This is a genomic window from Mycolicibacterium vinylchloridicum (assembly GCF_013404075.1).
In the GTDB taxonomy this organism is placed as follows: Bacteria; Actinomycetota; Actinomycetes; order Mycobacteriales; family Mycobacteriaceae; genus Mycobacterium; species Mycobacterium vinylchloridicum.
On the sequence record NZ_JACBJQ010000024.1, the window covers coordinates 1 to 57671 of the forward strand.

General features: G+C 65.9%; 52 protein-coding genes and 1 tRNA gene (1 of these 53 running past the window's edge). 32 read left to right on the forward strand and 21 right to left on the reverse strand.

The annotated features are described in order from the left end of the window. Window positions 1-210: 210 nt before the first annotated feature. Window positions 211-639, forward strand: a complete 429-nt coding sequence (locus HPC46_RS19935; RefSeq protein ID WP_179473057.1) for a hypothetical protein — start codon at window positions 211-213, stop codon at window positions 637-639. 117 nt (window positions 640-756) lie between these two features. On the opposite strand, the gene HPC46_RS19940 is transcribed toward HPC46_RS19935, so the two are convergent. Next, window positions 757-1581, reverse strand: coding sequence for a hypothetical protein (locus HPC46_RS19940; RefSeq protein WP_179473219.1), 825 nt, complete (start codon window positions 1579-1581; stop codon window positions 757-759). Continuing rightward, window positions 1574-2662: a helix-turn-helix domain-containing protein gene (locus HPC46_RS19945; RefSeq protein ID WP_179473217.1), complete on the reverse strand. Its 1089-nt coding sequence runs from the start codon at window positions 2660-2662 to the stop codon at window positions 1574-1576. Before HPC46_RS19945 ends, HPC46_RS19940 begins: the two co-directional genes overlap by 8 nt. A 935-nt stretch (window positions 2663-3597) precedes the next feature. Between HPC46_RS19945 and HPC46_RS19950 the strand changes: the two genes are divergently transcribed. Further along, window positions 3598-4857, forward strand: coding sequence for a hypothetical protein (locus tag HPC46_RS19950; protein ID WP_179473059.1), 1260 nt, complete (start codon window positions 3598-3600; stop codon window positions 4855-4857). A 30-nt stretch (window positions 4858-4887) separates the two neighbouring features. Here the strand turns inward: HPC46_RS19950 and HPC46_RS19955 are convergent, their stop codons facing one another. Continuing rightward, window positions 4888-6399: a rolling circle replication-associated protein gene (locus tag HPC46_RS19955; RefSeq protein WP_233716527.1), complete on the reverse strand. Its 1512-nt coding sequence runs from the start codon at window positions 6397-6399 to the stop codon at window positions 4888-4890. Window positions 6400-6572: 173 nt separating this feature from the next. On the opposite strand from HPC46_RS19955, the gene HPC46_RS19960 reads away from it, so the two are divergent. From HPC46_RS19960 to HPC46_RS19985, 6 genes are all read left to right on the forward strand, one after another. Further along, window positions 6573-6640: transfer RNA gene (locus HPC46_RS19960), tRNA-Phe, on the forward strand. 211 nt (window positions 6641-6851) lie between these two features. Next, complete coding sequence (locus tag HPC46_RS19965; RefSeq protein WP_179473061.1) at window positions 6852-7622, forward strand: SDR family NAD(P)-dependent oxidoreductase; 771 nt, start codon at window positions 6852-6854, stop codon at window positions 7620-7622. Continuing rightward, window positions 7619-8443 carry an SDR family NAD(P)-dependent oxidoreductase gene (locus HPC46_RS19970; protein WP_179473063.1) on the forward strand — a complete coding sequence of 275 codons (825 nt, stop codon included), beginning with the start codon at window positions 7619-7621 and terminating at the stop codon, window positions 8441-8443. Before HPC46_RS19965 ends, HPC46_RS19970 begins: the two co-directional genes overlap by 4 nt. Continuing rightward, complete coding sequence (locus HPC46_RS19975) at window positions 8440-9513, forward strand: phosphotransferase family protein (RefSeq protein WP_179473065.1); 1074 nt, start codon at window positions 8440-8442, stop codon at window positions 9511-9513. The genes HPC46_RS19970 and HPC46_RS19975 overlap by 4 nt, the downstream gene beginning before the upstream one ends. A gap of 21 nt (window positions 9514-9534) precedes the next feature. Further along, window positions 9535-10869: a flavin-containing monooxygenase gene (locus tag HPC46_RS19980; protein WP_407665534.1), complete on the forward strand. Its 1335-nt coding sequence runs from the start codon at window positions 9535-9537 to the stop codon at window positions 10867-10869. Continuing rightward, the gene (locus HPC46_RS19985; protein ID WP_179473069.1) at window positions 10866-11807 is read left to right on the forward strand and encodes an alpha/beta hydrolase; all 942 of its coding nucleotides are present in this window, start codon (window positions 10866-10868) and stop codon (window positions 11805-11807) included. The genes HPC46_RS19980 and HPC46_RS19985 overlap by 4 nt, the downstream gene beginning before the upstream one ends. On the opposite strand, the gene HPC46_RS19990 is transcribed toward HPC46_RS19985, so the two are convergent. Further along, the gene (locus HPC46_RS19990) at window positions 11761-12582 is read right to left on the reverse strand and encodes a mycofactocin-coupled SDR family oxidoreductase (RefSeq protein WP_179473071.1); all 822 of its coding nucleotides are present in this window, start codon (window positions 12580-12582) and stop codon (window positions 11761-11763) included. The genes HPC46_RS19985 and HPC46_RS19990 overlap by 47 nt on opposite strands. Then, on the reverse strand, window positions 12579-13742 hold the full coding sequence (locus HPC46_RS19995; RefSeq protein WP_179473073.1) for an acyl-CoA dehydrogenase family protein: 1164 nt from the start codon (window positions 13740-13742) through the stop codon (window positions 12579-12581). The genes HPC46_RS19990 and HPC46_RS19995 overlap by 4 nt, the downstream gene beginning before the upstream one ends. A 96-nt stretch (window positions 13743-13838) precedes the next feature. On the opposite strand from HPC46_RS19995, the gene fabG reads away from it, so the two are divergent. The 4 genes from fabG to HPC46_RS20015 are packed head-to-tail and all read left to right on the forward strand — an operon-like array spanning window position 13839 to window position 17671. Then, a complete protein-coding gene (gene fabG / locus HPC46_RS20000; protein ID WP_179473075.1) occupies window positions 13839-14579 on the forward strand; it encodes a 3-oxoacyl-ACP reductase FabG in 741 nt (246 codons plus the stop codon). Continuing rightward, window positions 14576-15796, forward strand: a complete 1221-nt coding sequence (locus HPC46_RS20005) for an acetyl-CoA C-acetyltransferase (protein ID WP_179473077.1) — start codon at window positions 14576-14578, stop codon at window positions 15794-15796. Before fabG ends, HPC46_RS20005 begins: the two co-directional genes overlap by 4 nt. After that, on the forward strand, window positions 15793-16986 hold the full coding sequence (locus HPC46_RS20010; RefSeq protein ID WP_179473079.1) for an acyl-CoA dehydrogenase family protein: 1194 nt from the start codon (window positions 15793-15795) through the stop codon (window positions 16984-16986). Before HPC46_RS20005 ends, HPC46_RS20010 begins: the two co-directional genes overlap by 4 nt. A 1-nt stretch (window position 16987) precedes the next feature. Beyond that, entirely contained in the window at window positions 16988-17671 is a 684-nt protein-coding gene (locus HPC46_RS20015; protein WP_179473081.1) for a GntR family transcriptional regulator, read from the forward strand. Here the strand turns inward: HPC46_RS20015 and HPC46_RS20020 are convergent. From HPC46_RS20020 to HPC46_RS20050, 7 genes are read right to left on the reverse strand one after another with little or no spacing between them, the layout of a single operon-like run. Continuing rightward, window positions 17656-18264 carry a maleylpyruvate isomerase N-terminal domain-containing protein gene (locus HPC46_RS20020; protein WP_179473083.1) on the reverse strand — a complete coding sequence of 203 codons (609 nt, stop codon included), beginning with the start codon at window positions 18262-18264 and terminating at the stop codon, window positions 17656-17658. The genes HPC46_RS20015 and HPC46_RS20020 overlap by 16 nt on opposite strands. 11 nt (window positions 18265-18275) lie before the next feature. Then, window positions 18276-19754 carry a class I adenylate-forming enzyme family protein gene (locus HPC46_RS20025; protein WP_179473085.1) on the reverse strand — a complete coding sequence of 493 codons (1479 nt, stop codon included), beginning with the start codon at window positions 19752-19754 and terminating at the stop codon, window positions 18276-18278. Further along, window positions 19747-21216 (reverse strand): class I adenylate-forming enzyme family protein, encoded by a 1470-nt coding sequence (locus HPC46_RS20030; protein WP_179473087.1) that lies wholly within the window; start codon window positions 21214-21216, stop codon window positions 19747-19749. The genes HPC46_RS20025 and HPC46_RS20030 overlap by 8 nt, the downstream gene beginning before the upstream one ends. Further along, a complete protein-coding gene (locus HPC46_RS20035; protein ID WP_179473089.1) occupies window positions 21206-22663 on the reverse strand; it encodes a class I adenylate-forming enzyme family protein in 1458 nt (485 codons plus the stop codon). The genes HPC46_RS20030 and HPC46_RS20035 overlap by 11 nt, the downstream gene beginning before the upstream one ends. Next, entirely contained in the window at window positions 22663-23448 is a 786-nt protein-coding gene (locus tag HPC46_RS20040; RefSeq protein ID WP_179473092.1) for an enoyl-CoA hydratase/isomerase family protein, read from the reverse strand. The genes HPC46_RS20035 and HPC46_RS20040 overlap by 1 nt, the downstream gene beginning before the upstream one ends. Next, entirely contained in the window at window positions 23445-24248 is an 804-nt protein-coding gene (locus HPC46_RS20045) for an enoyl-CoA hydratase/isomerase family protein (protein ID WP_179473094.1), read from the reverse strand. The genes HPC46_RS20040 and HPC46_RS20045 overlap by 4 nt, the downstream gene beginning before the upstream one ends. 15 nt (window positions 24249-24263) lie before the next feature. Next, complete coding sequence (locus HPC46_RS20050; RefSeq protein WP_179473096.1) at window positions 24264-25076, reverse strand: enoyl-CoA hydratase/isomerase family protein; 813 nt, start codon at window positions 25074-25076, stop codon at window positions 24264-24266. Between the two features lie 141 nt (window positions 25077-25217). On the opposite strand from HPC46_RS20050, the gene HPC46_RS20055 reads away from it, so the two are divergent. The 3 genes from HPC46_RS20055 (at window position 25218) to HPC46_RS20065 (ending at window position 28164) form a co-directional block, all read left to right on the forward strand. Further along, the gene (locus tag HPC46_RS20055) at window positions 25218-25988 is read left to right on the forward strand and encodes a FadR/GntR family transcriptional regulator (protein WP_179473224.1); all 771 of its coding nucleotides are present in this window, start codon (window positions 25218-25220) and stop codon (window positions 25986-25988) included. 9 nt (window positions 25989-25997) lie between these two features. Continuing rightward, window positions 25998-26900 carry an enoyl-CoA hydratase/isomerase family protein gene (locus tag HPC46_RS20060; protein WP_179473098.1) on the forward strand — a complete coding sequence of 301 codons (903 nt, stop codon included), beginning with the start codon at window positions 25998-26000 and terminating at the stop codon, window positions 26898-26900. An 88-nt stretch (window positions 26901-26988) separates the two neighbouring features. Continuing rightward, the gene (locus HPC46_RS20065) at window positions 26989-28164 is read left to right on the forward strand and encodes a thiolase family protein (RefSeq protein ID WP_179473100.1); all 1176 of its coding nucleotides are present in this window, start codon (window positions 26989-26991) and stop codon (window positions 28162-28164) included. Here the strand turns inward: HPC46_RS20065 and HPC46_RS20070 are convergent. Continuing rightward, window positions 28161-28919: a TetR/AcrR family transcriptional regulator gene (locus HPC46_RS20070; RefSeq protein WP_179473102.1), complete on the reverse strand. Its 759-nt coding sequence runs from the start codon at window positions 28917-28919 to the stop codon at window positions 28161-28163. The two genes, HPC46_RS20065 and HPC46_RS20070, sit on opposite strands and share 4 nt — an antisense overlap. Before the next feature lie 161 nt (window positions 28920-29080). On the opposite strand from HPC46_RS20070, the gene HPC46_RS20075 reads away from it, so the two are divergent. The 12 genes from HPC46_RS20075 to HPC46_RS20130 all read left to right on the forward strand — a co-directional run bounded on the left by HPC46_RS20075 (window position 29081) and on the right by HPC46_RS20130 (window position 42175). Next, window positions 29081-29842, forward strand: a complete 762-nt coding sequence (locus HPC46_RS20075) for a crotonase/enoyl-CoA hydratase family protein (RefSeq protein WP_179473104.1) — start codon at window positions 29081-29083, stop codon at window positions 29840-29842. 12 nt (window positions 29843-29854) lie between these two features. Beyond that, window positions 29855-30652: an SDR family NAD(P)-dependent oxidoreductase gene (locus HPC46_RS20080; protein ID WP_179473106.1), complete on the forward strand. Its 798-nt coding sequence runs from the start codon at window positions 29855-29857 to the stop codon at window positions 30650-30652. Between the two features lie 21 nt (window positions 30653-30673). Then, the gene (locus tag HPC46_RS20085) at window positions 30674-31681 is read left to right on the forward strand and encodes a dihydrodipicolinate synthase family protein (RefSeq protein ID WP_179473108.1); all 1008 of its coding nucleotides are present in this window, start codon (window positions 30674-30676) and stop codon (window positions 31679-31681) included. A 79-nt stretch (window positions 31682-31760) separates the two neighbouring features. Beyond that, the gene (locus tag HPC46_RS20090; protein ID WP_179473110.1) at window positions 31761-32603 is read left to right on the forward strand and encodes an enoyl-CoA hydratase; all 843 of its coding nucleotides are present in this window, start codon (window positions 31761-31763) and stop codon (window positions 32601-32603) included. An 18-nt stretch (window positions 32604-32621) separates the two neighbouring features. Next, the gene (locus HPC46_RS20095; RefSeq protein WP_179473112.1) at window positions 32622-33830 is read left to right on the forward strand and encodes an amidohydrolase family protein; all 1209 of its coding nucleotides are present in this window, start codon (window positions 32622-32624) and stop codon (window positions 33828-33830) included. A gap of 3 nt (window positions 33831-33833) precedes the next feature. Continuing rightward, on the forward strand, window positions 33834-35453 hold the full coding sequence (locus tag HPC46_RS20100) for an acyl-CoA synthetase (protein WP_179473114.1): 1620 nt from the start codon (window positions 33834-33836) through the stop codon (window positions 35451-35453). Beyond that, entirely contained in the window at window positions 35450-36277 is an 828-nt protein-coding gene (locus HPC46_RS20105) for an amidohydrolase family protein (protein ID WP_179473116.1), read from the forward strand. The genes HPC46_RS20100 and HPC46_RS20105 overlap by 4 nt, the downstream gene beginning before the upstream one ends. Further along, a complete protein-coding gene (locus tag HPC46_RS20110) occupies window positions 36278-37315 on the forward strand; it encodes an acyl-CoA dehydrogenase family protein (protein ID WP_179473118.1) in 1038 nt (345 codons plus the stop codon). It abuts the gene before it with no gap. Between the two features lie 12 nt (window positions 37316-37327). Beyond that, window positions 37328-38521 carry an acyl-CoA dehydrogenase family protein gene (locus tag HPC46_RS20115; protein ID WP_179473120.1) on the forward strand — a complete coding sequence of 398 codons (1194 nt, stop codon included), beginning with the start codon at window positions 37328-37330 and terminating at the stop codon, window positions 38519-38521. Then, the gene (locus HPC46_RS20120) at window positions 38518-39762 is read left to right on the forward strand and encodes an amidohydrolase family protein (protein ID WP_179473122.1); all 1245 of its coding nucleotides are present in this window, start codon (window positions 38518-38520) and stop codon (window positions 39760-39762) included. Before HPC46_RS20115 ends, HPC46_RS20120 begins: the two co-directional genes overlap by 4 nt. A gap of 8 nt (window positions 39763-39770) precedes the next feature. Beyond that, window positions 39771-40973, forward strand: a complete 1203-nt coding sequence (locus HPC46_RS20125; protein WP_179473124.1) for an acyl-CoA dehydrogenase family protein — start codon at window positions 39771-39773, stop codon at window positions 40971-40973. Beyond that, window positions 40970-42175, forward strand: a complete 1206-nt coding sequence (locus HPC46_RS20130) for a cytochrome P450 (RefSeq protein WP_179473126.1) — start codon at window positions 40970-40972, stop codon at window positions 42173-42175. The genes HPC46_RS20125 and HPC46_RS20130 overlap by 4 nt, the downstream gene beginning before the upstream one ends. Before the next feature lies 1 nt (window position 42176). Here HPC46_RS20130 and HPC46_RS20135 read toward each other — a convergent pair whose 3' ends face one another. From HPC46_RS20135 to HPC46_RS20145, 3 genes are read right to left on the reverse strand one after another with little or no spacing between them, the layout of a single operon-like run. Next, the gene (locus tag HPC46_RS20135; RefSeq protein WP_179473128.1) at window positions 42177-43463 is read right to left on the reverse strand and encodes an amidohydrolase family protein; all 1287 of its coding nucleotides are present in this window, start codon (window positions 43461-43463) and stop codon (window positions 42177-42179) included. 14 nt (window positions 43464-43477) lie between these two features. Beyond that, window positions 43478-44659 carry a CaiB/BaiF CoA transferase family protein gene (locus tag HPC46_RS20140; protein WP_179473130.1) on the reverse strand — a complete coding sequence of 394 codons (1182 nt, stop codon included), beginning with the start codon at window positions 44657-44659 and terminating at the stop codon, window positions 43478-43480. 4 nt (window positions 44660-44663) lie between these two features. Then, window positions 44664-45809 carry a thiolase family protein gene (locus HPC46_RS20145; protein ID WP_179473132.1) on the reverse strand — a complete coding sequence of 382 codons (1146 nt, stop codon included), beginning with the start codon at window positions 45807-45809 and terminating at the stop codon, window positions 44664-44666. Window positions 45810-45877: 68 nt separating this feature from the next. Between HPC46_RS20145 and HPC46_RS20150 the strand changes: the two genes are divergently transcribed. After that, complete coding sequence (locus tag HPC46_RS20150) at window positions 45878-48076, forward strand: molybdopterin-containing oxidoreductase family protein (protein WP_179473134.1); 2199 nt, start codon at window positions 45878-45880, stop codon at window positions 48074-48076. Here HPC46_RS20150 and HPC46_RS20155 read toward each other — a convergent pair. Continuing rightward, window positions 48073-49284 carry a CaiB/BaiF CoA transferase family protein gene (locus tag HPC46_RS20155; protein WP_179473225.1) on the reverse strand — a complete coding sequence of 404 codons (1212 nt, stop codon included), beginning with the start codon at window positions 49282-49284 and terminating at the stop codon, window positions 48073-48075. The two genes, HPC46_RS20150 and HPC46_RS20155, sit on opposite strands and share 4 nt — an antisense overlap. A gap of 219 nt (window positions 49285-49503) precedes the next feature. Here HPC46_RS20155 and HPC46_RS20160 point away from each other — a divergent pair, with 219 nt between their 5' ends. After that, window positions 49504-50967, forward strand: coding sequence for an aldehyde dehydrogenase family protein (locus HPC46_RS20160; RefSeq protein ID WP_233716532.1), 1464 nt, complete (start codon window positions 49504-49506; stop codon window positions 50965-50967). 19 nt (window positions 50968-50986) lie between these two features. Continuing rightward, window positions 50987-51835: a mycofactocin-coupled SDR family oxidoreductase gene (locus HPC46_RS20165; RefSeq protein ID WP_179473136.1), complete on the forward strand. Its 849-nt coding sequence runs from the start codon at window positions 50987-50989 to the stop codon at window positions 51833-51835. A gap of 7 nt (window positions 51836-51842) precedes the next feature. On the opposite strand, the gene HPC46_RS20170 is transcribed toward HPC46_RS20165, so the two are convergent. From HPC46_RS20170 to HPC46_RS20185, 4 genes are all read right to left on the reverse strand, one after another. After that, window positions 51843-53045, reverse strand: coding sequence for a cytochrome P450 (locus HPC46_RS20170; RefSeq protein ID WP_179473138.1), 1203 nt, complete (start codon window positions 53043-53045; stop codon window positions 51843-51845). Continuing rightward, complete coding sequence (locus HPC46_RS20175) at window positions 53045-53653, reverse strand: cysteine hydrolase family protein (protein WP_179473140.1); 609 nt, start codon at window positions 53651-53653, stop codon at window positions 53045-53047. The genes HPC46_RS20170 and HPC46_RS20175 overlap by 1 nt, the downstream gene beginning before the upstream one ends. Next, window positions 53650-54654: an aromatic ring-hydroxylating oxygenase subunit alpha gene (locus tag HPC46_RS20180; protein WP_179473142.1), complete on the reverse strand. Its 1005-nt coding sequence runs from the start codon at window positions 54652-54654 to the stop codon at window positions 53650-53652. The genes HPC46_RS20175 and HPC46_RS20180 overlap by 4 nt, the downstream gene beginning before the upstream one ends. A 65-nt stretch (window positions 54655-54719) precedes the next feature. Further along, entirely contained in the window at window positions 54720-55643 is a 924-nt protein-coding gene (locus tag HPC46_RS20185; RefSeq protein WP_179473144.1) for a TIGR03619 family F420-dependent LLM class oxidoreductase, read from the reverse strand. Between the two features lie 64 nt (window positions 55644-55707). Between HPC46_RS20185 and HPC46_RS20190 the strand changes: the two genes are divergently transcribed. Continuing rightward, window positions 55708-57318 carry a flavin-containing monooxygenase gene (locus HPC46_RS20190; RefSeq protein WP_179473146.1) on the forward strand — a complete coding sequence of 537 codons (1611 nt, stop codon included), beginning with the start codon at window positions 55708-55710 and terminating at the stop codon, window positions 57316-57318. A gap of 4 nt (window positions 57319-57322) precedes the next feature. Further along, a protein-coding gene (locus HPC46_RS20195) for an alpha/beta hydrolase family protein (protein WP_179473149.1) crosses the window boundary here: on the forward strand, window positions 57323-57671 show its start. 755 nt of this gene lie beyond the right edge of the window; the window shows 349 of its 1104 coding nt (coding positions 1-349); its start codon is at window positions 57323-57325; its stop codon lies off the right edge, out of view.

Here is a 57671-nt window from a genome sequence, read left to right on the forward strand (position 1 = left end):
CAGCAAATCCCGAGCCGATCAGAGCTCACCGACCGAACAGGAGGCCACCCCCGCGGCACTGACCGCCTGAACCATCACATCGAAGAATCACACGACGACGTCGTACACCACGCCCCTGGACTTGACCGGGCGCACCACTGCTTCCGTGCGACGTCAGTGATTCCGCGGGGTGCGGGCAACCTAGGTGAGTACCGGTGCGATGATCGCGCAATGGCCAGCCGCGCCGACTCCGACGAGCACTACGTCCTCGATTTGTGCGACGAGATCCTCGGGATTCAGGGACGGCGCCAGCAGCGGTTCGACTGGCTCCGCGGAGACCCGTCACCATCGCGACCGCGCGGTACGGAGCTCCCAGTCGACGGGTACTGGCCCAGCCTGGGGCTTGTCGTGGAATTCCAGGAGGAGCAGCACTCAGAAGCGGTGGAGTTCTTCGACCGTCGGCAGACCGTCTCCGGAGTCGGCCGCGCCGAGCAGCGCCGCCGTTACGACGAGCGCAAGCGCACCGAGATCCCGGATCATGGGCTGCGTCTCGTGGTGATCGAGAAGTCCGCCTTCACCGTGAAGTCGAAGCGGATCGCCCGTGACCGCGCACGAGACCTCACGGTTGTCCGTGGGCACCTCGACTCGCGCTGTTGCTGATCCCGTGCTTGTCGTGCAACTGGACTTCCCCGTGTTTATCGGTGGGTTCACCGACCAGAGAAGGCGGACCTGCGTGATTCGTCGCCGAGTGCGACGCACGTATCCCTCGCTCTTGGGTTACCTGGGCGCATCCGCGACGGCAGCGAGCACATCGGCTGTAAGCGCGGCGACAGAAGCTGCCACCAAGTCGGGGTCGCCGATCCCTTCCTCTGCCCGACCTGCCATGACCGATCCAAGTGCATCGGGGCCGTCGGCGAAAAGAGGTCGCAGCCAATCGAGGGCCTGCTCGGTCACCGTCTTGGAGATCGGGTCGGACAGTAGGCGCTGAAAGCTCGATCCGAGTGCGGTCGTGTCGGTTGTTGCCACAAGCAGGCGGTAGATATCGTGAGCGTCCTTATCGTTGAGGCGGTCAGGTTGGTCGCGCCGTTCATGGATCTTGTGGATTTTCGCAATCAAGAGTGCGGCTGGCCCGGCGACTCGGGCTTCGAAAGTCCTTGTGTCGTCAGGGGCGAGCGCAGATATCGTGCGGAGCTCGTTGTCCACCACGGCGGCTTCCAACCCGACGGTCCGCCTTGTTGCTTGGTTGGAGTGGGGTGGGATTCGGGCTCCGCGATGAGACCTACCGCCTTGCGACAACGCATCTGGAACCATCAGATCGACCGGGATGCCTGCCGGGTTTAGCCATGCTCCAGGCTGCCCGTTCACGTTCGGGTAGAAGCCAGCTCGCTTCATCGCTTCTTCAAGCAGTGGCTCTTCGGGGAGTTCCCGAGGGTCCACCGCCAGGTCGCTGTCCTTAGTTGCTTCGGCGATTGCAACGTCAGCGTGGCCACTGTGCAGATAGATGGCCTGCGCGCCGACCACGACGATCGAATTGTGTTGTTCATTCAGGGCTTCAAGTGCGTCCAGTAGGGCTGAACGGGCTTTGACGAGAAGGTCATCCACGTCGCCACTCACTTTCGTTTCGCTCCATCCATGAGATGAGTTCCTCTCCCTCAGAGGGGTTCCGGCCCGGACCCGTGAGTAGGTCTGCTGCCGCCTGTTCAATCGCGACAATGACAGCACCGTTGCGATTGGTACCGGTTCCGGTGAACACGACGTCGTACTTAGGTTCGGCGAGAATCACATTGGCGCCCTTATCCACTGGCCGTAGGCCCCATTCTTTTGCTGCGCGCGCCGCATCATCGACGTAGACCATCGCCGCGCGGGCGGGTGCGTAAGGCGCCCACTGCGCTGCCGCGATCGTTCCCGTTATTGCGTACTGCGAGTACTGAGAATTAGCAGCTTTCCTCTGCAGCGCCTCTAGGCCGCGAGGCTCGATGTAGCTTGATGTGCGGTTGGTGCGCAAGAAGCTGTAGTCACGACTCCATCGGCGTAGGAGGGTTGGCCAGTCGTTCAGGACGTAGTCCGTTCCCATCTTCTCCACCAGCCCCTCTTCTTGAAGGAACTCCAACACCCGGTACGTTGCGCCGGTGGATGCCCCGGACGCGCCGACGAGATCGCGCGCCGACCACGGCCCCCGCTTTGCGATGAGTGCCCGGACTACACGCGCGGCGGGCTCACCTGCCAGCGATCCGCGCGGCCGGCCCGGGCTTCGCCATGGATCTTTATCGGCGCCCCGGTCGCGAACGAACAGCGCGGGACGTGACGACTGGATCAAGATGTTGCCGGTGGCGTCGATGAACGACATGTTCCCCTGCGACAACCGCTCGCGAACTGGGGGCGCCAGGTATCGGGACATGACCATGGTCTCGGTGTCGATGAGCTCGCGATCTGCTGCCCACTGCAACTGTTCCGAGATCCTAGGAACGTCGCGGCCGGCGACTAGCCTCTTCGCCTCTACGAGGAATCGAACTTGCTCACCCGCGGGTGCGGTGAGTGCCAGGATCGCGTCTATGGCGGCGTCCATCGGCGGTCTCTGAATGTCGACTCGCCAGTCGTCAGGTAGACGATCGCGGAGTAGTTCGGTGCACTCGGTCAAGATCTCCGCCTCCGTGCCGGGCGGTGGAGTGATTGGTTCAGTCATGAGTATCTCCTGTTCGGAAAACATACCTGTTCCGATGGCTGCGGAACAAGGGGGTTACCCCGAACAGGTTGCGTCTGCGCATGTCATCTCGCCTGCCGGCCGGGCAAACTTCGTATCTGTTCGCGATATGGCGATATTCCGCTGACAACGGAATGGGCTCCTAACCCGAACAATTTCGATTACGCAGGTGGCTGTCGGGAGACCCGACCTCTGGTGTTCAGAAACTGAACACCCCCGAACCTCGGCCTAGGAGCACCGCACGCGAGCCGGTGCTGCACCCGTCGATGGCGACTCGCTTTGCCGGTCTCGTTCAACAGGCTCGACATGGCGCGAATCTGATTCGTCACACGGACAGTTGCCCACCGTTAAACGTCAGTCACACGGTCGGCCCCAGCGGCTTTCAGCAGCTCGTCGCGTGCTTCATGAAGCCTGTCGAGAGCGGACCTCAGGTCGAGAGCGGCGTCGGCCAGTTGATAGCGAGCCGCCGGATTGCCTTGTGCGGCAAGGATTGCGGTCGTACGCCTGAGTCTCTCCACGTAGTGCAGAGCATCAACGGTATGGCGCGCAGTCTGCATTGGGGTGGCTCCACCGGATCGTTCAAGGTGGCTCTTCATGCGCGCTGCCCAGTCGTCGATCGTGTATAGGTCAAAGTTGTGCAGCGCGTTGAGTACCCACCGCTGCCAGGCCGGCGGCCGTCGTGCCGGTGAATGAAACTGTGGTGGAGAAGCAGGCATGTTCGGAACCCTAAGGTCCGGATTTGCAGTGCAGCTACGCCCAAACCGATCAGGATTCGCAGGACGCTGTGCAGAGCGTCGAACGCCGTAGACCGATGCCAGCGACAAATCTCAATTGCCCCAGTGGTCGGTGCCCACCGGTAGCGTCTGCGAGGTGAGCCAAGCGGCCGGTTGATGGCCTTCAATTTCAACGGAGAGACGATGGCCAACGAGATCGAACTGGTGACCGACGGTGACGGTTTGGCCGTGATCGGTGACTCAGCCGATGTCGAGCGCTTCCTACTCGACCAAGGCCTCAGTACGGCGCCCTCTAAGGAGCTGGATGTCCGCCGTCTTTCGTCCTTCGCCGGTACGGGTGGCACCGCACTGCGCGTCGGCTCGGAGGTAGGCGCGAACTCGGGCCGCTGGGTCAAGCTAACCGCGGAATCGGCGCAGGCTGTCAAGCAATACGGCCTGATGGCGACCAAAACCCCGGGCGTCAGTCACGCAATGATCGGGAAGCCTGGTGAGGTCAAGCAGTGGCTTCAGATCTCCCAGGCGCCGACGGCACTGCTTAGCGGACCCATGGCGCTGTGCGCACTGTCGACGATGATGCAGCAGCAGGCGATGCAGCAGCAGATGGACCAAATCGTGGAGTATCTCCAGGAGATCAACGAGAAGGTCGATGACATTCTGCGCGCCCAGAAGGATGCTGTGCTTGCGAACATGATCGGTGTCGACTTGGCCATTGAGGACGCGCTGACAGTCCGCGGTCAGGTTGGACGGGTCTCGGAGATCACCTGGTCGAAGATTCAGTCGAGTTCCTTGGTGCTCGCACAAACAGAGGCGTACGCCATACGTCAACTTGAGGCCCTCTCCGAGAATTTGGAGAAGAAAGCCGATCTGGGCAAGATCGCCAAGGCCACTAAGGACGCCGAACCCAAGGTGCGAGAGTGGCTGGCGGTGATAGCGCGCTGCCTGCAGCTTCAGGACGGGGTAGCCATTCTGGAACTCGACCGCGTGCTCGACGCCGTTCCCGAGGACCTCGACAGCCACCGACTGGGCTTGGTCAAAGCCCGCCGCAAACGCCTGGATGTCGTCTCGACCCTCACCGCCCGGTTGCTGACTCAGATGAATGAGACCGTTCGGAACGCGAACTCCAAGGTGCTGTTCAATCCGTACGACGCGCCTGCAGCGGTTCGATCGAGCAACGAGATTACGACGGGCGTGATGGCCTTCCAACACCGTCTCGGCATCGATTCCGGTCACGCCGCCAGCGACGTGAAGCGATGGGGCCAGGCCGCGGGTGAGGTGGTAGACAAAGCGCTGACAACTGGGGCCGAGAGCGCAACTGTGGCCAAGGTCAAGGCCGTGAATCTGGCAGACGCGGCCCAGGGCAGAGCATTCGATCTGACCGAAGCGGCGAAGATTAGATCCGCCGAGCTGAAAGACGTCGTCCAAACCTTTTTCCGCCGGAAGTAAGAGGCATCGCAGCGGCAAAACCGATCTGGGCTACGTGATCGCGCGCGCAACCTGCGCGGCGAACGCGGGTCCGTCGTTTACCAGTGCGTAGCCGCCGGCAAGGCCCCCTTGATTGCAGAGCGTTTGTCGTCGCCGAACCCTCCGACATGCCACAACGCCGGTAACGCGATCGATCCGGGTGACGAGGCGCGTAGCTGTGCGCGGCACTATCGAAGTGGGGAAGCGGCTGGCCGAATCGCCGTACACCGCTTGGCTGCGTGACCACCGTCGCACGATCCGCCGAGCGGCCAGGTACGCGTCCTGGCCGACCTCGACGATGGCGACCGCCTTCTTGAGTCCGTAGACACCCCAGAACCGGCCGGGACCTTTACCGGGTTCTCGCCACAGCGCTGGCACGATGTGCTGATATTCCTTGTCGCCGTGCAGGTTCGGCGACGAGTGCTTGGTGAAGTAGATGGCCAACCGCTTCGGATCGCACGCCCGCAGGCCATTACGAACGTCGATGGCGGTGCCGGCCAGCCGGTGCCGCGCCTTCTGCTCGACGTCAGGGTGGTCGACGACCTGAGCCCACGCTTCAGACAGCCATTGAGCAAAGCTGCGCCCCGACCGGCCAGGCGAAATCGGCGGGGCCATCCAAAGGTGAATGTGCGGGGCACCGCGACGCTGAAATTCCAGCTTCCAGATATAGCGCGCCGGTTCGTCATACTCACGTTGGAAGCGCTTGCACCACAACACCATGTGCCGCTTCACGCTAGCTCCATCGGGTGCGACCACTTCCCAGTCGCCGGGGTAGGTGAGCGTCACCATCGCCGGAACGCGCCCAGATTCGATCAGCGGGCTGTAGTCGAGCTCGGCGAAGGTGCGGCACATCGACGACCGTGACTTTCGGGACCACTCGGTGACGACACCGCCAGCACCAGACTGGTCGCTTCCCGTAAGACTCCGTCGGATCGAAGACCCGACGGCCCGATCACCGTGCCCGACGTTGCCTTCGAGGTCTCGTCGGACATGGAACTTCGCGTCGTCAACGTCCCGTTGGTGATGGCTGACCGACCGCTCGGCGGTCTGCTCGGCCCGAACAGGATTGGTCCACCCGAGCCGGACGACACCGGGACCGACGGAAATGCGAAACCGCCCGGATTCAGGCTCGACGCCGCGACGCCCAGGACCACGCGCCCACGGCGGTGCCGGTTCGAACAGCGCTGCGGCCGCGGCGACCATCTCGGGGCTCGGGAACCGCATCCCCAGTGCGTCGATCGCCCGCACCTCACCGGCCGCGATCCTGTCGCCAACGGGCTCGCGGACATTTTCGGCACATATAACAAGCCCGCCGGCCAGGGCTGGGTTGAGGCCGGTTGCCTCGGTCGACGTACGGCCGACCGCTGGCGCTCTCCCGCCCTGCGGCCTGGCGGCCTCGGGCGCTCGCGACCTCCCGTCCACCGCGGCACCCGCGGAACCGAGCCCGAATGGCGGTCCATCCGGTGCCGATGAGCCGCCTGCCGACGGTGCTGAGACGGTGGCTGATGAGTCGATGCTGGGCATTGGGGTGCCTGCTCCCCGGAGCTCCGAGGCTGTCGATAACGCAAACGGCAGCGACGAAGCGCCTGGTCAGGAGTGCAAGCACCGTGTCCGGTTTATGTCCGTTCGTCGGACAGACTGAATACGTCAGCGCAGCTCAATGCGGCGCATATGGCGCACAGAATTAAATAAACCGCAGGTCAGCGGCTATCCCGTCCGCCTGAAAAGCGGAAGGTCGCCGGTTCGATCCCGGCCCTGGCCACCAGCAGTATTAAATGCCCACGCGTTCAGCGGTTTTCAGCGGTCTCATCGGCAGCCCCAGCCCGAGCCGTTCATATCCCCGATCCTCGTCGACGGGGTCTTGATCCGAAGTGGCCACAATGCCGGCATCGGGAGCGCCATATCGCTTTGCATGCCGTATGGCTTACAGTTGACTCTTCGTTAGTCCGCTTCAGTGCCGGGTCGTGGGAGGCCGAGTGTCGGAAAGTGCAGCGCAACGGGCAGTCGTCATCGGTGGCGCATCGGGGATCGGCTGGGCGGTGGCCAACGGCCTCGCTGCTACCGGACGCCAGGTCACCATCGCCGACCGCAACGCCGAAGGGGCTTCGCAACGGGCCGGGGAACTCGGCGCCCCGCATGACGCGGCCGGGGTGGACGTCACCGACGAAGCCAGCGTCGCCGCGCTCTTCGAGCGCACCGGGGGAGTCGACATCGTCGTCAACACCGCCGGATTCGGCGGGTTCGGTCGGATCACCGAACAGCCCGTCGAGGACTTCCGGGCGATTGTCGACTGCTGCCTCACCGGCAGTTTCATCGTGATGAAGTACGCCGGGCGGCAGCTGCGCGAAGGTGGTTCGCTGGTCTCGATCACCTCGCTGAACGCGCGGCTGGCCGCACCCGGCATGAGTGCGTACTGCTCGGCGAAAGCCGGGCTGGCCATGCTGACTCAGGTCGCCGCACTCGAACTCGGCCCGCGCGGGATCCGGGTCAACGCCGTCTCGCCCGGCTTCGTCCACACCCCGCTGACCGAACTGGTCACGATGGCCGAGGGTGTCCTCGAGGACTACATCGAGAACACCCCGCTCGGCCGCGTCGGCGTCCCCGAAGACGTCGCCGAGGCCGTGTTGTTCCTCTGCTCGGACCAAGCCTCCTGGCTCACCGGCGAGGTCCTCGACCTCAACGGCGGCGCCCACCTCAAGCGCTATCCCGACGTGCTCGCCCACGTCGACCGGATGGCCTCGGCGTGACCCGATTCGCCGGCAAGCAGGCGATCGTCACCGGTGCCGGCTCGGGAATCGGCGCGGCACTGTGCCGGGCGCTGGCCGGTGCCGGCGCGGACGTCGTCTGCAGCGATGTCGACGGTGCTGCCGCCGAACGCACCGCCGCGTCACTGGCCAGACCGGCGACCGCCCTGCAACTCGACGTCACCGACGCGTCCGCCGTGCAGCGCGCCGTCGACAGCCTCGTCGAGCGCACCGGCCGACTCGACTTGCTGTTCAACAACGCCGGGATCACCTGGGGCGGAGACACCGAACTTCTCACCCTCGATCAGTGGAACAGCATCATCGACGTCAACATCCGGGGTGTGGTTTACGGAGTGCATGCGGCCTACCCGCACATGGTTCGCCAGAAGGGCGGCCACATCGTCAACACCGCATCGATGGCGGGTCTCGCTGCCGCGGGCCGAATCACCAGCTATGTGATGACCAAGCACGCGATCGTCGGCCTGTCGCTGGCGCTGCGCACCGAGGCGCTCGGCCACGGCGTCGGGGTGCTGGCCATCTGCCCGACCGCCGTGGATACCCCGATCCTGGACAAGGGCTGGCTCGGCGACTTCAACGGCCGCGAGTTCTATCAGATGGGCCAGCGCAGTGAGACGTTCTATAGCCCAGATCGGCTGGCCGCCGATACGCTCCGGGCCATCGAACGCAACAAGGCCCTCCTGGTCGCACCTCGTCAGGCCCGCATGGCGTGGCTCTTCGCGCGCCTGGCACCCGGCCTGCTCAACCGGATGGCTGTGCGGTTCGTCGACCAGCAACGCACCGACAGAAGGCAACCGACATCATGAGCGCCCCGACCGCGATTCCCCGCTACCCCTCGGACGTCACCGGCAGCTGGCTGGCCGGCATCCTCAGCCGTCCCGGTGCACCCGTCGAGGTCGAGACCGTCGAGGTGACGCCGGTGGGGACGGGCCAGACCGGCGCCACCTTCCGGGTCACGGCGACCTACGCCGCAGGTGCTGCCGACCTGCCCGCCAGCTTCATCCTCAAATTGCCGGCGGGCGATGACGCCGTCCGGGACCGGGTGACGCTGGGCTACCGCAGCGAGTGCGCGTTCTATCAATCCGTCGCCGAACTGGTGACGATCCCGATCCCGCAGTGCTACCACGTCTCCATCGCCGACGAGGGCGCCAGTTACGCACTGCTGCTTGCCGATCAGGCCCCCGCCGTCCAAGGCGATCAGATCGCCGGGTGCGATCTGCCGGAGGCACGCCTGGCGGTGCGTGCCCTGGCCGGACTGCACGGCCCGACGTGGTGCGACCCGCAGTGGCAGACGTTCCCCGGCCTGGCGATGTCGGTTGTCGGCGAGGACGCCATCCGCGGGCTGGGCGACATCTCCAAGATGGCCGCGGGTATCACCGTGGAGAAGCTCGGATCGCGGCTGAACGCCGTAGATGCCGAAACATTGGTTGCAGCCATGGATTTGGTGACGCCATGGCTGCTGAACGCGCCGGAGCGATTCGCGCTGCTGCACGGCGACTATCGGCTGGACAATCTCCTCTTCGACGGCGAGCGCGTCAGTGTGGTCGACTGGCAGACCCTCGGAGTCGGGCTGGCCGGCCGCGACCTCGCCTACTTCACCGGCACCAGCCTGGAGCCGGCGCTGCGGGCGCAAGCCGAGAAGGACCTGGTCGCCGAATACCACCGGGCTCTTCTCGCCACCGGGGTCGGCGACTACGACGCGGAAACCTGTTGGCACGACTATTTGTTGGGGATGATCCAGGTTCCGCTGATCTCCGCACTCGGCTGCGCGTTCGCGGTGGAAACCGAACGCGGTGACGACATGATGGCTGCGATGCTGCGCCGGGGCTGTGCGGCTATCCGCGATCTAGGCACACTGGAACTGATCACGAGCTAGGAGCACACGTTGGGCGAATCCATGCCCCGCACCGCGATCATCGGCGCGGGCATCAGCGGGCTGACCTCTTCCAAGATGCTCAAGGACTACGGCGTGCCCTACACCACCTTCGAGCTGTCCGACCGCATCGGCGGCAACTGGGCCTTCGCCAACCCCAACGGATTGAGCAGCGCCTACCGGTCCCTTCACATCGACACCTCGAAGCAACGGTTGTCGTTCCGGGATTTCCCTATCCCCGAACATTTTCCGTCGTTCCCGCACCACAGCGACATCAAGACCTATCTGGACTCCTACGCCGAAACCTTCGGGTTGCTGGAGAACATCGAGTTCAACAACGGCGTCCGGCACGCGGCTCTCAATGGGGATGGCCGCTGGGACATCACCGACCAGAATGGCGCGACGCGGGAATTCGACCTTCTCGTGGTCGGCAACGGCCACCACTGGGATGCCCGATATCCGGACTTCCCCGGTGAATTCACCGGCGAGACAATCCATTCGCACCACTACATCGACCCGCAGACCCCACTGAACCTGACCGGCAAGCGGATCCTGGTGGTCGGAATCGGCAACAGTGCTGCCGACATCACCGTGGAGCTGTCCTCGCGCACCCTGCAGAACACGGTGACCCTGTCGACCCGCTCGAGCGCCTGGATCGTGCCCAAGTACATCGCCGGGCGCCCCGGCGACAGCGTGTGGCAGACGTCGCCGTACATCCCGTTGTCCTGGCAGCGCAAGGCGGTTCAGCTGCTGGCGCCCGCGATGGGTATCAATCCCCAGCTGTACGGCCTGCCTGCGCCGAACCACAAGCTGTTCGAGGCGCACCCCACCCAATCGGTGGAACTGCCGCTGCGGCTGGGCTCCGGCGACGTCATCCCCAAGCCCAACGTGAGCCGCCTCGACGGGGACACCGTCCACTTCGACGACGGCACCAGCGGGGTATTCGACGCGATCGTCTACGCCACCGGCTACAACATCACGTTCCCGTTCTTCGACCCCGACTTCGTCAGCGCACCGGACAACGCCATCCGGCTCTACAAGCGAATGTTCCTCCCGGGCATGGACAATCTGGTGTTCATCGGGTTCGCCCAGGCGGTGCCGACCCTGTTTCCGTTCATCGAATGCCAGGCGAAACTGCTGGCCGCCTACGCGGTGGGGCGCTACGCCTTGCCGCCGGTCGCGGAGATGGAGCGGGTGATCGACGCCGACCAGAAGCTCTACGTCGGGCATTGCACCGACCGGCCACGGCACACCCAGCAGGTCGACTACTTCCACTACGACCACGACATCCGCACCAGGGAACTGCCGGCCGGTATGAAACGCGCCGAACTGGCCCGCCGCCGAAAGGTGGCCGTATGACCCGCACCGACATCACCTTCGATTCCTCGGGAGTGCGCTGCAGCGGATGGCATTTCCCCGGCGAGGGGAACACCTTCGCCGGCCCGGCCGGGCGCCCGATAGTGGTGATGGGTCACGGCTTCGGCGGAACCAAGGACTCGGGGCTGGAGCCGTTCGCCCAGCGGATCAGCGCCGCCGGCGTCGATGTGCTCGCCTTCGACTACCGCGGGTTCGGTGCATCCGAAGGCACACCGCGGCAGACGGTTTCGGTTGCCGCGCAGATCGGTGACTTCGAGGCCGCGGTCGCCGCGGCCAAGCGGCTGCCGGGGGTCGACCCGAATCGGATCGTGCTGTGGGGCTCGTCGATGTCCGGTGGTCACATCTTCCGGGTGGCCGCCGACCGCGACGATATCGCGGGTGTGGTCGCGATGACGCCGTTGACCAGCGGGGTGGCCGTCAGCCGCGCCGCCGTCGAACACCGCGATGTCGGGCAGGCGCTGAAATGGACAGCGGTGGGCCTCAAGAGTCGCATCGATGTGGCCCGCGGTCGTCGCCCGACACTGATGCCGCTGGTCGCCCACCCCGGTCAGCCCGGGGCGCTGGCGCTGGACGGGGCCTACGAGAGCTACACCGCGATGGCCGGACCGACTTGGCGTAACGAGGTCGACTCGGCGGTCGGCCTGCAGATCGCCTCGATCCGAACGGCGGACGCCGCCAAGCGGTTACGCTGTCCGCTGCTGGTGCAGATCGCCGACTTCGACCGCTACGTGCCTGCCGAGTCGGTGGTCAAGACCGCCGTGCTGGGCAGGGGAGAAGTGCACCACTATCCCTGTGACCACTTCGACGTCTGGCCCGGGCACAACTGGTTCGAAAGGGCCGCCGGTGACCAGGTGGCCTTCCTGACCCGCCACCTCAGTACTTCGTCGACCCCTGATCCACGGAAATCGCTTCAGCGGTAATCAGTTTCGCGTCGTCGCTGGCCAAGAAGCACACGGTGTCGGCGATGTCCTCCGGCTCGGCGATGTAGATCGGCAGGAACGGCAGCATCATGTTCTGAAGTGCCGGGTTGGTCTCCATTGCCTTGCCCAATGCGGCCACCATGTCCCCGGTGCCCATATCGGTGTTGACCGGACCGGGGTGCACGCTGTTGACCCGGATGTTGTGCTTGCCGAGTTCGGCGGCGAACGCCCGGGCCATGCCGGTGACGGCGTGCTTGCTCGCGGTGTAGTGCACCATGAACGGCTGCAGCTTGATACCGGCGGCGGAGCTGATCAGAATCACCGACCCGCCGCGGCCGGCTTCGACCATTGTTGGCGCGCCGGCCATCACGGTGTTCCAGGTCCCGGTCACGTTGACGTCCATGACATCCCGGAACGCCTCCGGGGTGATCTCGTCCCATGCTGCAGGCGAGGTGATACCCGCGTTCGCGACGATGATGTCGAGACGGCCCAGCTCGGCGACGCCGTCTCGCACCACGTCCTTGAGGCCCTCGAGGTCGCGGGTGTCGACGACGGCCGACATGATGCGCTGCCCGGTGGCCTCGACCAGACGCACGGTCTCGGCGAACTCCTCGGGGGTGGCCGGGTTGTACGGGACGCAGTCCGGCAGCTTGCCCGCGATGTCGACGGCGATGATGTCGGCGCCCTCGCTCGCCATCTTCACCGCGTGCGCGCGGCCTTGCCCGCGAGCGGCTCCGGTGATGAATGCGACCTTGCCGCTGAGCTTTCCTGTCATGCCTTGCGCTGCGCTTCCTTGACTAGTCCGCCGCCTACGATAAGGCGCTGAATTTCGCTGGTGCCCTCATACAGTCGTAGCAGACGGACCTCGCGATAGATCCGCTCGACCGGCACACCACGCATGTAACCTGCCCCGCCGTGCACCTGGACGGCGAGATCGGCGACATTGCCCGCCATCTCGGTGCAGAACAGTTTGGCCACTGACGGGGCGATCCTGCGGTCCTCGTTGTCGACCCACTTGCGCGCGGCGTCGCGCACCAGTGCGCGCCCGGCCATCACCCCGGTCTGCTGATCGGCCAGCATCGCCTGTACCAGCTGGAAATTGCCGATCGGTGTGCCGCCCTGCGTCGCGGTCGCCGCGTAGGCGACCGACTCGTCGAGCGCGCGCTGGGCGGAGCCGACCGCAAGGGCGGCGATGTGAATGCGCCCACGGGCCAGCGACGTCATCGCCGCCCGGTACCCGATGTCCTCGCTACCGCCGATCAGGGTGTCGTCGCCGACCCGGACATCGGTGAAGTTCACATCCGAGGTCCAGGCACCCTCCTGACCCATCTTGGCGTCCTTGGCGCCGATCTCGACACCGGCAGTGTCCGCAGGTACCAGGAACACCGCGATCCCCGCGCCTTGCTCGTCGGCGGGCCGGGTGCGGGCGAACACGATGAACAGGTTCGCCACCGGTGCGTTGGTGATGTACTGCTTGCGACCGGTGATCACCCAATCCTCGCCGTCGCGAACAGCTTTCGTCTTAAGGCCGGACGGATTTGAGCCGGCACCCGGCTCGGTCAGCGCGAAGGAGGCGACGACCTCGCCGGACGCGATCGGTTCCAGCCAGCGTGCCCGCTGCTCGTCGGTGCCGAACCCGACCAGCACCTGACCGGCGATGCCGTTGTTGGTGCCGAACATCGACCGCAGGGCCAGGCTCGTGTAACCCAGTTCCATCGCCAGCTCGACGTCCTGGGCGATGTTCAGTCCCAGCCCGCCCCACTCCTGCGGAATCGCGTAGCCGAACAGGCCCATCTTCTTTGCCTGGTCGCGCAGATCGTCGGGCACCTTGTCGTCGGCCATGATCTCCGCCTCCCGCGGCACCACGGCCGACCGCACGAAGTGGCGGGTCTGGGCCAGAATCTCGCGGAAGTCGTCGTCGCTGACGTCGGTCATCAGGCTCCTAGGTGGTGGGGGCGCTGGCTCCGGCGATCATATATGAAATATGATGTTGCCGATTCGGGGGTTCGTCGAAGGATAGAGGGAGATCAGATGTCATTGCTGGCCGGCCAGACCGCGGTTATCACCGGTGGAGCGCAGGGCCTGGGCTTTGCGATCGCCGAGCAGTTCATCGCCGAGGGCGCCCGCGTGGTGCTCGGTGACCTCAATCTCGACGCCACCGCGGAGGCGGTCAACAAGCTCGGTGGCGCCGACGTCGCCCGCGCGGTGCAGTGCAATGTCACCGCCTACGCCGACGTGGACGCACTCGTCGACTCGGCGATCGAGCAGTTCGGCAGCTTCGACATCATGGTGAACAACGCCGGGATCACGCGCGACGCCACCCTGCGCAAGATGACCGAGGACGAGTTCGACCAGGTCATCTCGGTGCACCTGAAGGGCACCTGGAACGGCTTGAAGAAAGCTTCCATGGTGATGCGTGAGCAGAAGAGCGGCGCGATCGTGAACATGTCCTCGATCTCGGGCAAGGTCGGCATGATCGGACAGACCAACTACTCGGCAGCCAAGGCCGGCATCGTCGGGATGACCAAGGCCGCTTCCAAGGAGCTTGCCCACCTGGGCGTGCGGGTCAACGCCATCCAGCCGGGCCTGATCCGCTCGGCGATGACCGAGGCCATGCCGCAACGCATTTGGGATTCCAAGGTCGCTGAGGTGCCGATGGGCCGGGCGGGGGAACCGTCCGAGGTCGCCAAGGTGGCACTGTTCCTGGCCTCCGACCTGTCGTCGTACATGACCGGAACGGTGCTCGAGGTCACCGGCGGACGGCACCTGTGACGCGCACGGCCGTCATCTGCGAGCCGGTCCGCACGCCGATCGGCCGCTACGGCGGCATGTTCGCTTCACTGACGGCCGTCGACCTCGGGGTGGCCGCACTCAAAGGCCTGCTGGCCCGTACCGGGGTTGCGCCCGACGCCGTCGAGGACGTGATCCTCGGGCACTGCTATCCCAACAGCGAGGCGCCGGCGATCGGCCGGGTCGTGGCGCTCGATGCCGGCCTGCCGGTGACGGTGCCGGGAATGCAGGTCGACCGGCGCTGCGGCTCGGGGCTGCAGGCCGCCATCCAGGGCTGCCTCCAAGTCGCTTCTGGCGACAACGATCTCGTGGTCGCGGGCGGCGCAGAGAGCATGAGCAATGTCGCTTTCTATTCGACCGACATGCGCTGGGGTGGCAGCCGCGGCGGGGTGAAGGTGCACGACGGGTTGGCCCGTGGGCGTACCACCGCAGGCGGCAAGCACTACCCGGTGCCGGGCGGCATGCTGGAGACCGCGGAGAACCTGCGTCGCGAATACCGCATCTCGCGTCGGGAACAGGACGAGCTCGCGGTGGCCTCCCATCAGCGGGCGGTGGCGGCGCAGAAGGACGGCATCCTCGCCGAGGAGATCGTCCCCGTCACTGTCACGAGCCGTCGCGGCGACGATGTGATCGACACCGACGAACATCCCAGGGCTGACACGACGGTCGAATCGCTGAGCAAGCTCAAACCCGTTCTGCTCAAAGAGGATCCGGATGCCACCGTCACGGCCGGAAATTCGAGTGGGCAGAACGACGCCGCCTCGATGTGCATCGTCACCACTCCGGAGCGGGCCGCCGAACTGGGGCTCACGCCGCTGGTTCGGTTGGTCTCGTGGGGCTGCGCCGGCGTCGGGCCAGAGGTGATGGGCATCGGTCCGGTGCCCGCCACCGAGGTCGCGCTGGCCAAAGCCGGTCTGAGGATGTCCGACATCGACCTGATCGAGCTCAACGAGGCGTTCGCAGCGCAGGCGCTGGCCTGCATGCGGGCATGGCATTTCACCGACGCCGACCACCAGCGCACCAACGTCCACGGCTCCGGGATCTCGCTCGGGCATCCGGTCGGGGCCACCGGCGGACGGATGCTGGCGACGCTGGCCCGTGAGCTGCACCGGCGCGACGCCCGCTACGGGCTGGAGACGATGTGCATCGGCGGCGGCCAGGGGCTGGCTGCGGTGTTCGAAAGGGTGGACACCAAATGACCCGTATTGCCCAGACGCTCGGCCTGACCGAGGTCCAGACCGAAATCGTCTCCACCGTCCGGCAATTCGTCGACAAGGAGATCATCCCCAACGCCCAGGAGCTCGAGCACTCCGATACCTATCCGCAGGCGATCGTCGACCAGATGCGGGAAATGGGCCTGTTCGGCCTGATGATTCCCGAGGAGTACGGCGGGCTGGGCGAGTCGCTGCTCACCTACGCGCTGTGCGTCGAGGAACTGGCCCGCGGCTGGATGAGCGTCTCCGGGGTGATCAACACCCATTTCATCGTGGCCTACATGATCCGTCAGCACGGCACCGATGAGCAGAAACAGCGTTTCCTGCCCCGAATGGCCACCGGCGAGATCCGCGGCGCGTTCTCGATGTCGGAGCCCGAGCTCGGTTCCGACGTTGCCGCTATCCGCACCAAGGCGAAGTACAACGGCGACGGCACGTACACCATCGACGGCCAGAAGATGTGGTTGACCAACGGCGGCAGCTCGACTCTGGTCGCCGCGCTGGTGCGCACCGATGAGGGCGCGGACAAGCCGCATCGCAACCTCACCGCCTTCCTGGTCGAAAAGCCCTCGGGCTTCGGTGAAGTCGCACCGGGTCTGACGATCCCGGGCAAGATCGACAAGCTCGGCTACAAGGGCATCGACACCACCGAGATGATCTTCGACGGGTATGTCGCCAGTGCCGACGACGTGCTGGGCGCCCAGCCGGGGCAGGGCTTCTTCCAGATGATGGACGGTGTCGAGGTCGGCCGCGTCAACGTCTCGGCTCGCGCCTGTGGCGTCGGTATCCGGGCGTTCGAGCTGGCGGTTCGCTATGCCCAGCAGCGCACCACCTTCGGCAAGCCGATCGCCGAGCACCAGGCCATCGCCTTCCAGCTTGCCGAGATGGCCACGAAAGTCGAAGCGGCACACCTGATGATGGTCAACGCCGCGCGGCTCAAGGACTCCGGCGAGCGCAACGACGTGGCCGCAGGCATGGCGAAGTACCTGGCCAGTGAATTCTGCGCGGAGGTGACCCAGCAGAGCTTCCGCATCCACGGCGGATACGGATACTCCAAGGAATACGAGATCGAACGGCTGATGCGGGACGCACCGTTCCTGCTCATCGGTGAGGGCACCAGCGAGATCCAGAAGAACATCATCAGCAAGCGGCTGCTTGCCGACTACCGGATCTGACATGAGCGCGCCCGATTTCGCGCCACGCCCGCAGCTGGCCGAGGATGTCGCCCGGTTCGTGCGGACCCGGATCTTCAACGGCACCTACCCCGCCGGTGAGTACATCCGGCTGGATCAGCTGGCGGCCGAATTGGGTATCAGCGTCACGCCGGTGCGGGAAGCGCTGTTCGAGCTGCGCGGTGAGGGCTTGCTGGATCAATTGCCGCGGCGTGGTTTTGTCGTGCTGCCGTTCACCGACCGGGATATCAACGACGTCTCGAACCTGCAGGCCTACGTGGGCGGGCAGTTGGCTGCGCGGGCCGCACTGAACATCACCGACGAGCAACTGCGGGAATTGTCGGCGATCCACGACGAGTTGGTCGACGCCTATGCCGCCGACGACGCCCGTGCGGTCCGGTTGAACCACGAGTTCCACCGCGCCATCAACGTCGCGGCGGATTCCCCGAAACTGGCGCAGCTCATGTCCCAGATCACCCGGTACGCACCGGAATCGGTGTTCCCCACCATCGAAGGCTGGCCGGCGAAGTCGATCGCCGACCACAAGCGGATCCTGGCCGCACTCAAGGCCCATGATGAGGAGCGGGCCAGGGCAGCGATGTCAGAGCACCTGGCCGCAGGCGCGGGCCCGCTCATCGAGCACCTGGTGAAACAGGGTGTGGCGCAGCGCTTTCACACCACCGAATAGCCCGACGGGAATGGGCCGCGGCCGGTGAGCGCACACATCAGCGCCTGACCGTCCCCTCGGCGCTGCGCGACTTCGACAGCGAGATCCAGGATACTGTCGACGATCCCGGGTGGCAGTGCTTCGGACACACCGAGCGCGCGGGCCAGATCGACGCTGTGCAGCCCGAGTTCGAAGATGCGGGTGGGCAGGTAGTCCGACAGTCGCATCCCCCCGGCGATGGTCGTGATCACCCGGTCGTCGGTGGTCAGCGCCGCGGCCGCGCGATCCTGCAGATCGCGCAATGTGTCCAGGGGATGTTCGCCCAGCGCGAGCCCGGCCTGGACGGCGCGGGCATCGATCTGCGCCGGGTCGGCGAGCAAGCCGGCGATCGCGAGGTAGTAGTGCGCCGAGTCGGCGACGTCGACTCGGTCCGCGGGCCGCGCCGAGTATTCGACGACGGTGGTGAACGACCGGCCGATGTGGCCGACCAGGGTGCGTACCGTCCATGTCCCGAGCGCGGAGGTGTCCCACCGGTCTTCGGGTATCTGCGCGACCACCGAGATGGCGTGGTCACCGGCCAGCCGGTAGAGGTTCACTTGTGTTTCGAGCGTCATCGCAATGAAAGCTACGCCTGCGCGGCCAGCAACTCACGCAGTCGGCGGACGTCGACCTTTCCAGTGGTGCCCCGCGGGACATCGTCATCGGAGTCCAGGAGCAGCCAGACCGCCGGCACCTTGAACGAACTCAGCCGCGCGCGGGCCTCAGCACGCAGCTCGTCGGTCGTTCGGCCGCTGCAGACAACCGCGGCCCCGACTCTCCCGTCCACGTCGGTGACGAACGCGGCCCGCACACCGTCGATCTCCCGCAAAGCGGCCGCCACCTCGCTGGGGTACACGCTGGCGCCGCTGACCTTGAACATGTCGTCGGATCTGCCGTGGTAGAACAGGAATCCATCGTCATCGAGGTGCCCGAGGTCGCCGGTCGGATAGAAGCCGTCGGCAGTGAACACCTCCTCGCGGCTGCGCCGACAGACGCCGCGCAGCGTGTGCGGCCCGCGGATCTGAATCATGCCGACGGCACCCGCGGGCAGCGGGTCGCCGCCGTCGATGTCGGCGATGCGAACCTCCATGCCGTCGAACGGTTTTCCGCAGCTTCCCCACGCTGACCGCGGCATATCGGTGTCGGCGGGGTAGCCGCAGTACGGTCCGAAGGCCTCGGTCATCCCGAACAGCGTGGCCCGCGCACCTGGTTCGGCGCGCTGATCGGCAGCCAGGAGGGCCTCCAGGCTGCCCGGGCGCAGCGCGGACAGGTCAGCCGGGACGTCGGCGGCCCGATAGGCCAGCGCTTCGGCCTGATCGGGCCACCCGCGGAACAGGGTGACCTTCTCCCGTTCCAGCAGGCGCAGGGTGGTTTCGGGTTCTCCGATCTCCTCGGTCACCAGGGTCGCCCCGGCGATCAGTGCGGACAGGATGCCGCCGGCGAGGCCACCGACCCAGAAGAACGGCATCGGCAGGTACAGCCTGGTGTCGGCGTCGATGCAGCGGGCGCTCAGGCCGGACCGTACGGCCCCCAGTGCGTTGCCGTGTGAGTGGATGACGCCCTTGGGCGGTCCGCTGCTGCCGGAGGTGAACATGATGACCATCGGGTCGGCGGGAACGACGGTGTCGGCGAATTCGCCGATCCCAGTAACTCGGGTGGCCGTGGGCAATTCGTCGGCGCGCCAGACCTGGCGTAGCGCGGGAAGTCCGGTCAGATCGTCCAGATACCGGTGGCCGCGAAACTCCTCGACGGCGATCAGGTACTGCACTGAGGCCGTGTGAAGCTGTGCCGCGAGTTCCCGTGTCGTCAGCAGGGTGCTCAGTGGAACCAGCACCGCGCCGATGCGCGTCAGAGCCAGCGCCAGCTGCACCCAGCGGATGTTGTTTCCCATGATCAGCCCGACCCGGCTGCCTTTGCCGATGCCCGCATTGACCATGGCCCCGGCGAGACTGCTTGTCACCGAGTCGAGTTCGGCATAGCTCATCCGGCTCGTGGTGTCGATGACGAATGGCTTGTCGCCGAGTTCCGCCCGGGCCCGGATCAGCGCGTCGACGGTGTCAGACATCGAACACCGCCGCCAGCCGGGGCAGGTCGACCTTGCCGCTGGACTTGAGCGGCAGCTCGTCGGGCGCGAGGACGGCGAACCGCCTCGGGATCTTGTACGACGAGAGTTCGGTTCTGAGTTTCTCGCGCACACCGGCTTCGTCGAACGTGCGGCCGTCCGGAACGAGCACGACGGCGGCGACGAGCTGCCCGCGTTCGGGGTCGGGAAGGGGCAGAACGTGGGCCGCCAGACCGTTGGTGACGTGAAAGATGGCCTTCTCCACCTCGGCCGGAAAGACATTGGCGCCCACGGTTTTGATCATCGATCCGCTTCTGCCGAGGAAGTAGAAGAAGCCGTCGGAGTCGGTGCGGAACAGGTCACCGGTGTGAAACCAGCCGTCGGCGTCGAAGCATTCCTCACGGCTGCGCTTGTAGTACCCCTGCATCAGGTAGCGGCCCCGGATCCACAGCTCGCCGTCGACGATCTTCGTATCGAATCCGGGAGCGGGCTTGCCGAACGATCCCCGGCGGTGCTCGGGCTGGTCGGTGTCGTCCCCGCTGAACAGCACGACGCTGCCGGCCTCGGTCATACCCAGCATGTTGTGGCGCAGTTCCGGATCACGCGGCCGCGCCTCGGGTGCCATGATCGGGTAGAGGTTGCCGCGCCGCATCGACGACAGATCCCGGCCGGCGAAGCTCTCGTGCCGGGCCAGATGCACTATGCCGGCCGTGAATCCATTGGTCATCGTCGGGCGCACGGCTTCCAGAAGGTCGAGCAGCGCACTAGGTTCGGCGTTGGAGCACACCAGTGTCGAGCCGGCGACCAGCGTCGCCAGCAGACCGAACCCGAGGCCGCCGATCCAAAAGAAGGGCGAGTTGCAGAACAGCCGGTCCGCAGCGGTTAGGCCGCGAATCTCGTTGAGGTTGCGCTGATGCCCGAGCAACGACTCGTGGGTGTGCACGACGCCCTTCGGTGCGCCGGTGGACCCCGACGTGTAGACGATCGTCAGCGGGTCGCAGCCGTTGACATCCTCTTCGAGAGCGGCGGCCAACTCTGGTGCGGCGCGCTCGGCGATCTGATGGTCGAACACGATGTGACGCAACCACGGTGCGCTCACGTCGTGAAGCCTCGCGACGTAGTCGTGCCCGCGGAAAGACGTGGTGGCCAGCAGGATCTCGGTATCGCTGTGCACGAGTTGGTCGCGAAGCTCGGGCCCGGTCGAGAACGTGGAGAACGGAACCACGACCGCACCGATCCGCGCCGCGGCCAGCATCGCGACCACGAACTCGGCGCCGTTCGGGTAGAGCAACCCGACGTGCGTGCCCTTGCCCGCGCCCAATGCGATCAGTCTCTGGGCCAGCTCTGCCGAGTACTGCTCGGCGTCGGCGTAGGTGAGCCGTTCCTCGTCACACACCAGCAGGGGATGATCGCCGCGCGCGGCCGCCTGCGCGCGCACGAGCGCCCCGACGGTGTCAGGGCTCACGGCCGGTGAAGTGTTGCCGGACCGCGGTCAGATCGGCCTTCCCGGACGGCGTCCGCGGAATCGACTCGACGACCGCAATCTCCGAGGGAATCTCGTAGGGCGCCAGCCGCCCTCGCAGGTACTCGGTCAAGTCGGCGCCGCTGGCCGAGCTGGCGTCGCGCAACTCGACCATCGCGACCGGGGTGTCACCGAGTCGTTCGTCGGGCCGTCCCACCACCGCGGCGCCCAGCACGGCGGGATGGCTCTCCAACGCGGCGCGCACGTCGTCGGGCAGCACCTTGAACCCGCCGCGGATGATGGCCTGATCGGCGCGCCCAAGGATCCACAGGAAGCCGTCGGCGTCGATGCGGGCCAGGTCGGTGGTCCGCACCCAGTCCGCGTCGCGGCCGAGTTGCCCCGGCTTCACCTCCAGCAGGCCCTGCTGATCCGGTTGCAGCGGTGTGCCGTCGTCAGCCACCACCCGCAGCTGTGCGCCGAGGCTGGCCCGGCCGACGCTGCCCCGCTTGGACTGCCAGAACCTGCGATGGTCGGCCAGCGTCCAGCCGGCCACACCGCCGCCGAATTCCGTTGCCGCGTAAGATGTCAGCACCGGAATGCCGAACTTGTCGGTGAACGCGTCGGCATCTTCGGCCGACAATGGTGCGGTGCCCGAGGTGACGGCCCGCACACCGGCGAGGTCGTCGGGGCCGAGATCGGAGTGCAATACCGTCCGCAGTGCAGCGGGCACCAGCGACACCGCCTTGGGCCGGTAGCTGCGCACCGCAGCTACCCACGACTCGAGCTCGAATCGGGGCAACAGCACGAATGGCCTTGCCTCGCAGATACATTGCAGCACCCGATACACCCCGCCGATATGCACCAGCGGTGCGTTGACGATCGCAACGCTCCCGGATACCGCAGACGGCGCGGGGGCGTCGGTGAAGTCGGTGCCGATGACCGACACCGCCAGCATGTCGTAGGTGAGGTCGACTCGTTTGGGCGGACCGGTGGTGCCGCTGGTCAGCATCCGAACGGCCACGGCCGAGAGAGCGGGGCTGCCCGGCGTCCCTTGCCGGATCCGCGGCGCGTCGCGCAGGTCGCCGATCGTCACCACCGTCGTGGTGTCCGTCGGCTGGGCTAGCCGGCTGATGTCGTCGGCGGTTCCGATGATGACCGGAAGGGTGAGTGCCGCGATGTCGGCCCTGATGCGTTCGTCGCCCCGCGACGGGTTGACGACGACGACGCACGCCCCCGCCGACAGCACGCCCAGCAGCGCTGCGACGTGTGCGGGAGTGTTGCGCAACAGGATTCCCACGTGTGTGCCGGGTTGCACTGTCGCGGTGACCTGACCGCTCAGCTCGCCGAGCTGTCCCCACGTATGCCAATCGCCGTCGTACTCGATCGCCCTCGCCTCAGGCGCCAGCCCGAGGACCTCGCCGATCCGCCGGCTCAGTGGGTGCACGGACACTAGCGAACCTTCGGGGTGATCCGGATCTTCCCCTGCTCGGCCAACTCGGCCTGGCCCAGCGGGTTGCCCAACCGGGTGTAGATCAGGTTCTGCTCCATTGCCGCCCGATAGGGCTTGTCCAGCGATTCCCAGATCGCCTTGACGGTGCCCTGGGTGGCCGACGGCGGCTTGGCGGCGATGGTCGCGGCGATCTCGTGCGCGCGTGACCACAGGTCGTCGGTAGCAACGACCTCGGACACCAAGCCGATTCGCAGGGCGGTGTCCGCGCTTAGCCGCTCGTCGTTACCCATCAACGCGATTCGCAGCGACTCGCCGAGGCCGATCTTGCGCATCAGCCCGATCGGTTCGAGCGCACAGACCAGACCGGCGCTGACGTGGGAATCGAAGAAGGTGGCGTCTTGCGAGCAGATCACCACATCGGACTCGTTGATGAAATAGAACGCCCCGGCCGTGCACATGCCGTGCACCGCACACACGACGGGCTTCCACATCTTCTGCCACTTCGGGCTGAGCAGTTCGCCCGGATCTTCGTGGTTCCACACGTTCTGCGGTTGGCCGTAGGGGGTCTTGACGTCCAGCCCGGCGCTGAACGCCCGATCTCCGGCTGCGCGCAGCACCACCGCGTTGATCGCGTTGTCGTTCTTCACGATCCGCCACGCGGCGGCCACCTCTTCGCACATGGTTCGGTTGAAGGAGTTGAGTTTGTCGGGACGGTTGAGGGTGATGGTGGCAACGTGGTCGGTGCGGTCGAAGTCGAGCAGGATGGTCTCGAACGCGGCGGTCATCGGCAGAGCCATTCCGGGGTGCGCTTCTCGACGAAGGCCTTGGGGCCTTCCAGGGAATCCGCGGTGTGCAGGTTGCGCTCCCGGAAGGCCTCGGCGAGCATCTCGGCCTCGTGCATCGGGATCTCGCGGCCTTTGATGATCGCCAGGCGGGTGCCCCGAACGGCCAACGGCGCATTGCGCGTGACGATCTCGGCGATCTCGTGGGCCCGCTCGAGAAGCCGATCGTGTTCGACGATCTCGGTGACCAGACCGAGGTCGTAGGCGCGCTGGGCGTCCATCCGTTCGTGCTTTCCCATCATCGCCATCCGCAGCGCGACCGTACGGGGCAGCACTCGAGCCAGGCGGACCATCTCCCGGCCGGCCACCAGGCCGATGGACACGTGCGGGTCGAAGAACGTCGCCTTCTCGGAGGCGATCACGATGTCGCCGGTGGTGACCCAGTCCAGGCCTGCCCCGCAGCAGATTCCATTGATCGCCGCGATCACCGGCTTGGCCATCCGGCGAAACGGCGGGGTGCCTTCCTGCGGAGCCTCCCACTGCTCGTAGGTGGACAGGAAGGGCCGCTCGTTGATGACCTTGCCGTCTTCGGGGATCTCCTTGACGTCGGCGCCGGTGCAGAAGGCGCGCCCGACGGCGGTGACGATCAGAATCCAGACGTTGTCGTCGTTTTCCGCCTCGTCGTAGGCCGCACGCAGTTCGGTGATCATGTGCGGGCTGAGCGCGTTGAGCGCTTCCGGGCGGTTCAGCGTGATCGTGGCCGTGTGGCCCTCGATCTCATAGCCGATGGTGTCGTATGACATCTGGTTTCTCATCTCTCATCGACCGGTGAAGCCGGGGGAGCGGCGTTCCCGGAACGCCGCCAGTCCTTCTTTGAAATCCGCAGTTCGGCAGGATAGTTCGAGATTGAACAGTTCCTGCATCATCGCCTGGTTCAGAGTGGCGTGCTGGTTCTGGTTGATGGCCTGCTTGGCCAGCCCGATCGCGACCGTCGGTCCCGATGCCAACCGGTCCAGGAGGGTGGCTGTGGTGGCGTCCAGGTCGGCGTCGTCGACGCTGCGATGAATCAGCCCCCACTGCGCGGCCGTTGCGCCGTCGACCTTCTCGCCGAGCAGCAGCATTTCCTTGGCGCGGGCCATCCCGACCAGCCGGGGCAGTAGCCACGTCGAACCGGAGTCGGGGCTGAAGCCGCGGTCCAGGAACGGCTCCCAGAACACGGCATCGGACGCGGCGACCGTGAAGTCGGCGGCCAGCGCCAGATTGGCGCCCATACCGGCGGCCCAACCGCGCACCGTGCACACCACCGGCAGTGCCACGGTGTGCACGAGCTCGATCACACGATGCGCGGTATGCGGGATGCGGCGGACCAGGTCGCCGGTGCGAGGGCGCCCCCCGCTGCTGTTCGAGCCCACCCAGTCCACTCCGGCGCAGAAGTCTGAACCAGCCCCACCGATGTGCACCGCCCGCAGGCTGTCGTCGCTGGCAGCGCTCACCAGCACGCTGTTGAGCGTGTCGATCATGCTGTGGCTGAGCGCATTACGTCGACCGGTCCGGTCCAGCACGATGTGCAGTATGGCGCCGTCCCGTGACGTCGATACGACACCATCGGCCGACTGGGCCTCGTCACCCACCGAAGAATCCGCCCTTCCGCGACTTTACGGATAGCCCAACAGTAGTGCTATCTTGTACAAGATAGCAAGGATGGCCTGACGAGGGGACCCATGGGCGACGGCGAGGACCAGCCGGTTCGGCCGGCGCAGGACCCGATGACGATGGCCGCCCGGCGTATTCGCCAGCCCCGCGTAGCCGAGATCGTCGCGTCCCGGCTGCGCGAGGACATCCTGTCGGGGCGGCTGCGGGAAGGCGATGTCCTGCCGTCGCAGGAGAGCTTGTTCACCGAGTTCGGCGTCAGCCCACCCGCGCTGCGGGAGGCGATCCACATCCTCGAGATCGACGGATTGGTGTCGGTGCGCCGCGGCAATGTGGGCGGAGCCGTCGTGCACCTGCCGTCGCCCGACCGAACCGCTCACATGATCAGCATGGTGTTGCAATCGCGTTCGTCGACCCCGGCCGACGTCAGCGGAGCGCTTATGCACCTCGAGCCGATCTGTGCAGGCATGTGCGCCGCGCGCGCGGATCGGATGACCGAGGTTGTACCCCATTTGCAGGCCGAGATCGAGCGCCAGGAGCTGCAATTCGAGGACACGGCGCAGTACGTTCCGAACGCCCGACGCTTCCACGAGGCGCTGGTCTCCCGATGTGGCAACGAGCCGATGATCCTGCTGATCGGGTCGCTGGAGCTGATCTGGTCGGCGCATGAGGCGTCGGTATGGAGTGACGAGCCAGACCCGATGCGGCACAAGACCATGCGGGCCGCGCTGCGCGACCACCGCAAGATGCTCGACGCGATTGCCGACGGCAACGCCGACCGCGCGGTCCGGCTGGCCCAGGACCACCTTGCCGCCGCGCGGCGGCACACCCTGGCCTTCGGTCGGGACAGAACCATCGAAGCCAAGCTCATTTCCAACGCAGACCCCAGGTGAGGAAGCGATATGACAGATGACGATCGGGTGTTGTTCGAGGTCGACCGCGACAAGCGGATTGCCACGATCACGCTGAACAACCCCGCGCAGCGCAATTCGTACGACGCCGCGATGCGGGAGACCGTCGCTCGTCACCTGGATGTCGTGGCCGAGGATGACGACATCACCGTCGTGTTGTTGCGCGGCGCTGAGGGAGTGTTCTCCACCGGCGCGAACATGAACAACGCCTACGGCTGGTATGGCGATGAGCGCTCGCGCGAAGAGCAGAGTGGTCGCGACAAAACCGAGGAGCAGGCCAAGCGCCGACCCAGCCAGCGGCGTCGACTGACGGTGGACCGCAAGTCATTCGGCTTCTATCACAACCTGATGGGCTTCCCGAAGGTCACTGTTGCGGAGATCAATGGGTACGCGCTCGGTGGCGGATTTGAGATGGCGCTGATGGCTGACATCTCAGTTGTCGCACGCGACACCAAGATCGGGATGCCGGCCACCCGATTCCTCGGGCCCGCGCTGGGCAGCCTGCACATGTTCTTCCACCGACTCGGCCCGGTGCTGGCCCGGCGAATGCTGCTGACCGGCGACATCATCACCGCGGGGGACGTCGAGCACCTCGGCGTCTTCACCGACACCTGCGATGCCGGGAAGGTGACGGCACGGGCACAGTACTGGGCGGAGAAGACGGCCAAGATGCCCGCCGACGGCGTCGTCATCGCCAAAGAAGCATTCCGCTTAGTTGAGCAGAGCCAGGCCTACCAGGGCGAAGAGGTGGCCAGCTACCTGTTCCATGCGTACGGCACCAACCTGCAGTTCTCGCCGGGGGAGTTCAACTTCGTCAAGACCCGGGCGCAGGTCGGAACCAAAGAGGCGTTCCGACTGCGAGACGAGCATTTCCACGTGCCCGAACCAGAGTGACGCGGACCACTTACCGTCAGCGCTACAGTTCCTGCTACTTTTGTAAAGTTGCCACTGCGTAACGTCTCAACGTCGAAGCGAGGTCGTCATGCCCGAACCAGTCATTGTTGGTGCCGTCCGGACCGCGATCGGTCGTTCCTTCAAGGGCACGCTGGTCAACACCCCGCCCGAAACGCTGATCACCGCGGTGCTGCCGGAGGTCATCCGCCGGTCCGGTGTCGACCCGGAGGAGATCGATGACCTGATTTTCGCCGAATCCCATTACGGTGGTGGCGATCTCGCGCGTTATGCCGCCGATGCGACCGGCCTCGAGCACGTGCCGGGCCAGTCCGTCAACCGGCACTGCGCGGGCAGCCTGACCGCGATCGGCAACGCGTCGGCACAGATCGGCTCCGGGATGGAGCGCGTGCTGATCGCCGGTGGCGTCCAGTCGCTGTCGATGACGCCCCTGACCAACTGGCGCATTCCTGGACCGGAGCTGAAGTTCGAGGAGCGGTGGATGCCGCCGACCCACGTCGAGACCCCGGACGCTCCGGCCAAGGACATGTCCATCACCGTCGGCTGGAACACCGCGCAGTCCTACGGCCTGACCCGCGAAGACATGGACGCCTGGGCTGCACGCTCGCACCAGCGCGCCGTCGCCGCTCAGGATGCCGGCAAGTTCCTCGATGAGATCCTGCCGCTGAAGATTCAGCAGTTCGACGGCTCGGTCGTGGACTTCAGCGTCGACGAGCATCCCCGCCGCGATACCACCGCCGAGAAGCTGGCCGGCCTGAAGGTGCTGCACCCGGAGATAGAGGGCTTCTCGATCACCGCGGGCAACGCAAGTGGCACCAACGACGCCTGCGCTGCGGTGGCGGTGGTCGACCGGGCCTACGCCGAGGCGCAGAAGCTGGACGTGATGGCGACCGTGAAGGCATGGGCTTCGGTGGGTGTTGCCCCGCGCGACACCGGCCTGGGCGGCGTCAAGGTCATCGGCAAGGTGCTCGGCAGGGCCGACCTCAAGCCGTCGGACGTGGCGCTGTGGGAGATCAACGAGGCCTTCGCCTCGGTGCCGATCGCGGCCTGTAAGGAGTACGGCATCGACGAGGAGCTGGTGAACTTCTCCGGCAGCGGCTGCAGCCTGGGGCACCCCATCGCGGCGTCCGGCGCCCGGATGATCACCACCCTGATCTACGAGCTGCGCCGTCGCGGCGGAGGCATCGGTGTGGCCGCGATGTGCGCCGGTGGCGGCCAGGGCGGCGCGGTCATCATCGAGGTCTAAAGGCCTCGCTTGCTGGGGCCTCCCGCTTTGCGGGGACTGCTCGCGGCGGGCTTCTTGCCCTCCTCGATCAGCGCGGCGGCATGGTCGAGGATGCACTCCAGGCCGAACTCGAAATTGCGCTCGTCGGTGCCGCCGATCCGGTGGCCCTCGGCGCTCACCTTGGCCAGCAGCGGCGTGCTGTCGGCGTTGCCGATGATCGTGTCCTCGAGCTGGTGGGCGTCTTCACCGGCGGCGGCGTTCTTTTCGTAAAGCCGGTGCAGCACGACCGAACCCCGCACATGCACGGAGACCGCGGAGTACGTGTCGAACGCGTCCTCGGCGGACAGGCCCGCCTCGACCAGGCTGGAGATCGCCTTCTCCACTTCCATCTCACCGGCGCGGACGGCCCGTGCGCTGAGCGCCGAGCGGATCAGGATCAGATCGCACAGGATCGGGTTGCCCATGAAGGTCTTGCGCATCGCGCGGGCATGGTTGGCCAGGGTCTCCCGCCAATCGGCGGCTTCGACATAGGGCGTGGCGAACACGTACTGGCTCAGCGCGCGGTCGGTCATCGCGTTGAGAAGGTCGTCCTTCTTGCGGAAGTACCAGTAGATACTGGTGACGCCGACACCGAGATGCTTGCCCAGCAGCGGCATGCTCAGGTTGTCGATCGACACCTGCTCGGCCAGTTCGAAGGCACCCGCGATGATGTCGTCGGGGTTGATCGACCCGCGCTCGCGCCGCGGGCGTTTGGTGGCGGTCGCTGGCTTGGCCACTGTAGGTCACCTTCCGTTTGAAGAACCGGTAGCGCGGAATCTACCTGGCGTTGCTCTGTGAACTGCGTCTCCGCTCGCGATCCGACCGGTCTCTACCCGCTACTGTAAAGCCTATAGTAGGTTTTACCGATACCAGCGAATCAAACACGGAGGAGCACCGGGTGTCGGACGCAGTGCTGCGCGAACGCCAAGGCCGGATTCTGGTCATCACGATCAATCGCCCCGAGGCGCGCAATGCGGTGAATCTTGCTGTGAGCCAAGGACTTGCGGATGCGGTCGACGAGCTCGACGACGACCCTGATCTGACCGTCGGCGTGGTCACCGGCGCGGGCGGAAACTTCTGCTCAGGGATGGATTTGAAGGCGTTCGCGGCCGGCGAGATCGTGGCGATCCCCGGGCGTGGCATCGGGTTTACTGAACGCCCGCCGCGTAAGCCGCTCATCGCGGCCGTCGAGGGCTACGCCGTGGCCGGCGGCACCGAGGTGGTGCTGGGCACCGACCTGGTGGTCGCGTCGAAGACCGCGAAGTTCGGCATCCCCGAGGTCAAGCGTGGTCTGGTCGCGGCCGGCGGTGGGTTGCTGCGCCTGCCGCAGCGCATCCCGTATCAGAAGGCGTTCGAGTTGGCGCTCACCGGCGAGACGTTCACCGCCGAGCAGGGCGAGGCATGGGGGTTCGTCAACGTCCTCACCGAACCCGGCGAAGCGCTGGCCGGCGCGGTCGAGCTGGCCGGGAAGATCAGCGCCAACGGCCCGCTTGCCGTCGCCGCCACCAAGGACGTACTGATCCAGTCCGCGGATTGGAGCCAGTCCGAAATGTGGAAGAAGCAGCTGGAACTCATCATCCCGGTCTTCTCCTCCAACGATGCGCGTGAAGGTGCCGTCGCGTTCGCCGAGAAGCGGGCGCCGAATTGGACGAACACGTAAGCCCTGCCGGCCGTGGATCTGGGACTCGGTGACGCCACCGCCGTCGTGGTCGGCGGTGGGCGCGGAATGGGATTGGCCGCCGCCCGGTGTCTGGCCGACGACGGCGCCCGCATCGCACTCGTCGGACGCACGGCCGCTCTGCTGGACGCGGCAGCCGACGAACTGATCGGGCGCGGCAGCCCGGACGCGGTCGGCCTGGTGGTCGACACTGGGGACGACTCGCAGGTGCAGCGGGTCTTCGCCCAGATCGGCCAGCGGTGGGGTGGCGAGCTCAACATCCTCATCAACGCCGTCGGGCCAAGTGTGCAAGGCACTTTCGACGATCTGACCGATGATCAATGGCGCACCGCCATCGACGAGGGCGCGATGGGGATGGTGCGCTGCGTGCGCGCGGCACTGCCCCTGCTGCGGGCCGCGGAGTGGGCGCGCATCGTCAACTTCTCCGCCCAGTCCACGCAACGGCAGAGCCAGCGGTTGGCGGCCTACACCGCGGCCAAGGCGATGGTCACCAGTGTCTCCAAGAATCTGTCGCTATCGCTGGCCCCCGACGAGATCCTGGTCAACGTCGTCTCTCCGGGCAGCATCGCTTCCGAGGCGCTCACCGGCTGGGCCGAGTCTGTCGGCGTCGACGGATCCGACCCCTACGCGCTGATGGCCGCGATCGACGCACACTTCGGGCACCCCGCTCACCTGCCGCGGGCCGGGCTGCCCGAGGAGATCGGCCCGGTCGTCGCTTTCCTTGCCTCCAAACGCAATTCGTATATGACCGGCGCCAACATCAACGTCGACGGCGGCAGCGATTTCACCTGAGCTTGAAACCAAGGAGCGGTGATGGCGACAACACGCGACGCCCGGGAGTGGGCGCGAACGCAACTGCGTGGGATCGGCAACAGCCTTTACACGCCGTTCGCCGGAACCGACGGCGACGAGATCGACTGGGACGCCTACCGGACGCTGGTGAGGTACTGCGTCGGTGAGCTGAAGCACCCGATGCTGTGGTGCACCAGCGGCATCGCCGAATTCTGGTCGCTGACTCTTGCTGAGCGAAAGCGGTTGCTGGAGATCGCAATCGAGGAGGGCCGGCGCATCGACCCCGATGTCGTCATCCAGGCCTGCACCGCGGCGACGGCCGCCAAGGACTGCCTGGAACTCACCCGGCACGCCCAGGAAGCCGGCGCCGACATCGCCTACATCCAGACCCCGATGATGGAGACCCACGGGGGAGCGGGCGTTCTACGGTTCTTCAGATACATCGCCGATCGCACCGATATCGCACTCGGCATGTTCAACTCCCCGTCGTCGGGATACGTGCTGACACCAGCGGAGGGGGCGCGCATCTACGCCGAAATCCCCGCCGTGTGCGCGACGAAGGAGGGCGCGTTCCGTCCGGGGAACAGCAGGCTGCTACACGAGCTGGCGCCCGGCCTGGTGATCTGGGAATGCGATCTCACGGTGTACCGCGCGGGCTGGTTGCGAGCCGGCATCGTCGGCCCCGCGCAATTGGGCACCGCGGGCTACCTGCACGAGACCCCGCAGCAGCCGATCATCTCCGAATATTGGGAGCTGGTCTGGGCCGACAAGCTCATCGAGGCGATGGACTACGCGCAGAAGTCCGGGCTGGACCAGTTCGGCATCGACATGGGTTCGTGGTTCACCTGCTATCCGGGCCGCCCGGACTACTTCACCCACTGGGGTGGGGCCTTCAAATACGCCGCGTCGCTGCTCGGACTTCCGATCGGCGACTATCCGCATTCGCGCCCGCCGCAGACCGAGTTGCCCGACGCTGGAAAGACCCAGATTCAGCAGGCCTACCAGCGTCTCGGCCTCGTCGCGGGTTAATTGCGGAAGGTGATACCGATAGGTGTACAGTATGGACAAATCCGCATGCTGGCGCGCCATTTCCGGGAGGTACGCGTAGGTGACCGACACCCAAGCTGATGTCACCGCCAATTCCGCTGCGGCCCAGCCTGTTCTCTACGAGGTCCTCGACAACGGCGTCGCGGTCTTGACGTTCAACCGGCCGGAGCGGATGAACGGGTGGGGCGGCGGGCTGGCCGCAGGCTTCTACGCGGGTATGGATGCCGCCGAAGCCGACGCGGGAGTCCGCGCGATCGTGGTCACCGGTTCGGGGCGCGCGTTCTGCGCCGGAGCCGATATGGGCGACCTCTCGTCGATCAGCTCGGCCAGCGTCGACAGCGACGGTGAGACCGACATCAGCAAGATGGTCGGGGAGCGCCATCCGCTGTTCGTCACGACCGTCAGTAAGCCCGTCATCGCCGCGATCAACGGCGCCTGCGCCGGCATCGGACTCACGCAGGCATTGATGTGCGACATCCGGTTCGCCGCGGCCGGAGCCAAGTTCACCACCTCGTTCGCCCGTCGCGGCCTGATCGCCGAATACGGCATCTCGTGGATCCTGCCGAAGGTCGTCGGCTGGGGAGCGGCACTGGATCTGCTGATGAGCGGGCGGGTGTTCTACGCCGAGGAGGCATTCGAACTCGGCATGGTCAAAGAAGTCGTCGCACCGGACCAATTGCTGGACCGCACAATCGAATACGCCGCAGACATCGCCGCCAATTGCGCACCCAGCTCACTGGCCGTCATCAAGCGGCAGGTGTACGGCGACGCGCTGCGCGAGGCGGCCGACGCCAGCCGGCGGGCGGAGACCCTCATGCACGAGTCCATGCAACGCCCCGATTTCATCGAGGGCATCACCGCGTTCTTCGAGAAGCGGCCCCCGAACTTCCCGCCCCTGACGTGAGCTGAGAGGACGACACCGATGACTTTGGATTACAGAGCGATTGACGTCGACAACCACTACTACGAGCCGACCGACTCGTTCACCCGGCATCTGCCCAAGGAGTTCAAGCGCCGTGGCGTGCAGATGCTCACCGAGGGTAAGCGCACGTTCGCCGTCATGGGTGGCGTCATCAACCAGTTCATCCCCAACCCGACGTTCGACCCGATCATCGAGCCGGGCTGTCTGGACCTGTTGTTCCGTGGCGAGATTCCCGACGGCGTCGATCCGGCGTCGCTGATGAAGGTCGACAGGCTCGCCGATCATCCCGAGTACCAGAACCGCGACGCGCGGGTGAAGATCCTGGACAAGCAGAACCTCGAAACCGTCTTCATGCTGCCGACATTCGCGTGCGGTGTCGAGGAGGCGCTCAAGCGCGACATCGAGGCGACGATGGCTTCGGTGCATGCGTTCAACCTGTGGCTCGACGAGGACTGGGGTTTCGACCGGCCCGACCACCGGTTCTTTTCGGCGCCGATCATCTCGCTGGCCGACCCGGACGCGGCGGTGGCCGAGGTCGACTTCGTGTTGAGCCGGGGCGCCAAGATCGTCTGCGTGCGGCCGGCGCCGGTGCCGGGGCGGGTGAAGCCGCGATCTTTGGGTGACCCGGTACACGACCCGGTGTGGGCCCGCCTGGCTGAGGCCGGTGTGCCGGTGATCTTCCACCTCTCCGACAGCGGCTACCTGGCGATATCGGCGCTGTGGGGCGGCACCGGAACGTTCGAGGGCTTCGGGAAGCGTGATCCGCTCGACAGCGTCTTGATGGACGACCGTGCCATCCACGACTCGATGGCGTCGATGATCGTGCACCAGGTCTTCACCCGGCACCCGAACCTGAAGGTGGCCAGCATCGAGAACGGCTCGTACTTCGTCTATCGCCTGATCAAGCGGCTGAAGAAATCCGCCAACAACGCGCCCTACCACTACAAGGAAGACCCGGTCGAGCAGCTCAAGAACAACGTCTGGATCGCCCCGTACTACGAGGACGATGTGAAGCTGCTCGCCGACACCATCGGTGTCGACAAGATCCTGTTCGGATCGGACTGGCCACACGGCGAGGGACTGGCCGACCCGATGTCGTTCACTGCCGACATTCCCCAGTTCCCCGAGTTCAGCGCCACTGACACCCGAAAAGTCATGCGGGACAACGCGTTGGACCTGCTGGGCCTCTCGGTGTCGTCGGCGGCCTGAGCGATGCCCGAATGGACGATCGGCGCCGTGCTCGACGCCATCGCCGAAGTCATTCCAGACCGGCCGATGACGATCTGCGGGGACCGCGTCAACACGTTCGCCGATTCGGCCGACCGGACGCGCCGGCTGGCGAACTTCCTGGCCGGCAAGGGTTTCGGGGCACACCGCGAGCGCGACGAGCTCCGCAACTGGGAGTGCGGCCAGGACCGGGTCGCGCTGATCATGCACAACGACCTGTATCCCGACATGGTCATCGGGTGTCTCAAGGCGCGCGTGGTGCCGGTCAACGTCAACCACCACTACACGCCACGCGAGGTCGCCGAGCTGCTCGACTACGTCAAACCCCGCGGAGTGATCTATCACCGGTCGCTGGGCGCCAAGTTCGCCGACGTGTTGCCGCCGGAGAGCGCCGAGCTGCTGATCTCGATCGACGATGGCAGTGGTGCGACAGACCTATCTGGCGCGATCGATCTGGACGATGCTCTGGCACAGGATGATCAGGATGGCGACATCACCCCGTCGCCGGACGACGTGCTGATGATCTGCACCGGCGGCACGACCGGCCGGCCCAAAGGGGTCATGTGGCGCCAGGCCGACACCTATGCCATCTCGATGAACGGCGCCGACCACGAGTCGGTCACCGAAATCCACGACAGGCTCGGATCCCCCGGCGCGCCCTGGTTTGCCGTGTCGCCGCTGATGCACGCCGCCGGCATGTGGACGGCATTTGCCGCGGTGCTCAACGGCCAGACTGTCGTGCTCTACGACTCACCGAAATTCGACCCGCAGCGGGTGCTCGCCACCGCGCAGCGGCAGAAGGTCGGCATGATGACGATGGTCGGAGACGCCTATGCCGCCCCGCTTGTCGAGGAGTTGCAGCGCGGAGACTACGACTTGTCTTCGTTGTTTGCGTTGGCGACCGGGGGAGCGGCAACCAATCCCAAGCATCAGCACGCGCTGCTGGAGCTGCTGCCCAACATCATCCTGATCAACGGGTACGGGTCGTCGGAGACCGGCAACGTCGGTTTCGGCCGCAGCAGCCGCGGCGACCACAAGGACACCTTCGAATTGCGCGAGGGTGCACTGGTTCTGGCCGAGGACTACAGCAGATTCCTGGGCGCCGGTGAGGATCAGGTCGGGTGGGTGGCCCGTGCCGGACGGATCCCGCTCGGCTACTTCGACGACGCGGATGCCACGCAGAAGACGTTCCCCGTGGTCGACGGTGAGCGCGTGGTGATCTCCGGTGATCGCGGCTCGCTGGCGCCGGACGGAACGCTGCGGCTGTTCGGCCGCGACTCCCTGGTGGTGAACACCGGTGGCGAGAAGGTTTTCGTCGAAGAGGTGGAGGAAGTGCTGCGTGCCCACCCTGGTGTCGCCGACGCGGTGGTGGTGGGGCGGCCCAGCGAGCGGTGGGGGTCTGAAGTTGTAGCGATCGTTGCCTTCGATCCCCTGCATGATGACGTGGTGCACGACGCGCTACGTGAGCACTGCACCGCGCAGCTGGCCCGGTACAAAGCACCGAAGGAGTTCATCGTCGTCGAACAGGTCAAGCGCCTCGGTAATGGCAAGGCCGACTACCGCTGGGCCAAAGAAACTGCCGCCGGCAAGGTTTCGCTGTCATGACCCGCAACGTGATTGACGGTCTGGTCAACGTCCACTTCGGCGAAACCGAACAGCAACCCACCTGGATGCTGAAGGTCCGCGACGACTACTTCAAGGGGCCCAAGTCGATGTTCGCCCCGGTGGACATGGGTGAGCTGCTCGACGAGATGGACGCTCAGGGTGTGCAGAAAGCCGTCCTGATGGACAACATCGTCAAGCCGCACGTCACCGCGCGGAAGTTCGCGCAAGCGCGCCCCGACCGGTTCGCACTGGCGATGGGCGGCATGAACCTGCTCAAACCGATTCCGACGCTACGCGAGCTGACCGCGATCGTCGCCGACCTGCCCGTCGTGTATGCCGCTGTGGGACCGAGCTTCTGGGGCGACGCGCAGTACCCGCCGAGTGACGCCGTGTACTATCCGCTCTACACCAAGTGCGCCGAGCTGGACCTGCCGCTGTGCCTCAACACCGGACTGCCCGGCCCACCGATTCCCGGCGAGGTGCAGAATCCGATCCATCTGGACCGGGTGTGTGTGCGGTTCCCCGAGCTGAGGTTGTGCATGATCCACGGTGCCGACCCGTGGTGGGATGTCGCGATCCGGTTGATGATCAAGTACGAGAACCTGCGGATGATGACGTCGGCGTGGTCACCGAAGCGGTTGCCGGACAGCCTGCTCCACTACATGCGCACCCGTGGGCCGAACAAGGTGATGTTCGCCTCGGACTGGCCGGTACTCAAGATGGCGCGCGTCGTGCCGGAAGCCGAGGCGCTGGACCTGCCGTCTGATGTCCTCGACAACTACCTCTACAACAACGCCAACGATTTCTTCTTCAGGGAGCGCTGAATGGACCGCTACGAACTGCGCAGGCTCGACTACAGCCTCACCGAGGACCACAAGGATCTGCAGAACGCCTATCGGCAGTTCTTCAAGACCCATAGCCCGATCGACACGGTGCGGGCCGCCGAGGCGACCGGCTTCGACAAGAGCCTGTGGGAACGCCTGTGCGCCATGGGCGCAACCACGATGGGGATCCCGGAGTCCGCGGGCGGCGACGGTGCCACGCTGGTGGACCTGACCCTGGTCGCCGAGGAGCTGGGCCGCTCGCTTGCGCCGGTGCCGTGGATCGACCACGTGTCCGCTGCCCGACTGCTTGCCGAGCTGGGGGCGCTGACCGAGGAAATCATGAGCGGCAGCCAGATCGTCGGGCTGGACGCATCCCTGGACAGCGTGTCGGGTGTGCGGTTGATCCCGACGGGGTCGATCGCCGATCACATCATCGTCCGCGACGGCGACGATGTGGTGCTTCTATCGTTCGGTACCCGGCCGGCCAAGGTGGACAACATTGGCAGGCTGCCGATGGCCTGGGTCGATCCCGCGGCCGCGGACAGCCGCACGGTGTTGGGCAGCGGAGCAGACGCGCTCGCCAAATATGACCGCGCACTGGATGAGTGGCGGTTGTTGACGGCGTCGGCGTTGGTCGGCCTGGTCGAGGAAACCATGATGATCGCTGCCGAGTTCGCCAAGTCCCGCTACACGCTCGGTGTCCCCATCTCCACGCTGCAGGCGATCTCGCACCCGTTGGCCAACATGGTGATCACCGTCGAGGGCGGCCGCAATCTCTCCCGGCGGGCCGCATGGTTCCTCGACAACGAGCCCGATGCGCGCCCCGAGCTGGCCCCGTCGGCATTTGTGTTCATGGCGGACGAAGCGTCCAAAGCGGCGACAATGGCCGTGCACATCCAGGGCGGTCTCGGGGTGTCGTCGGAGGCCGCCGCGACTGCTTACCTGGTGCGCGCACGCGGTTGGCCGCTTGCCGCAGGTGATCCCGGTGCCAGCGCCAAGAAGATCGCCCACATCCTCGCTGACCGCGAAACCGCCTAGGACACAAGCGCAATGGATTTCTCAAGCGTCGATCTGTCCTCCGAGGACCAGGATTTCCTCACCGAGGTCCGCGACTTCCTGACGACTCACATCACCGACGAGGTGATCCGGCACGACCGGGAGACCGGCGACAACTTCCACGAGGGCGTCCATCTGGCGCTGGGTGCCGCGGGATACCTCGAAGCCGAGTGGAAAACCGAAGCCCAGGACGGCTTCCCGCGAGTGCGACGGCGGATCTGGGAACTGGAGAAGCGGCGATTCCACGTTCCGTGGGTCACCTGGGGCACCACCTCGATGGTGGCGCACTCGGTCGACAGCTTCGGTTCCGAGGAACTCAAGGCCGAGGTGCTGCCGAAGGTGTTCAGCGGGCATGTGCGGCTGTGCCTGGGCTACACCGAGCCCGAAGGCGGCTCGGATGTGGCCACCTGCAAGACCCGTGCGGTCAAGGATGGATCAACGTGGATTATCAATGGCTCCAAGATGTTCACCACTGGCGCGCACAACTGTCAGTACGTCTTCCTGATCACGAACACCGATCCGGATGCGCCGAAACACAAGAGCCTCACCATGTTTCTCGTTCCGCTGGATCTGCCGGGCATCGAGATCCAGGGCCTGCGCACCGTCGACGGTGACCGCACCAACATCGTCTACTACAGCGATGTCCGCGTGGACGACAAGTACCGGCTCGGTGAGGTCAACGGCGGCTGGACAGTGCTGCGGGAACCGCTCAATGTCGAGCACGGGGCGGTGGCCGCGGCCGCCGACGGGCTGGCCGACGTCTCGATCATGATGCACCAGGCCAACTTCATGGCGACCGCCGTCGACAAAGTAGCCGCCAACGTCGGCCGGACCGACTCTGGCGGCCGGCGCGCGGTCGACGACGGCGCGGTGGCCTACCGGCTGGGCCGCAGCGCCGCCCGGATGGAAGCCGCGCTGAGCTCGCAGAGCCTCTACGGCCGGGTGGCGATCGCGCAAACCATGCGCGACATCGCACCGGATCTGATGGACGTTCTGGGGGCTGCGGCAACGCTTCCCGTGGAGACCGACGGTGCGGCGGACGACGGCGCGTCGGAATACGTCTACCGCTTCGCGCCGCTGTCGGGAATCTACGGCGGAACCCTCGAGGTGTTCCGCAACATGATCTCCCAATACGTTCTGGGACTGGGCAAACCCGCCTACGCCGCTGCGCTGAAGAAGGTCTCATGACCGACGCACAGCTGCGCGATGTGCCGATCTTCGATGCCGATCAGCACATGTACGAGACGCCCGAGGCGCTGACCCGATACCTGCCCGAACGTTATCGCTATGCAGTGCAATACGCCCAGATGGGCCGGCAGACCCGGCTCGTGATCAACAACCGGGTCAGCGATTTCATCCCGAACCCGACATTCGAGCGGGTCGCCGCTCCGGGCGCGCACGAGAAGTTCTTCGCGGGCGAGAACACCGAGGGACTGACGCTTCGCGAAATGCAAGGCCCCGCAATCGAAGCCCCGGCCGCTACGAAGAACCCGGCGGACCGGATCGCCGAGCTGGACCGCCAGGGCGTGGTCGAGGCGCTCAACTATCCGACGCTGGCCAGCCTCGTCGAACATTCGTCGGCCGACGATCCCGAGCTGACGCTCGCCATCATCCACGCCCTCAACCAGTGGATGGCCGAACACTGGTCCTACGCGTCCGACGACCGGGTGTTCTCCACCCCGATCATCAACCTTTCCGAAGTTGCCGGGGCACAAGCCGAACTCGACTACATCCTATCCCAAGGGGCCAGGGTCGCACTGATCAAACCTGGGCCGGTCCGCGGGGTGCACGGCTGGCGATCACCGGCGCTGGGAGAGTTCGACCCGTTCTGGCGCGACGTCGAGTCCGCGGGTCTGCCGATCGTGCTGCACGCCAGCTACCCGCCGCTCGACGAGTACGTCGGCAAATGGGAGCCGCCGCACACACAGAACTTCATGGCGATGAGCGCGTTCCGGTGGATGGTGCTCGGCCACCGCGAGATCGCCGACATGATCACCAGCCTGATCTGCCACGGCACGTTGACCCGTTTCCCGAAGCTGCGTATCGCCAGCGTCGAGAACGGCAGTTCCTGGATCTTCCCGCTGTTCAACGATTTCGAAGACCTGTACAAGAAGATGCCGCAGAACTTCCCCGAGCATCCCCACGACGTGTTCCGGCGCAACATCTGGGTCAGCCCGTTCTGGGAGGGCAGCGTCTCGGACGTGGTGAACACCGTCGGCTGGGACCGGGTGCTGTTCGGATCGGACTATCCGCACCCCGAAGGCCTGGCCGAGCCGCGCGGCTTCTGGAAGTACGCAGAGGGCATGGATGAGCGCCGAACCTATGACTTCATGGGCGACAACGCCCGCCGGTTCATGGGTTTGCCCTTGGCCAATCCGGACCCGGCCGCCGCCGAGCCGCCGGTGCTGGCCATACCGTCCCAAGCCTAGGAGCTGCAGTGGATTTCACCGAAGTCGAGCTCAGTGCCGATGATGCGGCCTTCCAACGCGAGCTGCGTGCCTTTCTCTCTGAGCTGGTGACCGAGGAGGTCCATCTGCGAGACCGGCACACGGGGGACAACTTCGACGAGGGCGTGCATTTGGCCCTCGGCGCCCGCGGCTATCTGGAAGCGGAGTTCAAGACAGGGACCGACGGCGGATTCAGCCGTGTCCGGCGCCGGATCTGGGACCTCGAGCGCCGACGCGCTCATGTGCCGTGGGTGACATGGGGCACCACCGTGATGGTGGCCCGGGCGGTCGCCGCGTTCGGGAAGCCCGAACTGGTCAGCGAGGTGATGCCCAGGGTCTTCGACGGCACTGCGCGAATGTGCCTGGGCTACACCGAACCCGAGGGCGGGTCAGATGTGGCCACGTGCAAGACCCGCGCTGTGCGAGATGGCGACCAGTGGGTCATCAACGGATCGAAGATGTTCACCACCGGCGCCCACAACTGCCAGTACGTGTTCCTGCTGACCAACTCGGATCCGGGCGCGCCGAAACACAAGAGCCTCAGCATGTTTCTGGTCCCGCTGGACACCGAAGGCGTCGAGATCCAGGGCATCCGCACCGTCGACGGCGATCGCACCAACATCGTGTACTACAACGATGTCCGGGTGGACGAGAAGTATCTGCTCGGCGAAGCCAATAACGGCTGGACCGTGCTGCGCGGGCCGCTGGACGCCGAGCACGGTGCGGCACCGACGGCAGCCGATGGGCTCTCCGACGTGTCGATCATGGCGCATCAGGCCGGTGTGATGGCCGCCGCCGTCGACGTGGTCGCCGCCCATGTCGGGCAGGCCGACGCGGCGGGACGACGACTGGTCGACGACGGCGCCGTCGCCTACCGCCTCGGACGCAGTGCCGCCCGCCTGGAGGCATCCCTTTCCACGCCAAGCATTTTCGGCCGGGTGGCCCAGGCCCAGACGATGCGCGATATCGCCCCGGACTTGATGGATCTCGCCGGTGCGGCCTCGGTGTTGCCGGTGGACACCGACGGGGCGGCCGACAATGGTGCCTCCGAGTACGCCTTCCGGTTCGCGCCGCTGTTCGGGATCTACGGCGGCACGCTCGAGGTGTTCCGCAACATGATCGCCCAGCATGTCCTGGGACTGGGCAAGCCGAACTACTCACCGCCGGCGAAAAAGGTCTCGACGGCCACATGACAACAACATCGGTGGTCTTCGATCCGTTCTCCGAAGACTTCTTCGTCAGTCCGTACGAGACGTATCGCCGGATGCGCGAGGAGGCCCCGGTCTACTACAGCCCCGATTACGACTTCTATGCATTGACCCGGCACGACGATGTCGCCGCGGCGTTCAAGGACTACGAGACCTACTCGTCGGCGTACGGCGTGGATCTCGGGCAGGTGCGCAAAGGCGAGGTGACCAAGCACGGCTCGATCATCGCCATGGACCCGCCCGCGCACCGGCGGATGCGCAGCCTGCTCAACAAGGTGTTCACTCCGCGGGTGATCGAGGCGCAGCGCGCGCTCGTCACCGACCTGGTCGACAAACATCTGGCGGCCGTCGACCCGTCCGGGTTCGACTTCGTCCAGGACTTCTCGGCACTGTTCCCGGTCGACGTCATGACCTCCATGCAGGGGGTGCCTGCCGACGATCGCCAGCAGATCCGGCTGTGGATCGATGAACTTCTGCATCGCGAGAGTGGCGACGTCGAAATGACCGAGTCGGGGCAGAAAGCCGCCGTCGACATGGCCATCTACTACCTCGGGCTGATCAAGAAGCGGCGCGAGGATCTTGGCAACGATCTGCTGAGCAAGCTGATCTGTGCCGAGATCGAACGCGACGACGGCCGGATGGAGCCGCTGAACAGTCTTGAGATCACCGAATTCGCAATACTACTGGGTGGGGCCGGCGCGGAAACTGTGACCAAGCTGATCGGCAATGCGGCCGTGGTGTTCGCGCAGAATCCCGACCAGTGGGAGCTGTTGCAGCGGGACCGCAGCAAGATTCCGCTGGCCGTCGAAGAACTGCTGCGCTACGAGGCGCCGGCCCAATACAACGTGCGCTGCTCGCTGCGCGAGGTCACCCTGCACGGTGTCACGATTCCGGCAGGCAAGCCGGTCTTCCTGGTCGGCGGATCGGCCAACCGCGACGGTAGGGCGTGGACCGAGCCGGACCGATTCGACATCGACCGAGACCGCACCCAGGCCCAGAATCTGGGCCTCGGTTACGGAATTCACAGCTGCCTTGGCGCGGCTCTGGCCCGCCTGGAAAGCGCCATCGCACTGGAGAAGATGCTCGATTTCATGCCCCGCTTCGAGGTGGATTTCAGCGGCTGCAAGCGGGTCAACATGCAGAATGTCGCCGGCTGGAGCAATGTGCCGGTGCGGGTGCTCTCCTAGATCAACGCTGGGATGCGGTCGCCGCCTTGAGCGCGGCGTTCGGGTCGGACGAGCCGTGATCGTGCTTGCTCAGCGCTTGGATCGAAACATCGTGTCCTTCAGCGGCTTTGCGTAGTGCGCCGACATTCGCCTGTTCTTTGGCGATGTGGGTGAAGGGGTCCCAGTGGTACCAGCGCATGGCGTTCTGGTAGGTCATCTTGTTGATGTCGTCGTCGGGGACGTTGTGTTCGCGCAGGACTTCGTCGAGTTGTTCGGGGGCGCCGGGCCACATCGAATCGGAGTGCGGGTAGTCGGCTTCCCAGCAGATGTTGTCGATCCCGACATCGTTACGCAGTTGCACACCCACGTGATCGGAGATGAAACAGGTCAGGAAGTGATCCCGGAACACCTCGCTGGGCTTCTTGCCCTTGAAGTCCTGCCCGGTCCAGGTCGAGTGCATCTCATAGGTGCGATCAGCCCGCTCCAGGAAATACGGGATCCACCCCGTGCCGCCCTCACTCAGGGCGATCTTGAGGTCTTTGTATTCCTTGATCGGGCGGGACCACAGCAGGTCGGCGGCGGCTTGGACGATGTTCATCGGCTGCAGGGTGATCATCACGTCCATCGGCGCATCGGGGGCGGTGATCGCCAACCGGCCCGAGGAGCCGATGTGCACGTTGAGAACGGTGTCGGTGTCGACCAGGGCGTCCCACATCGGCTTCCAGTGATCGAAGTCGTGGAAGCTCGGATAGCCCATCGCGGCGGGGTTTTCGGTGAACGTCAGCGAATGCACCCCACGGGCGGCGTTACGGCGGATCTCGGCGGCGCAGGCCACCGGATCCCAGATCACCGGCAGGGTCATCGGGATGAACCGGGCCGGATAGGCCCCACACCACTCCTCGACATGCCAGTCGTTGTAGGCCTGCACCAAGGCCAGCGAGAACTCGGCATCCTCGGTGGCGAACAACCGGCCCGCGAAACCCGGGAACGACGGGAAACACATCGAGCCCAGGATCCCCCCGGCATTCATGTCCTTCACGCGCTCGTCGACGTTGTAACACCCCGGCCGGATCTCATCGAGCCCCTGCGGCTCCAACCCGTACTCCTCCTTGGGCCGGCCCGCCACCGCATTGAGCGCCACATTGGGGATGACGACATCGCGGAACTGCCAGCAGTCCGAGCCATCCGGGTTGTGCACCAAGCGCGGAGCCTCGTTGATGTACTTCTTCGGCAGATGGTTCTTGAACATGTCGGGCGGCTCGACAATGTGATCGTCCACGCTGACCAGGATCATGTCCTCTTTGCGCATACCCGTTCCTTTCCTCAGACGATGCCGTCGCGGCGTAGATCCGCGATCTCGGAAGTCCCGTAGCCGATTTCGGCAAGCACCTCGTCGGTGTGCTCGCCGAGTAAGGGGGCACGCCGCCGGATCGACCCCGGGGTTGCCGAGAGCCGGAAGGGCGTCTCGATGAGCGGCACAGGTTTCGAGGCGCCGGGGAACGGCACCCGCTTGAGATACCCCATCGCCTCGACGTGCGGATCGTCGAGCACCTCTTGCGGGGAATTCAGCGGGGCAGCAGGAAGTTTCGCGGCCTCGAGTGCAGCGAGCACCTCGGCCTTGGTCTTGCCCGCGCACCATTGCTGCATCAGGTCGTTGAGGACATCGCCGTGCTGCCAGCGGGAGTCGTCGTCGGCGAAGCGCGGATCGTCGAAAAGATCTTCCCGGCCGATCAGCCGGCACCACCGCTTGAACATCGGCTGACCGGCGATCTGAAGGAGGACCCAGCCGTCGCTGACCTCGTACAGATCGCACGGGGCGACCGACGTCCCGCGATTGGCCGCTCTGGGCTTGTCCACTCCCAGCAGCTCGCGTTCGATGAGGAACGCGTTGGACAGCATCAACGCAGTCGGCAGCAGGGCACCCTCCACATGCTGGCCCTGCCCGGTCTGGCTGCGGTGGTACAGCGCCATCATGACACCGATGGTCAAGGTGAGCGCGGTGCCGAAATCGGCCTGCGGAACCACGGTACGGATCGGCAACTCCGGAAGGCCCTGCCGATAGACCGCGCCGGACATCACCTGGCCGGCGCCGTCGAATCCGATGCGGTCGCTGTAGGGCCCGCCTTCGCCGTAGGCGGTCGCGCTGGCCAGGATGATGTCGGGCTTGACGGCGCACAGCGACTCGTAGTCCAGCCCGCTGGCCCGCATCCCGGCGGCGGGCATATTGGCGATGACGATGTCGGACCGCGATACCAACCGCCGCGTGATGTCGGCGCCCTCCCGCGTCGTCGAATCCAGGGTCAGGGAGCGCTTGTTGCGGTTGCACTGCAGAAAGGTGCCGCCTTCACCGCCGCTGGTGACCGACTGCACCCAGCGGTCTTCGCCGCCTTCCCGTTTCTCGACGCGCAGGACGTCGGCGCCCATATCGGCCAGTATCGCGCTGCACCACGGCGCAGCGATGAACCGGCCGTAATCCAGCACCCGCACCCCGTCGAGAACGCCCATCGCTCTACAGCGTCAGGATCGTCGCGGCCGCGGTACCGGGTGCACCGTAGAGCTGGGTGAAGCCGACCTTCGGTTCGCCGGGAACCTGGCGGTCACCGGCCTGCCCGCGCAGCTGCCGGACGATCTCGTGGATCTGCCGCAGCCCCGAGGCGCCGATCGGCTCACCGTTGGCGATCAGCCCGCCGTCGGTGTTGACCGGCATGGAGCCGTCGATCTCGGTCTCGCCGTCGGCCACCAGCCGCTCCTGGTCGCCGTCGGCGCAGAAGCCGCACTCGGCCATGTGGATGATCTCCGCGCCGGCGTCGGTGTCCTGCAGCTGGATGACGTCGACGTCCTGCGGTGCCACACCGGCCTTTTCGAACGCGGCTCGGGCCGCGAACACCGTCGGCGCGGCCACCTCGTCTACCGGGCCGAAGGTCGTGTTGACCTCGTAGGCGCCGTAGGTTCGGGTGCGGACCTCGACAGCCTTCAGGTACACCGGCTTGGCGGTGTAGCGGTGCGCGATGTCGGCGCGGCACATGATGACGGCCGCGGCGCCCTCGTCGGGAGCGCAGAACATGTACTGCCGCAGCGGGTAGTTCAGCACCGGCGAGGCCATGATCTCGTCGATGGAAATCTCTTTGCGGCGGAATGCATTCGGGTTGAGAACACCATTGCGGAAGTTCTTGTTGGCCACCCGCGCCAGCGTCTCCTCGGAGATGCCGTGATCGTGGATATAGCGATTGGCCTTCATGCCGAAGAACTGGGTGGTGAGGTACTGGCCGTTCTCCGCATACCAGCGCGGCATACCTACCAACGCGGGGTCCTCGGTGAACGCGCCGCGGGGGTGCTTGTCCAAGCCGATCGCGATACCGATGTCGTAGTCGCCCAGCCGGATTCCGTCAGCACATGCCTTGGTGGCGCTTGCCGCCGTCGCGCACGCGTTGAAGACATTGGTGAAGGGGATTCCGGTCAGGCCCGCCATCGCGACGATCGCGTCCGGGTTGGCGACCGTCCAGCTGCCACCGGTGGCGAACTGCACGTCCTTCCACTCGATGCCGGCGTCCGCGACAGCGGCGAAGATGGCGTCGACAGCCATCGCAAGAGCGGATTTGCCTTCGAACCGGCCGAACGGGTGCAGGCCGACGCCGATGATGGCGACATCGTTCATCGATGGGCTTCCTCTCGGATCTGCCGTACAGGCAAACGAACTGTAACACTTACAGTATCTTGGCCTATGTGGCGTCGAACATCGAGCACAAGACCACGTTCTGCCGGATCTGCGAACCGCTGTGCGGCATGGTGGCCACCGTCGAGGACGGCCGTCTGACGGCATTGCGCCCGGACAAGGACCATCCGCTCTCGGCCGGCTTCGCCTGCCAGAAGGGCATCGCGTTCACCGAGATCCAGAACGATCCGGACCGGGTGACGGCGCCGCTCCGCAAAGGCCCGGACGGATATGAGCCCGTGAGCTGGGACGAGGCGCTGTCGGATATCGCCGGCCGGTTGGCTGCGATCCTCAAGACCCACGGCTCAGGCGCGGTCGGCTGGTACATGGGCAACCCGGGTGCCTTCAGCTACGCGCACACCTTCGCGGCGTTGATGTTCATCAAGGCCCTCGGCCGCGACAGCCACTACTTCACGGCGTCGTCGCAGGACACGAACAGCCGGCTGATCGCCAGCCAGTTGCTGTACGGCGCGCCGACGTCGGTGCCCATCCCCGATCTGACGCGCACCGATCTACTGGTCATGATGGGAGCCAATCCTGTTGTCTCCCATGGAAGTTTTCTGACCGCACCGCGGATCAAGGATCGCATGCACGACATCGTCAAGCGCGGCGGGCGCGTTGTCGTCGTCGACCCGCGCCGCACCGAGACCGCGGCGGCCTTCGAATGGCTTCCCATCGTGCCCGACGCCGACTCCTTCCTGCTGCTGTCGCTGCTGCAGGTGATGTTCGGCGAAGGCCTCGTCAACACCGCGCAGGTGAAGGCGCAGGCCGACGGCGTCGAATGGCTGCGGTCGCTGTGCGCGCCCTACACCCCGGAGTCCACCGCGGCGCACACCGGCATCGACGCGGACAGCGTGCGCTCGCTCGCGCGGGATCTGGTGCGCGAACCGCGGGCGGCCGTCTACGGCAGGCTCGGCACCTGCGTCGGCCGATTCGGCACGCTGACCACCTATCTGATCGATGCGGTGAATCTCGTCGCGGGCAACCTCGACGCCCCCGGCGGGTCGGTGTTCAGTTCGATGGAGACCATCGGCGGGCGTTGGCAGGCCACGATCATGGGTCTGGCGATGCGCCGGTCGTATCGCAACCGGTCCCGGATCGGCGGGTTCCCGATCGCCGTCGCGATGGAGCCCGCCGCGTTGATGGCCAAGGAGATCACCACACCGGGCGATCGCCAGATCAGGGCGATGTTCGTCTCGGCGGGCAACCCGGTGCTATCGGTGCCCAACGGCGACGAGCTCGAGTCGGCCTTCGATTCCCTTGAACTGTCTGTCGCCCTTGACTTCTGCGTCACCGAGACGACCGGGCGATGCGACTACATCCTGCCGGTGACCACGATGTACGAACGCGACGACTTCCCGTACACCTTCCAGGCCTTCCAGGCCACGCCGTTCCGGCAGGCCACCGACGCGGTCGTCGCACCGGCCGGCGAGGCCCGCTCGGAATGGGACATCGTGGAAGCTCTCACGGTCAAGCTGGCGCCCGATGTGCGCGCATTCGCCGTGCTCGGTGCCGTGCGAAAGACACTGGGCCGCTTTGGAATAGCCCTGGGGCCGCGGATGATGATCGACGGCCTGATCCGGACATCGCAGGGCGGTGACCTGTTCGGACTGCGTCGTGGCGGGCTGACGCATCGCAGGCTGACCGAGGAGCATCCGCACGGTGTGGTCGTGGCGCCGCACATCCGCACCGGTGCGCTGCGCAATGCGGTGGCCTACCTGTCGCGCCGTGTCCGCCTCGCCCACCCCGGTATCGCCGCCGAGGTCGACAAGCTTTCGCGCGCCGGTCATCCCGATGGGTATCCGTTGCGGATGATCGGCATGCGCGAGCCGCGCTCGGAGAACTCGTGGATGCACAACTCGCCGCTGCTGATGCGGGGCGAACGGGGACAGCGGGCACTTGTCCACGTCGACGATGCGGCCGAATTGGGCATCTCCGATGGTGATCTGGTGCGGGTGTCTTCGCCATACGGCCAGATCACCGTCGAGGTGATGACGACCAAGGACCTGATGGCCGGCGTGATCGCAGTCCCGCACGGGTGGGGGCATACGGGCACCGGGACGTGGAAACTGGCGAACCGCGCCGGCGGGTCCAACGTCAATCGGCTGACGTCGAGTGCGCCCGAGGATGTCGAGTCGTTGTCCGGGATGGCGTGGCTGACCGGTGTCCCGGTCCGCGTGGAGCGGGTCCGCGAGGCGGTCAGTTCTTAGGCGATCGCGCCGGACTCCTTCAGCGCCTCGATGCGATCCCAGTCGATGCCGATCTCCATCAGCACGATCTCGGTGTGCTCACTGGCCTGAGGGGCGCGGGTGGTCTCCAGCGGCTCGTGGTTGAACTGCACCGGACCGCGAACGACCTTGAACGGCGCCCCACCGTCGGCGGCTTCCACCTCGACGATCATGTCGTTGGCCAACGCTTGCTCGTCGGTGGCCAGATCGATCAGACTCTGGAACGGCGCCCACTGCCCCTTCATCGTCTTGAGGTGCTGGCGCCAGTACTCGAACGGCTTGGCGGCGATCGCCTCGGTGATCAGCCGCACGCCCTCTTCGGCGTTCTGGATCAGCGGCATCACCTCCGAGAACCGCGGGTCGTCGGCCAGCTCGGGCAAGCCGAGATGTTCCCAGGTGTCGCGGATGTAGCCGGTCGGACTGACGATGCACAGGTTGATGGTGCCGCCGTCGGAGGTCAGGTAGTTGGCCATGAACGGGTTGACCGACGTCGTGGTGCCGGGCATCAGCGACCGCATGGTTTCCCCGGTCTCCATGCCCTGTGTGACGCTGGCGCCGGCCGCCCACCACGCGGTGCTCAGCAGGGACACGTCGAGCTCGACCGCTTCGCCGGTGCGCTCCCGGTGGAACAGTGCCGCGGAGATCCCGCCGGCGATGTTCATCCCGCCGATCGAATCGCCGAATGCCGGAATGCCCTGCGGCAGTGCGCCTCCGAGCTCCTCGGGGGTCAGCGCATGACCTACGCCGCTGCGCGTCCAGAACGCGGTCCCGTCGAAACCGCCCACCAGACGCTCGGGACCCTTGTCGCCGTAGGCGCTGCCGCGGGCGTAGATGATGTTCGGGTTCGCCGCGCGGATGTGCTCGATGTCGAACTTGTTCTTCTGTCGGGCCTGCGGCATGTAGTTGGTCAGGAAGACGTCGGAGGTCTTCGCCAATTCGTAGAGCACCTCCTGGCCGTCGGGCGTGGACACGTCGATGCCGACGCTGCGCTTGCCGCGGTTGGGATGCTCGATCAGCGGGTGTCGGTTGGGGTCGAGCTGGAAGCCGCCCATGTTGATGAACCCGCGTTGGGTGTCGCCGCGGACCGGGTGCTCGACCTTGATGACGTCGGCGCCCCAGTCCGCCAGAATCGCCCCGGCCGCCGGGACGAACGTGAACTGCGCGACCTCCAGAACCCGGATGCCGTCCATCACCTTGATCAAGTCGTTCCCCTTTCGCGTGCGGTGGTAACCACATTCTCACACCCGCCCGCCGCGAGCCCCGGGAATCGGCGCAACAACACCGCAGAATATTACTGTAACCTTTACAGTTGACCGTCCCAGAACGTGAAGGTGGTGCCTGTGGTGGGCGAGCAGGGTGCGACGAGCGTAGAGCTCGGATTGCGTGCGGGCCAGCGCGCCGAGACCCGGATGCTGATCGACGGAAAACTGTCCGCGGCCGAAAACGGTGCGCAGTTCGACAACGTCAGCCCGGCCACCGGCCGCGTGCTCGGGGTCACCGCCGCCGCCGGGCCAGGCGATATGGACCGCGCGATCGGCGCGGCCAGGCGTGCCTTCGACGAGACCGCCTGGTCGACCGATCCCGAACTCCGCAAGCGATGCCTGGCCCAGTTGCAGTCCGCGCTGGAAGCCGAGAAAGAAGATCTGCGCGAGGAACTGGTGGCCGAGGTCGGTTGCCCGGTGATGTCGACCGGCGACGCCCAGCTGGAGTGGCCGCTCGCCGACTCGTTGCGCTATCCGGCCCGGCTGATCGACGAATTCGACTGGGAGCGAACCCTCGACGGAGGCGGGCTGTTCGGTGAGCGCAATGTGCGCACCGTCGTCAAGGAACCGGTCGGGGTCGTCGCCGCCATCACCCCGTCCAACTATCCGGTCGAGGTCATCCTCAACAAACTCGGTCCCGCGCTCGCCACCGGCAACACCGTCATCCTCAAGCCCGACCCGAATACACCGTGGAACGCCACCCGCATCGGCCGCCTGGTCGCCGAGCACACCGATATCCCGGCCGGTGTCCTGAACGTCGTGCCCACCCCGTCCAACGAGGTCGCGGGACTGCTGGCCACCGACCCTCGCGTCGACATGGTCTCGTTCACCGGTTCCACCGCGGTGGGCAAGCAACTGATGCGCGAGGGTGCGGACACGATGAAGCGCACCTTCCTGGAACTGGGCGGGAAGTCCGCGCTGATCGTGCTCGACGATGCCAACCCTGCGCACGTCATCGGTGGCGCGGTCGGGGTGTGCGTGCACGCCGGGCAGGCCTGCGCGCTGACCACCCGGCTGGTGATCCACGAGTCCCTCTATCCGGAGGCGTTGGCCGCCATCACCGAGGCGTATCAGGCTGTGCCGGTCGGGGATCCGGCGTTGCCGGGAACCTTTGTCGGCCCCGTCGTCAGCGCCGCGCAGAAGCAACGCGTGCTCGACGCCTGCGATATGGCCCGCCGCGATGGCGCCGACATCCTGGTCGGCGGCGGACGTTTCGAGGGCCTGCCCGACTATCTGGCTGGCGGGCACTTCGTATCGCCCACGGTGATCACCGGTGTCGACAGCCGGTCGGCCATCGCCCAGCAGGAAATCTTCGGCCCCGTTCTGGTGGTGCTGCCCTTCCGGGACGACGACGAAGCTGTCCGCATCGCCAACGACAGCGCCTACGGGCTCGCCGGGGCGGTGCTGTCCGGATCGATCGACCGGGGTATGGCCGTCGCCCGGCGCATCCGCACCGGATCGATCGGCGTCAACGGCGGAATGTTCTACGGCGCGGACGCGCCATTCGGCGGTTACAAGAACAGCGGTGTCGGACGCCAGTGCGGCATCGAGGGTTTCCAGCAATACCTGGAAACCAAGACCGTCGCCTTCCGCGCTCCTCGCAAGTCCTGACTTTTGAAAGGAACACCCAGTGGGCAAGTTGGACAACAAAGTTGCCGTCGTGTCGGGAGCCGCACGGGGACAGGGGCGTTCGCATGCGATCGCACTGGCCGCCGAGGGCGCCGACGTCATCATCTTCGACATCTGCGCCGATCTCGACGGCAACACCTACCCGCTGGCTCGACCCGAAGATCTCGACGAGACCGCCCTGCTGGTGGAAAAGGAAGGCGCACGGGTTTTCTCGACCATCTGCGATGTGCGGGAACGCGGTGCGGTGTGGCAGACGATCGCCGAGGCGGTCGAGGAGATGGGCCACCTCGACATCGTCGTCGCCAATGCGGGGATCTGCCCGATGGGCAAGGGTCAGACTCTGCAGTCGTGGTCGGACACCATCGACACCGACCTGGTCGGGGTGTTCAATGTCATCCAGGCCAGCATGCCGCACCTCAACGACGGCGCGTCGGTGATCGCCACCGGATCGCTTGCCGCGCAGTTGGGGAGCGCCAGCAACCAGGGCCCCGGCGGATCGGCCTACAGCCTCGCCAAGCAGATGGTCGCCCACTATGTCAACGATCTTTCAATCCAATTGGCCAAGAGGATGATTCGGGTCAACGCGTTGCACCCGACCAATGTCAACACCGACATGTTGCACAACGAGGGCATGTACCGGGTGTTCCGGCCCGACCTGGCTTCGCCGACCCGGCTCGACGCCGAGCTGTCCTTCCCGGCGATGCAGGCCATGCCGGTGCCCTATATCGAACCGTACGACGTGTCGGCCGCGGTGGTGTTCCTGGCCAGTGACGACTCCCGTTTCATCACCGGTACGCAATTGCGGATCGACGCAGGCGGATTCGTCAAAGCCAAGCCCTGGAAAGGATGAGGCAGGGCTAGCGGACGGCGTCGAAGGTCACCGGCAGCGATGTCGGTGACCGGAACGGCTGGCCGTGGATGTGCGGGTCATCGTCGGCGAGCAGCGTGATGTTCGTCAGCCGATCCAGCAGTGACTCGACGGCCACCCTGGTCTCCATGCGCGCCAGGTGCAGACCCATACACGTGTGCTCGCCTGCGGCGAACGAGATGTGCGGGGTGTGTGTGCGGAAGATGTCGAACTCCTCGGAGTTCGGCCAGCGGCGCTGATCGCGGTTGGCCGACCCGATACAGAGATCGATCACCGAACCGGCCGGAATCGCAACACCTTCCAGTTCGCTGTCCTCGGTGGCGAACCGCTGCACCGTGGTCAGCGGGGTCTCGTAGCGCAGCCCCTCCTCGATCGCGGGCGCGATCAGATTCCGGTCGGCCTGCACGGCGGCGAACTGATCGGGGTGGGTCAGCAGCAGGTAGAGCAGATTGCCTGACGATCGGTAGGTGGTTTCCAGGCCGGCGGGCAGCAGCAGCCGCAGGAACGAGTAGATCGCCTCGTCGGTGAGCTTCTCGCCGCCGATGTCGGCGGTCACCAGATCGCCGATGATGTCCTCGGTGGGCTTCGAACGGCGCTTGTCGATCTGCGTCATGAAGTATTCCCTGAGCGCCTCGGAGGCCTCGAATGCCTTCTTGTAGTTGACCGCATAGCTGATCAGCTGAACCGCGCGGCGCCGGAAGTCGGCCAGGTCCTCCTCGGGCAGGCCGAGCAGGCGGGTGATGACGCGGGTGGGGAATTCGAACGTGAACGCCTTGACCAGATCGGCTTGGCCATCCTTGATGAACTCGTCGATGAGCCCGTTGACGATCGGACGCACAACTTCAGGCTCCCAGCGGGACAGCGACTTCGACTTGAACGCGGCCGAGACCAGATTGCGGTGGTCCCAGTGCGTCTTGCCTTCCATGGCCAGCAGCGAGGGGCCGATGAACAGACCGATGGTGGCGTCGTAGATCGTGGAGTTGAACACCTTGCCGTCGCGGAAGACCTTGTTGACCGCATCGAAGGAGACAGCGGCGAATGTGTTGGTCGGCCGTAGCGACTCGGGTGTCTTGGAGTAGTCCATCACGGTGCCGCGGAATACCCCTGGACCCTCGCGCATCTCGGCAAAGAACGGATAGGGGTCACGCAAATAACCCGCGGGCAGTTGCGGCAATTCGGTGTCGGTGTCCATCATGCCTCCCAGGACGCGATCAGTTCGTCGGTGGTCGTGACGCTGGTCAGCAGCGCCAGCGTGTTGTCGATGATCGCGGTGCCGTAGTCGGCGGGCACCCCGGCCACGGCGTCGCGCGGCAGCACCACCCGGTAGGCGGCGTTGACGGCGTCCATCACCAGGTTGGGGATCGCGACGTTCAGTGACACCCCGACGGCGACGATCGTGGTCACGCCGAGATTGCGCAGGATCGCGTCGAGGTCGGTGCCGCCCATCGGGCCGAGGCCGTGCCAGCGGTGCAGCATGAGATCGGTTGGCTCGGGCCCGAATTGGGGCAGCAGTGTGGCACCGGGGCTGCCCGGTGCGATGTCGACACCGTTGGCGCCGATTGCGAACAGCTTGGCGTTGTGGTTGGCGCCCAGCCCGTCCGGCCGGCGCTGAACGAGGCAGTGCACCACCTTCACCCCGGCCGCGCGTGCCGCCGGTAGAAGTCGCTCGATGTTCGGCAGCGCCTCGCGCTCGGCCTCGCGGGCTAGTGCGGCCAGGCCGGCGTTCGGCCCGACGACCGCACCTTGCAGTTCCTGGGTGACGATCGCCGTGTGCGCCGGGTCGACGAGGCCGGGCTTCATACGGGTGCCGCTTCCGCGACGTCGTAGAACTGCAGGGCCCACTTCCGCATGGCCATATAGGGTTTCGCGTCGACCTTGGCCAACGCGGGGTGCTCGACGTACTTCTGGTAGCGCCAGATCTCGAGGTCTTCCCACACCGTGCCGAGGTACTGTTTCTCCACCCGCTCACGGACGTCGTCAGGGGGGATCTCACTGGTATCACCGGCTTTTCGCGGCCACCAGATCGAGTAGAACATGTTGGACACCTCGTCGTCGACGGGTGTGCACGCGAAGATCAGCCGGTGGTTCGACGAGCCTTCGAACGCGCTGATGGCGAAGCCGAGCCCGGAGAAGTGGCTGTGAATGCGCAGCGCCATCTTGTTCGGGTCGTCGCTGCGGGTGTCCGGCCAGCCGGTGAGGAAGCGCCACTCCTCGCCGACCGCCTCCCATTCCAGACACACCGGTGTGACCGTCGCCTTATGCACGTAGTGGAAATGCGCACTGTCCGGACCGTTTTCGGCCACGATCTGTGGATGTACCGGTTCGTTCTCGGCGAACCGGGAGAACTCGGGGAAGGGTCGGTAGTAGGCATTGGGTTCGACCGGGAACTGCGGGAACTTGGTGAAGATGTCGGGGAGTTCCCAGCGCGGTGGCTCGCCGTCCGGGTGGTGCCACATGAAGATGCAGCCGTGCTGTTCGGCAACCGGATAGGCCTTCAGGCGCAGGCCCTTGTTGGGCCGGTCCGGTTGGTAGGGGATGTAGGTGTTGGCGCCGTCGGGTCCCCATCGCCAGCCGTGGAACGGGCATTCGACGCAGTCGCCGACGACCGTGCCGCCGTGCCCGATGTGGGCGCCGAGGTGTTTGCAGTGTCCCTCGAGCACGTGCAGTTCACCGGAGGAGTCGCGATAGATGACGAGGTCTTCACCGAAATAGCGCAGCGGCCGGACGTCGCCGACGTCGTATTCGGCCGACCAGCCGATCATGAACCAGCCGGTGACCTTCCAGGTGAAGGGAACTTTCACGTGGATCCTCCTCGGACGCGGGGCTGTACTAAGAGTATTACAGTAGTGCTTTCAGGTGCTGCGGTTCAGCTGACCAGGTTGCCTGCGATGACGGCTTCGCCGAACGCGTCGATGTAGTCGACGGCCTCGCGCGGGGTGGGCGCCTCGACGTGGGCGACGGCCCAGTTCGCGCCGTGCTGCGCGAGCTCGCCGAGCACATCCTGCGCCCGGCGCAGCGACGAATCGTCGTCGAGGTCGATCCACGGACAGATCACCTGGACGTCGACGGACTCCGGATCACGCCCCGCGTCGGCGAGCGCGTCCCGCAACCGCCCGAGCAACGCGCCGAACTGGCCGGCGGTCTCCAGCGCTGCGGTGCCGACCGCCGATGCCATGCCTGCGGGTGCCATCAGGGGCATCCAGCCGCTGCCGTACTGGACCACGCGGCGTACCGACGCCGCGGTGTTGCCGCCGATCCAGATCGGCGGATGCGGGCGTTGCACCGGCGGTTGCAGCCACATGGGGCCGGTCGCGCTGAAACCCTTTCCGCTGACCGGCTTTTCCGGTTCGGTCCAGATCGAGGTGAGTGCAGCGAGGGCTTCGTCGAGCAGCTGGGCGCGGTCATCGACGTCGACGCCGAGCGCGGCGAATTCCGAGCGCAGGTATCCCGCGCCCACGCCCGCGATCAGCCGGCCCGCCGACAGGATGTCGAGGCTGCCCAGGGACTTGGCCGATAGGTAGGGGTTGCGGAAGGGCAGCACGTACAGATTGGTCATCAGCTTGATGTCGGTGCTCACCGCGGCCATGAAGCTGAGTGCCGCGATCGGGTCCAGGGTGTCGTGGCCGCCATTGCGCCGCCATTTCAGCGACGGCGCCGGATGCTCGGACAGCGCGATCGCGGAGAACCCCGCGGCCTCGGCGTGCGTGACCACCTCTCGGATCACGTCCGGTTCGAGGAAATCGTCGGGTGCAGTCGGTAGCTCGCTCGGATACTCCAGGGTGTACCGCAATTGGCCTCCAATACTGTAATAGTTACAGTAACATCCGCTGTGCGAGTAAGAGAAGAGTCGGTGAATGGACAACGCTGATGTGCTGGTCATCGGAGCCGGGTTCTCCGGTCTCTACATGCTGCACCGGCTGCGGCAGCTCGGCATGCGGGCCCAGGTGCTGGAGAAGGCCGAAAGAGTCGGCGGCACTTGGCTGTTCAATCGGTATCCGGGTGCGCGCTGCGACATCGAGAGCATCGAGTACTCCTACAGCTTCTCCGACGAGATCCAGCAGGAGTGGGTCTGGACCGAGACCATGCCGGCCCAGCCGGAGATCGAGGCGTACCTGAACTTCGTCGCCGATCGGCTGGACCTGCGCCGCGATATCCGCTTCAACACCGACGTCACGGCGATGACGTTCGACGAGGACAGCGCGACTTGGACGCTGCAGACCGACACCGGCGAGACGTTCGTCGCGCCCTTCGTCGTCGCGGCGTCCGGGATCTTGTCGGTTCCGCTGGAACCCGACATTCCCGGCATGAACACCTTCGCGGGAAACTCGTTGTTCACCAGCCGCTGGCCCGAGGGCGGCTTCGATCTGACCGGCAAGCGCGTCGGCGTCGTCGGGACGGGTTCGACCGGTGTGCAGATGATTCCGGTGATCGCCCGGGATGTGCAGCAGCTCTTCGTCTTCCAACGGTCGCCGGCGTTCACCCTGCCCTGGGAGGTGCGTCCGTTCGCGCCGGGTGAGCTGGACGAGATGAAGGCGAACTACGGCGAGATCCGCGAAGCGCAGCGCCGGCATCCGGTCGGTGCGGCCCGGCTCTCGGCGTTCTCGGTGCTGATCGACATGCTGGTCAGCCCGCCGATCAAGGCAGCCAGCCGGGAGGAACAGCTGCGCGCGGTCGAGGAGCGCGGCGTGATGGGCGCACTCAACTGGGGTGACATCTTCTTCGACATCGAGGCCAACCGGATGGCCACCGCGCTGTACGGCGAGGCGATCGCGCGGATCGTCACCGATCCCGAGACGGCGGCGGCGCTGGTGCCCAGCCATCCCTTCGGCTGCAAGCGCCCGATCATCGACCAGGGGTACTACGAGACCTTCAACCGCGACAACGTCACCCTGGTCGACTTGCGCAAGGATCCGATCCGGGCGGTCACCCCGGCCGGTATCGACACGTCGGCGCACCACTACGCACTCGACGTCATCATCTACGCCACCGGGTTCGACGCCATGACCGGTGCGCTCACCCGCATGGACGTGCGCGGCCGCGGCGGGGCACTGCTGCGCGACGTGTGGGGAACCGAGGGGCCGGTGTCGTACCTCGGGCTCGCGGTCGCCGGGTTCCCCAACCTGTTCATCGTCCAGGGCCCAGGCAGCCCGTCGGCGGCGACGAACTTCGTCACCGCACTGGAGCAGCACATCGAATGGATCGGCGACTGCATCGCCTACCTTCGGGCCAACGGATACCGGACCATCGACGCGCTGACCGAGGCGCAGCAGGACTGGATCGAGCACACCACATCCCTTGTGGCGCCGACGGTCCTGGTGCATCCGAGCTGCAATTCGTGGTACAACGGCGCCAACGTTCCCGGCAAGAAACGGATGTACATGGGTTACACGGCGGGCATCCCCGAATATCGTCGGCGCTGCGACGAGATCGCCGGCGGCGGTTACGTCGGCTTCAAGCTGGCCTGACCCGATGCGGTTGAGCGACGCGCACCGGCTGGCCACCCAGCTCGGCGGCGTGCTGCCGCGGTCGGTGGCCGCGCTGCAGGACGAGGGGTGGAATCCGCTGTCCGGGCGTGGTATCCGTCAGGTGGCCGAGGTCGCGCTCGACGAGCTGGTGGTCACCGGGATGACCCTGATGTCGTCGCCGCCGGCGATCGGGCGGCCGGTCGAGGAGTACGCCGCGGTGGCCGCCGAACTGTCGGCGCTCGGCGTTGCCGGTGTACACCGCGATCCGGACCCATTGCAGGTGAAGGGGATTCGTCCGGTCAATGCCGGCGTGCTCTCCTATGAGCGGATGAGCTTCGACCACGACCCGCGGC

Excerpts from the sequence above, each read along its gene's own strand:
- HPC46_RS20025 (WP_179473085.1), bottom strand. The coding sequence starts at position 19,754 with ATGTCTGACACCGTCGACGCGCTGATCCGGGCCCGGGCGGAACTCGGC.
- HPC46_RS20120 (WP_179473122.1), top strand. The coding sequence starts at position 38,518 with ATGACCGACGCACAGCTGCGCGATGTGCCGATCTTCGATGCCGATCAG.
- HPC46_RS20115 (WP_179473120.1), top strand. The coding sequence starts at position 37,328 with ATGGATTTCTCAAGCGTCGATCTGTCCTCCGAGGACCAGGATTTCCTC.
- HPC46_RS19985 (WP_179473069.1), top strand. The coding sequence starts at position 10,866 with ATGACCCGCACCGACATCACCTTCGATTCCTCGGGAGTGCGCTGCAGC.
- HPC46_RS20095 (WP_179473112.1), top strand. The coding sequence starts at position 32,622 with ATGACTTTGGATTACAGAGCGATTGACGTCGACAACCACTACTACGAG.
- HPC46_RS20060 (WP_179473098.1), top strand. The coding sequence starts at position 25,998 with ATGACAGATGACGATCGGGTGTTGTTCGAGGTCGACCGCGACAAGCGG.
- HPC46_RS20100 (WP_179473114.1), top strand. The coding sequence starts at position 33,834 with ATGCCCGAATGGACGATCGGCGCCGTGCTCGACGCCATCGCCGAAGTC.
- HPC46_RS20110 (WP_179473118.1), top strand. The coding sequence starts at position 36,278 with ATGGACCGCTACGAACTGCGCAGGCTCGACTACAGCCTCACCGAGGAC.
- HPC46_RS20145 (WP_179473132.1), bottom strand. The coding sequence starts at position 45,809 with ATGAACGATGTCGCCATCATCGGCGTCGGCCTGCACCCGTTCGGCCGG.
- HPC46_RS20020 (WP_179473083.1), bottom strand. The coding sequence starts at position 18,264 with ATGACGCTCGAAACACAAGTGAACCTCTACCGGCTGGCCGGTGACCAC.
- HPC46_RS19935 (WP_179473057.1), top strand. The coding sequence starts at position 211 with ATGGCCAGCCGCGCCGACTCCGACGAGCACTACGTCCTCGATTTGTGC.
- HPC46_RS20015 (WP_179473081.1), top strand. The coding sequence starts at position 16,988 with ATGAGCGCGCCCGATTTCGCGCCACGCCCGCAGCTGGCCGAGGATGTC.
- HPC46_RS19995 (WP_179473073.1), bottom strand. The coding sequence starts at position 13,742 with ATGACCGACGTCAGCGACGACGACTTCCGCGAGATTCTGGCCCAGACC.
- HPC46_RS19950 (WP_179473059.1), top strand. The coding sequence starts at position 3,598 with ATGGCCAACGAGATCGAACTGGTGACCGACGGTGACGGTTTGGCCGTG.
- HPC46_RS20085 (WP_179473108.1), top strand. The coding sequence starts at position 30,674 with ATGGCGACAACACGCGACGCCCGGGAGTGGGCGCGAACGCAACTGCGT.
- HPC46_RS20130 (WP_179473126.1), top strand. The coding sequence starts at position 40,970 with ATGACAACAACATCGGTGGTCTTCGATCCGTTCTCCGAAGACTTCTTC.
- HPC46_RS20190 (WP_179473146.1), top strand. The coding sequence starts at position 55,708 with ATGGACAACGCTGATGTGCTGGTCATCGGAGCCGGGTTCTCCGGTCTC.
- HPC46_RS20175 (WP_179473140.1), bottom strand. The coding sequence starts at position 53,653 with ATGAAGCCCGGCCTCGTCGACCCGGCGCACACGGCGATCGTCACCCAG.
- HPC46_RS20065 (WP_179473100.1), top strand. The coding sequence starts at position 26,989 with ATGCCCGAACCAGTCATTGTTGGTGCCGTCCGGACCGCGATCGGTCGT.
- HPC46_RS20105 (WP_179473116.1), top strand. The coding sequence starts at position 35,450 with ATGACCCGCAACGTGATTGACGGTCTGGTCAACGTCCACTTCGGCGAA.
- HPC46_RS19980 (WP_407665534.1), top strand. The coding sequence starts at position 9,535 with ATGCCCCGCACCGCGATCATCGGCGCGGGCATCAGCGGGCTGACCTCT.
- HPC46_RS19945 (WP_179473217.1), bottom strand. The coding sequence starts at position 2,662 with ATGACTGAACCAATCACTCCACCGCCCGGCACGGAGGCGGAGATCTTG.
- HPC46_RS19955 (WP_233716527.1), bottom strand. The coding sequence starts at position 6,399 with ATGCCCAGCATCGACTCATCAGCCACCGTCTCAGCACCGTCGGCAGGC.
- HPC46_RS20040 (WP_179473092.1), bottom strand. The coding sequence starts at position 23,448 with ATGACCGCCGCGTTCGAGACCATCCTGCTCGACTTCGACCGCACCGAC.
- fabG (WP_179473075.1), top strand. The coding sequence starts at position 13,839 with ATGTCATTGCTGGCCGGCCAGACCGCGGTTATCACCGGTGGAGCGCAG.
- HPC46_RS20055 (WP_179473224.1), top strand. The coding sequence starts at position 25,218 with ATGGCCGCCCGGCGTATTCGCCAGCCCCGCGTAGCCGAGATCGTCGCG.
- HPC46_RS20045 (WP_179473094.1), bottom strand. The coding sequence starts at position 24,248 with ATGTCATACGACACCATCGGCTATGAGATCGAGGGCCACACGGCCACG.
- HPC46_RS20170 (WP_179473138.1), bottom strand. The coding sequence starts at position 53,045 with ATGGACACCGACACCGAATTGCCGCAACTGCCCGCGGGTTATTTGCGT.
- HPC46_RS20010 (WP_179473079.1), top strand. The coding sequence starts at position 15,793 with ATGACCCGTATTGCCCAGACGCTCGGCCTGACCGAGGTCCAGACCGAA.
- HPC46_RS19975 (WP_179473065.1), top strand. The coding sequence starts at position 8,440 with ATGAGCGCCCCGACCGCGATTCCCCGCTACCCCTCGGACGTCACCGGC.
- HPC46_RS19990 (WP_179473071.1), bottom strand. The coding sequence starts at position 12,582 with ATGACAGGAAAGCTCAGCGGCAAGGTCGCATTCATCACCGGAGCCGCT.
- HPC46_RS20155 (WP_179473225.1), bottom strand. The coding sequence starts at position 49,284 with ATGGACGGCATCCGGGTTCTGGAGGTCGCGCAGTTCACGTTCGTCCCG.
- HPC46_RS20135 (WP_179473128.1), bottom strand. The coding sequence starts at position 43,463 with ATGCGCAAAGAGGACATGATCCTGGTCAGCGTGGACGATCACATTGTC.
- HPC46_RS20160 (WP_233716532.1), top strand. The coding sequence starts at position 49,504 with ATGCTGATCGACGGAAAACTGTCCGCGGCCGAAAACGGTGCGCAGTTC.
- HPC46_RS20140 (WP_179473130.1), bottom strand. The coding sequence starts at position 44,659 with ATGGGCGTTCTCGACGGGGTGCGGGTGCTGGATTACGGCCGGTTCATC.